Raw genomic sequence first — 41,781 nt, 5'->3', positions numbered from 1 at the left:
AGGCGAAGCAAATCGCGCGTGTAACACAAGCATCTTGCTTGTCACCAATACCGGCTAGAAGCCGGTGCTACTCCCATAAACTAGTCGGTTTTAACCGACTTTAGCTATTAGACAGGGAATTTATTCCCTGGCAGCACGATATAATAGAACAGCGCAGAATGAGTGAATGTAGAATTTTTAGGTTTCGTTATGCGATCGCTTACGGCACAGGCGAAGCAAATCGCGCGTGTAACACAAGCATCTTGCTTGTCACCAATACCGGCTAGAAGCCGGTGCTACTCCCATTTCCTGATCAAAACCATTAAAAACTAAAAAACTCTACTCCCAAGGCTTCTAAAGTAGGAATAACTAAGGCTCGATCTAGAAACTCATTGCGCCGTTCGCAGGAGGATTCAGCTATCAGTAAACAACCGTGACAAGCAGCACCATGTAAAAAACGTTCTTCTGCTTCTGATTCTGGTTGATGCTGGGCGCAAACAGGGTCATTAGAACAAAGTCTACCCCGATCTAAAGCTAGATGTAAATGGTGTTCTATGTTTTTGCCTACTTCCACTAGCCCGCCTAATGTGCCTTCTGAACTAGAAGAAGCGGTATATAACAAAATACCATATCCTCCTTCATTGGCGTAAATCCTTTCCCTAATTGAACTGGCTGCATAACCACATTCTAAAGATACGGTCATAATTAATAAGTGAGACAAAGAATGCAGCATAATATAAGGTAGTCCAGGAAATTTAATGTTTTCTTTTTCTTGGTCAATATCTTTACTCGCACACCAAGTATCAAATCCTCTTGATAGTTGGTGACCTCGTTTTTTAACGGCTTCTCGCTCTGACCATTGTTCTATTTTTTCTTTACTAAAAGCAATAAATACTCCCTCTCCTTTGTTTTCAATGGCTGGAACCCAGTCTTCTGATTTAGATCCTAAAGGGGCGCGGCGCACATTGATATCTAATTCTCCGTCAATGTCTGGCATTTCTGGCTCAAACCGGGTAAAGCCCACTAGGGCTATTACTTCCCGCAGACGATGTACTAATACTATTTTTTCCACTACAGAGGAGTAGTTGGGGGGTAATTGCTCTAAGTTTCTGGATGTGGCGTAAAATTCACTTTCTGGTATGTCTTCTCCTAGGGCTTCCTCCGTGGCCAGGAGTGTTTCAATTTCTACTAGCTTAATGCTTCTGTATGCTTCTGGTTGTCTGTTTTTTCGTCTTTGTACTTCTTCCCAGACAATTTCATCACTGAATTTTTCCAGGGCTGATTTTACTTTGGCTTTTTTTCGTTCTTTTTTGATGTCGTCTATGTCTTCTGCATATTGGAGGAAATCTTCATAAACTGAATTAACTTGATTTTGTAGTTCTGATTTGGCATCTGGTAGGGAAATTACACTCAAAATTTGGGAAAAATAAGCGTTACTGGCGGATCTGACCAATAAACGGTTATATTCTGTTTCTCCAGATTTACGAGTACAAGAGAATTTATGGTTTTTTGGATTTTCTCCTAACCATAGGTGATGTCCTTGACATGGACCGAGGATTTTACTACCGAGGGTTTTACTGTGGTTTTTGGCTAAGGATAAGGAAGTGCGTTTTTGACAGTTCCCACAACGCACGTAAATTTCTGTAAAATCATTACCAGAGCCACCCTCATCTAACCATAGGTTTTTTGGATGGCATTTTGTCCCTTCGTGGACAAAATTATCCCAGTCAATGTCGCTAATGTGTCCGTTAACGCAGCTTTGAACAAAACGCACGGGAACCACGGGGTATTTTTTGCCATCTTTATATTTATATTTACCATTCTCTAAATCACCGGAACCAACCATCACGCGAGTGCGGTAAATTTTTTTAGTTTTTTCGTCAGTCCAGGTTCCCTCTGTGTCTATTTGGGCTAAAAACCAATTGGGAAAAATAAAAGCGGTGATCCCAATGGTTTTAGTAGGGGAGCTTCTCTCTTCTATGGGAGGGGTACACAGTTTGATGCTGTCAACTCCTAATATGGCTGCTACTCTAGCTGCTAAACGTTCTTCTAAAATCGGTTTCCGGTTACCACGCCAATAATTTAACCCAGAAATTAAAACTGAATGTTTGGTTAAATCTACCATGGAACCAGGTCCGAAGGTGGAAAGAATCTGACTTTGGCGAATTTGTCCGGCGGGTGGTGGTGTTTTCGGGGATTTATTCATGATGTTAATGTGATCAGGGTAATTTGGCTGAAGTTACAGTTTATCTGTGTTGTTTGTTTAGCTTGGTAGCTTCTCTTCCCATAGGTTAACTGAGGGTTCAACGTCTCGCAGACTACGCTGGGCTTTAAATTTTTTGGCTGCTAATGGTTGTTTTTCTAATTCTGGGTCCAGGGGGTCAAATAATAATGGCAAACCTTGGCTGACTTCTTGGTGATATTGCAGACTAGTTTTGGGGTTTTGCTGGTCGGTAACCATCGCCACCCAGGTATCTAGTAGTTCTCTGACGTTGTTTTCTGTTTTAGAACGCAGTGCTGCTACTTCTGTAGGGCTTAAGTCTGGGTTGTGTTTTTCTGCTCTTTGACCTATAATGTCTATAACAAAATCTAGCTCTTGGCGATATTCGGTAATTTGTATGGCTCTTTCTGGGGCGGTCATTCCTCGATGCATTAAACGAGCTAGGGCTACTGTTATAGCAGCAATACCTCTATCTATTGCTCTGGGAGAAAAGGGTGTAACGCTTGTGGCTTCTACAGCCCGGTAAAATGTGTTATGCCAAGCACAAAAACGCTCATAATGGGAGCGATCGCGTGGTCTGTGAATATTAAGTAATGTCACTACTAACCCTGGTCGTTCTTCGTCTCTCCCCACCCGGCTGGTGGCTTGGATGTATTCTGCTGCTGTTTTCGGTTGACCCAAGACTACCATTAATCCTAAGCGGGTAATATCTAACCCTACGGATATCATATTAGTTGCTAATACTACATCAATTTTTTCCGTGTTGTGAAAGCTTAGTTCCATCCGTCTTTTGGTATCAGCTACTTTACTGGTACTAACACGGGAAGTTAACTCTTCTGGTTCATCATTAATTTTCCGGTTGACAAACAAACCTTTGGTTTCTCCCACTCGCAGACGTTGTCCGTAGAGTGGGACACGGGAGACCACCTCATCTTCTACAATGCGCCGACTCCCTCCTAGTTCTCGCAGGGAGTTAAAATAACCTAGTAGTGTCATGTAAGGATCTGCTGGGTTGTGGGGGTTTTTTTCACCTTCGGCTTCTAACCAATACTTTTGCGACGCACTGAGAAGAGCTAAGTAAACACGTAGTAACACCACTTTGGCGCTGCGTCCCTGAGCAGCTACCCCTACATAAGTACGAGGGTTTTTCTCGGTTGCGGCTACGGTTTTGGCAAAGAAAGCATCTCTGCGGTCTGGTCCGGGAGGGGGAAATATATCTACTTCAGGGCGACAGAATAAAGCTTGAATTTGTTTACTAGCCCGGCGGACAGTAGCAGTGGATGCGACTATTTTGGGGCGGATATTGTGTGTTGGTTTATTGGTTTGGAAACTGCATAAGGCTTCTATGGCGGTTTCGTATAATCCTACCATGGTTCCCAAAGGTCCGGAAATCAAGTGTAATTCATCTTGGATAATCAAGTCTGGCGGTGGTAGATAAGTCTTTAAGCGTCTACCTTGACTAGGTTCAGTCGGTCCATAAAACCCAACTTTTTCTTTATAATACTCTACTCGTCCAAATAATGCTCCTGTTGCTCCTACAAAAGGTAAGCTGGCAAATTTATCTACTGTGGAGATAATAAAGCAAGGCAAGCGGCGATAAATAGTTTCATCCACTGCTATTATTGGTAGAAAGTTATTACCGCTAAAATCACATGAGCGTTTGGCACAATGAACCTTAAGGCTGGTGGGTTGGTCTACATTGGGATGTAAAGTAAAACATTGAGGGTTAAATTTAGTTCCGCACCAAGGACAAGTTTCTAAGGGGATGGGGGGTTGGTTTCTGTGTGAGTCCCGTTTATAGTCATCGGTGAGTTTTTTGGCGCTGTGTTCGTCTCTGTCTCCTTTTTTGCCCATGCGGTTGGGTGTTGCTCCCTGTCCTACCCAGAGACCAATTTCAAAAGGCCATTGTCCTAAAAGTTCTGGGTTTTTCTGCCGTTCTAATTCTAAAGCACAAATCATGGTTGTTGCTCTCCCTAGTTGGTCAAGGGTTAGCAGTCTTAGGGTGTAGCGCATTAAAACGCTGACTCCAGCAGATTGAATTTCTGAGTTACGCAGTCGCCGCAATACCAGAGTAAAAGCTGCTAGTCCTAGATATGCTTCTGTTTTTCCGCCACCAGTGGGGAAAAATAACAAGTCTACTATTTCTCTCTCGCGGCTTTCTGGTTGGGCTATACCTGTTAAATTCATCAATAAAAAGGCTAACTGAAATGGTCGCCATTTGGGAGGCGCTATAGAATCTGGGGTAATATCTTTTCCATGGGTCATGCGTTGACGTAGAGATGTAGCAATGACGCGGTTAGCTAGACAAAAAGCCGTAAATACATCTTGATGATTAAAAGCATTGATACCAGCAGCAATGCGATCGCTAGCTATTGTAGCTCGTTGTAGTAGGTCTTGGGCAACTTTTAAGCGTTTGGGTTCTTGGGGACATTGGCTTAGTTGTGCTTGTATCCACTCCCTATAAGCGGTGACCATAGGGCTTAACATTTCTTGCAACTCTGCGGGTGTAGAGGCCGCAGCTAAAGCCTCCATTCCTATTTCTATATTGGCTAATTGAGTGGGGATGACTTTTTCTACATTGGCTCTGGGTAGCCATGATGTGCTAACTTGTTGACAAGTGCCATCACTGTTTATTTGTGCTATGGCGGAAACGTTATGACCTACTGCATATTCATAGTCGTTGCGGTATTGTAGGTCAGCCACTTTTTCGTCCCAATCTTCATTATTAACACCTTGTAAGTTAGGGCGAGGTATCAAGGGTTGTTCACTGCGAATAATTAAAGTGGTTTGGAAGGTGTACTTTGTATCTCCCGGTTTTTCTGCGGTGGGTGGACGTTTGTTAACTAAAAATATAGAAACTGAACGAGTTTGATGGGGTATCAGTTCATTTTCTGTCACCTTGTGGACAGAGACAGATAATTCTAGTTTAGGGAATTTGGGGAGTCCTATAGTTTGTGAATCTTGGTTGAGGTCAATGGTAACTTCTGCTTGCTGAGGGATGCGTTGCCATTGGGTTAATAATATATTATCTTTTTTAGTCTTGGTTGTTTTTTCTGTGTTCGCGGGTAGTGTACTTTCTGCTTCTATAGTTTTTATGATGTAGTCCCCCCATTGCACTATTACATTTAGTTGATTAGTTGCTGGGCTAATCAGTAAACTTAAACCCATAGATGAAGGGAAAAAAGACTTTTTAGCAAAAGTAGTTTCAGGAAGGGTTTGATCTTCGGCTGAGTTACCCTCAAATATTGCATTTTCTGCTATTTCATCCCTCGTATCATCTGTTTTTTGAGCTATGGGGGCGTTGTAGGGAACCAGAAAACCGGTTAAATACCATTGGGATGGTGCTTGTTCTAATATTTCTTCTTGATATTCTGAGTCTTCTTGAGTTGGTCCGATCAAGTCTAATTGTAAGGCTCTGATCAGATGGTCTCTAATTTGGGGAGACGTGAGGTTATTGGTCATTACTTAACGTATCTAAAAAAACCAATTAATTGTAACACAAGCATCCTGCTTGTTAGAATGTAGAATGAGTGAATTTAAAATGAGTGAATTGCACCGAGCAGCTGTTAATGCTGCGCCGCGGGGAATGAATTCCCCGCCTGAAAGCTGAAGTCGGTTTGAGACCGACTGAATTGGGTTTACACCTATCTGTCTTGTCACCAATACTGGCTAGAAGCCGGTGTTACCATGTAACACAAGCATCCTGCTTGTTAGAATGTGGAATTTAGAATGTAGAATTTAGGCTTGTTAATGCGATTGCCGCGGGGAATGAATTCCCCGACTGAAAGCTGAAGTCGGTTTGAGACCGACTGAATTGGGTTTACACCTATCTGTCTTGTCACCAATATCGGCTAGAAGCCGGTGCTACAGGGTAACACAAGCATCCTGCTTGTCACCAATACCGGCTAGAAGCCGGTGCTACTCCCATAAAATAGTCGGTTTTAACCGACTTTAGCTATTAGACAGGGAATTTATTCCCTGGCTGCACGACATAATAGAACAGCGCAGAATGTAGAATGAGTGAATTGCACCGAGCAGCTGTTAATGTACGGCACTGGCGAAGCCAAATTTAAACACCCTCTTAGCAAATTTTTAAGATGATGAAACAACTAAACGCAATCAAAACCTTTTTCATCTTTCAACTTTTTATCAAATGTTGCTGTTACAGTACAACCAGATTGTTGTGCAACTGCACCAATTAAATAATCAGAAAAATCTGCTTTACCCTGTTTAAAACGCTGCAATGCTTGATAAATCACAGACCGATTTTCCCATTCAAAAACAGCACATTGGAAGATCATTTCTATAGTATTACTTATTTCTTCTTTACTAAAATCATAAGGTTTACCACGCAAAACCCAGATTAATTCACAGAGTACAATATTAGCAACAAAACACTGTTCTCTTCCTTCTACAATCTCCACCGCTTGCTTCCATTGTTGCTCATCATCTTTTGTTAGATAGCGAACTAAAATATTTGTATCAAGTCCAATCACTTGCTGCCTCACTGATTGCTTGTTCCATTTCTTCTAAAGTTGCCGGTTTCATCCCTTTTCTATGTAAAATCCCAGATAATTTTTTGACAGGTATATTTAAGGGAATAAGTTTAACTATGCCATTTTCATCAATGACAAAATCAACTTTACTTCCTGTATCCAAATTCAGATAATCCCTAATTTCTTTAGGTATAGTTACTTGCCCTTTTGTGGTAATTGTCGCACTAGGCATTACTTTAAATCCTTACTTGAGTTCCTTACTTTAAGGATAACATTATTGCGATGGCGCTTGTAACACAAGCATCCTGCTTGTTATAATTTAGAATGAGTGAATTGCACCGAGCAGCTGTTAATGCGATTGCCGCGGGGAATGAATTCCCCGGCTGAAAGCTTAAGTCGGTTTGAGACCGACTGAATTTGGTTTACATATCTGTCGCCTTCTTGAATACCGGCTAGAAGCCGGTGTTACCATGTAACACAAGCATCTTGCTTGTCCCCCCTAGCATTTATCGGTTTGAGAAAGATTTATCAACATGAGAATTTACCATAGAACTAGTCGGTTTTAACCGACTTTAGCTATTAGACAGGGAATTTATTCCCTGGCTGCACGATATAATAGAACAGCGCAGAATGAGTGAATGTAGAATGAGTGAATTTAGGCTTGTTAATGCTGCGATCGCCATCCCTGGCTGTCTGAATACCGGCTAGAAGCCGGTGTTACTCATCAACGAGAATGATCAACCAGAAACAGGCCACAAATAAACCAACCCCACAGGTTCTAAACGTTTAGCCTTGACCGAGTAAGTAGCTTGAATGCGTTCTGGTTCTGTCTTGATTTCTTCTGCTAGTTCTTCTAGTCTTTTCTCCCAGTGTCGCCGGTCTGCTTCTATTTGTCGTTCTTCTTCCACAGCGAGATTAGGTATGGATAACTGCACACTCTTCTCCTCTGTTATTTCTTGCTGTTGACGGATACGCTGTTGTTGCTGTTCTAATATTTTCTTCATTTCTCCGGCTTCTTTTTCTCCCCTAGCTGTTAATTGCTTTTCTGCTTTAGCTGCTAAAATTTGCCCTGTGCTTTCCAGGTGGGGTATTAATTGTTTTATGTCTTCATCAGCTTTTTGTTGTAACAGCTGAACTAGGCTAGGGGGGACATTCTGTAGGTTGGGGTCAGCCAGGGAAGATTCTAGTAAGGCTATGGTTTGCTGTTTTTTCAGTTCTTTTAAGGGTTGGAGTTTCTTTTTACCCCTCATTAACGGGTCTGACCAATGGGCGGCTATAGTGATGATTTCATCATGCAGGCGAGAAGCACCTGGTCCATATATACACAGTCGCCCTAGTGCTATCACTTGGGGAATGGGGTCATTAGTCAAACACACACAAGCTCTATTTAACTCTTGATGAATAAACCCCTGGGATAAAAACCTACGGAACAAGCGTTGTACCACTCGATGTTCTAAATGTAAATGCACCACATCCCCATCTAAATTTCCCGGGTCACGAAATACCACCGGGCGAATGCTGCTCTGTTTTCGCCATTCCCATTGATTTTGTTCTGGTGGTTTGGGTGTTCTTAAACTATCTAAAGTGTTACTCCAAGTTGCGTCTTGATTTTTATCCAAAGCTGGGAACTGTAAAACTGTAGAATTTTGACTATCCACCGGCGTTAAAGGAGGTGCGCCCAACAGTTCCAAAGCCGCAGAAATAGTATTTTGAAAGTGTTGGTCGTTTAAATTCAGCCATTGTTGGGATGTTTCCAACATACGTTGTAGTTGAGAGAGTTGGTTAATTAATTGTTTTTGGCGCTCTTGGTGTTCTGGGTCTTCTAGCTCTTGCTGTATGGTTTGTTGGCGGGGGTCTTGAAGTTCGGTAATAGACTGGGTAATTTGATTAATTTGTCGGTGTGTAATGCCGTTGTCTAAAAGCCGGCTAAGATTTTTTTGCAAGACTGGAGATAAGGTTCCTAATTCTTTTTGTATGGTTTCGGTTTTTTTAACTAGCACCTTTAAGACTTTATCTTCTGGTCGCTGAGTGAAGATAAAGTAATAACAATTAACTTGGGGTGCTTTTTGCAGTTTCCTATCAATACGACCATTACGCTGTTCCATGCGGGAAGGGTTCCAGGGGATATCAAAATGAAATAAATCAGCACAGTGGTTTTGTAAGTTCACTCCCTCCCTAGCTGCATCTGTGGCGATGAGAATACGCAGGGGATGGAGGGAAGGATCGGTATTAAAAGCTTGTTTGATTGCTTCTCGGCGTTGTTCTCCCATACCACCATGAAACACGTCTAAACGATGTTGATATTGATTTGAACCCATGATGGCTTCCTGGAGTTGGTGTTGCAGATAGCTTTTAGTGTCTGTGTATTCAGTAAATATAATCACTCGCCGATTTAACCAAGGTGCGTCCGCTTCTCCTAACTGAGGACATAAATTTTGCTTGATCCACTCTATTAACTTAATTACCCTGGGATCTGGTAAATACCGGGCTTGGTTGGCAATATCTGTCATATTAGACAGTAGTTTGATTTCTGCAGGGGTCAAAGCTTGGATCTGGGTTTGTTGGGTGGCTTGGGTGAGTTGACTATCTTCTTCTTGTTGAATCTCTGCTTCTGGTAACTCCGCGCGATCGTCGTCTTGGTCGGGGGCTTCTTGGAGTAGGTTATATTTTTGATGGGAAAATTTCAGTTGTTGTTTATGTAGAGCAGTTTGATGAACTTTTAAAGTGCGCGCAAAGGCTTCTATAGAAGATAACAATCGTTTTTGTAGAGAAGTAATTACTAAACTAGCTGTGGTTTGGATAGACTTAGGTGCTAACTTTAATTTTTCCTCTCTGACTTGCCGATATTCTTGGAGTAGATGAGATAGTTGTAATTCAGGGGCTTGTTGTGGTAGATTATCAATCATAATGGGGATAACCTGCCTAATGGGAAATTCTTCCCCAATTGCCCGCAAATCTTGCTTTAACCGCCGCACCATCACTGTATTAAGTAACTCACGGTTTTGCACCGGTACACCACGACAAAACCTCTGGGGGTCAAGCATTTCTAACAAAGCCGTAAAACTATTAGAATGTCCATTATGGGGAGTGGCTGAAAGAAACAGCTTATGTTCAAACCGGGGGGCTACATCCCGCAGGGTGCGTGTTAAATGTGAGTCCACAGCATATTTAGCCCCACTAGCGGGCGCGGCATTATGTGCCTCATCTAGTATTAACATAGAACCACCATTAAAATCTCCCAACCAGTCCCGCAGGGGTGCAGAGTAAGCCTCATTACGCAACAAAGCATGAGAGATAATAAAGCGGTGATAAGTTATCCAAGGGTTAACAGTGTAACCTCTTTCTTGGCGCATCCGGGCAACAAAATCTCGGTCAAAGATTTGGAAAATTAAGCCAAAACGACTTTCCATTTCTTCTTTCCACTGACGAACCACTGAAGGAGGACAGGAAATAACCACTCTCCGCACTTTTTGCCGCATTAACATTTCTGTTAATATCAGTCCGGCTTCTATGGTTTTCCCTAGTCCCACATCATCAGCAATAAATAAATTAACCCTAGGCATTAACAAAGCTTTGCGGAGTGGTTCTAACTGATAAGCTTTAACTTGTATCCCCGCCCGGTATGGTGCTTGAAATAGTTTAGGGTTAGTGGAAGTGACACAGTTCCAGCGCAGGGTGTGGAGATAAGCAGAAAACTGTTTAGGGTCATCAAAGCCACGCTGAAGAATGGTATTCCAGGGATTTTTCCCGACTATTTGAGCGTCTACCTCTTTCCCCCAGAAGATTTCTAATGGTTCTCCCAATGCGTCATCTTCTAAACAAGCTAACTGCAATAGACTATCTTCGGTTTCCTGGAGTTGCTGGATATCTTCTATCAGGTATTGTCTACTTCTGACTTTAATTATTTCTCCCGTCGCTAGGTGTACCACTGGTATCCCCTTTTATTGGTGTTATTTTTTTCTGTGAGAATTATAACACGGGGGCTAAAGCCTAACTCAATGTTAATTTTTGGTAAGCAGCTAAAATGATTTTTTCAGTTTCATCCCAACTAATACATTTATCAGTTACAGAAACACCATACTTTAACTCTTCTCGCTTGCCAATGATTGGTTGATTACCTTCATACAAGTTAGACTCTAGCATCATACCAAGTATTGATGTGTTGCCATCAACTATTTGCTGCATGACATTTTCTAACACCATGGGTTGTAGTTTATAATCTTTATTGGTGTTGCCGTGGCTGCAATCAATCACAATTCTCAAGGGTAAATTAGCCTGTTTTAATTTTTCTTCCACTACTCGCACTTGTGCTGCGTCATAGTTAGGCTGACTACCACCCCTTAATATAACATGACCGTAGGGGTTGCCCTTGGTTTCAAACACGCTCACTTGCCCTTTATGATTAATGCCTAGGAAACTATGAGGGCTTTTAGCAGATTGTAAAGCGTTTAAGGCTACTTGAATATTACCATCTGTGCCGTTTTTAAAACCAACAGGCATAGAAAGACCACTGGACATTTCCCGATGAGTTTGTGATTCTGTGGTGCGCGCTCCAATGGCAGACCATGTAATCAATTCACTAATATATTGAGGTATGATGGGGTCTAGTGCTTCTGTACCAGCTGGTAAACCCAATTCGGCTAATTTTAACAACAGACCACGGGCTGTTAATAAACCCTTTTCTACATGAAAGGAGTCATCCATATCTGGGTCATTAATCAACCCCTTCCATCCTACTGTAGTTCTGGGTTTTTCAAAATACACCCTCATAATCAGTAGTAATTTATCCTTGACTCGTTCTGAGAGAATTTTTAACTTCTCCGCATATTCTAATGCTACTTGTGGGTCATGAATTGAACATGGTCCAACTACAATGAACTTTCTGCGGTCTTGAAAGTCCAGGATATTTTTTATTTCTTGCCTATATTGCCTGACAGTATGTTCAGCTAATTTACTGAGAGGTAGTTTTAACTTTAACTCATGGGGGGTTAATAATACGTGGGAACTTTTAATGTTAGTATTAAATAATTGATTGTCCATGGTGGGGAAATCGTGCTTTTTTCCTGATTTAGTAATATTACCGAATTTTACTATCAATATTACATATTACAAAATTTTCCGACCAGTCAAAATTTCTCGCACCTCTAACATGGCTGAATAGGTAGGCAGAATGTGGAGAGTTTCATCATCTGGGGTATGCTTTAAAGCGATCGCGATCGCTTGACGCAAATCTTCCTCCACAATTAACTTCAGTTGACTATCTGCCCCATGCTCACTATACCGCAGACGTAAAGCCATGTCATAGACGCGATCGCCACTGACTACCACAGTCCCCCCCCGTTGGACTAACTTTTCTGTATCCACGTCCCAAATCCAGGATACATCAGTACCATCAGGGGTGCGATCGTTTAAAACTAACAGTGTAGTTGTATCATCACTTTCAGTCACCACCCGGATAGTTTCATTTGTCCCCACCGGATTTTTAGACAATAAAATCCGTACTCGTTTATGATCAATTACTAAATCTTCCGCCCGACCAAAAGCAGCTTGAAAATTATTAATTGTTGCTTGAATTGTACCCACATCAACCCCCAACTCCAGCGCCGCAGTTACTGCGGCCAAAGTATTGTACTTATTATACAAACCCACCAGAATTTGCGGCCATTCCCGACTGTCTAGTGTAGGCTGACTTTTACCAAAACCACACTGGGGACAGGTAAAATCTCCCAAGTGAGACAAATATACACCTTGATAATCCAGAGAATGACCACAACGAGGACAGTAAATAGAATCAACAGCGTGAGGAATAGCCTCTAAATATTGCTCAGGTTCACTCATCCCAAAGAACAACACCTTTTGGGGTAACTGCTGACCAAGATAAGATAAAGTCGGGTCATCAGCATTGGGAATTACCACAGTTTCCAGGGGGAGAGTAGAAATAACCCTTGTCCAGCGCTGACTAATACTATCCACTTCCCCGTATCTGTCCAACTGGTCGCGAAATAAATTTAAACAAAGAATAATTCTGGGCAATATAGGTTTTAAAACCCTGGGTACAATATTCTCATCTACTTCCAGAATAGCATAGTCAACATTCAGCCTTCCCACCAGGTTGGCATTTTCCATCAAAGCTGTCATCAAGCCATTTTCCAGATTTGCCCCAGTGGAGTTATGGGCGATGCGGTAACCTTGGCGTTGTAAAATTGTACATAACAGCAGCGCTGTAGTAGTTTTGCCATTAGTACCAGCAATGAGAATTACCCCGTTTTTCACCTGCTGACTCAATAATTCTAACAGTCGGGGTTGGATACGTCGAGCAATTGAGCCTGGTAACACACTAGCAGCACCCAGACCCAAAGACCTAACTATAAACGTCACACCTTTAGCCACTGACACCGCAAAACCCAGCCGCAGCCTATCTAAAAATACTCGCAGTTTAACTTTATTTCCCACTTTATTTCCCACTTTATTTCTCCCCTACACCGTCGTCAAGTCACTCATACCCATCTCATCACCCCCCTATCGTGTAGATGAGAGGCTTTTACTTTTTAAGCTAGAATATATAACCTGAAATAATTATATAAATAATTATATATTCAGCCTGATTATCTCAATTCCGCACTGCAAGGTTTTTTTGATGAAAAGTATACAGTTTCCTTTTTTACATAAAAAAAATACTGATTGGCAATCAATGCTGTGTAAATACCTGTTAGTGCTTGCTTGTCTACTCATAGTGAATATACAGCCTGCATTTGCTGGTATTAATGATGACGTTTATGATGGTAATATTTTCGTAATTTATGCCGGTAATGGTTCCCTAGTTCCCCCCAGACAGACTTTAGCCCAATCCTTACAAGAACATAAACCAGTATTTTTGGCGTTTTATGTAAATGATAGTAGCGATTGCAAACAATACGCCATTTCCATTTCCCGAGTACAAGAATTTTATGGTCGATCAGCAGAAATTATCCCCATAGATGTAGATACCATTGCCCTAAAACCAACGTATGAACCCACAGAACCAGGATACTATTATTCCGGGGCTGTTCCCCAAGTGGTAGTTTTAGATCAATCAGGTCAAGTGGTTTTGAATAAAACCGGTCAAGTCCCTTACGAAGAAATAGATGATCAATTTCGGAAGGTGTTTGATTTGTTGCCACGTTCTGCATCAGTACAACTGCGGCGACGTTCTTTCAACGAGTTTAGTAGTGAGTTAGCCCAATAACTGACATTTGGCTGAGTAAATCTGAAGGTAGACCACCTTTGATTTAATGAGTCTACCTTGATTTTTGGTTTTGTCTGATACTGCACTCCGAGTTGTGAACAGCCATACTTTAAAAATGAATGACTAATGAACGATAGACCGTATTCTAATGTCAAAGGTTTATACTACCCAAGAGCTAATCGAAATCTTAGCAGATGAGCGCCAAGCTTGCCTCCGGGGAAAACGCCTAAAATTAGAAGTAACTGTTTCTGGTAATCCTGTAATTGACCAGTTTATCAAAACTGATGGGCTGCAAAAGTTCACAGCCTATCAAGATTTTAAAGCCGCCATTCACGATTATCAAAACCAACATCAAGTATCCGGGGTTGTCTGGCGCGAAATGACGGTCAGAGGTAAGACCTTGCAATATCCAGAAGTAGATAGTGAATTAATTTCCCTTAGTAGCGACCTAGAAATCATCAAAGCCAGCAAAAATTCCATCTTGGCATTTTGGGATGAAGTGACCGGGGGGATGGATTTATACTTGAGTTTGAATAACGGTAAGGAACACCAAGAAATACACCAGCCTGATGTAGAGAGAATTGCTCAAATCACAGAATGGGCAAGTTTATGGAAGTGTGAAAATGCTAATTTTTTGGAAATTATATTACAACTTGGGTGGGGTCAACCAGAACAAGCCAGTTATAAACGAGGTAGACCACAATCCGGTAGTGAGCAAATTCACGCCGTCAATAGGGGAAATCATCCCATTGGCTGATGGTTTACCCCTTGCACATCCACTATTAATATGTTATAATTGGAAATGATTAATTAGGGGTGACTAGCTCAACGGTAGAGCATCGGACTTCCGCTGGTTCTGAGTTCGAATCTCAGGTCACCCACTTGGAAAGAACCGGGGTGAGATATTGGGTCAAACTCAAAGCATCTACACCTAGTTCTGTACGTTCTTGAGCGGCTAAAATACCCCCTTGGGAATGCCACCAAGCCCCGGTAGCCACAATATCTTGTACAGGAATTTCCTTGTTAGTATCTTGTGCCAATAATCCCCCGATTAACCCAGTTAAAACATCGCCACTACCACCACGGGCTAAAGCTGGGGTGCTTTCGGGATTAATCCAAATGCTACCTTGGGAATTAGCGATCGCAGTTCTTGCCCCTTTTAACAATACTATTGCCCCAGTATAGGCCGCAGCAGCTTTGACTGCTTTTACCCGGTCTTGGTTAGGGTCAGGAACATCAGGAAACAGGCGTTTAAACTCTCCTGTGTGGGGAGTAAGAACCGTCGGAGCTTGACGTTGTTGTAGTGTGGGGATTGTCCCCATTAGTGCTAATATATTCAAGCCATCAGCATCGAGAACTAAAGGGCGATCGCTAGAAATTACCTGAGAAACAATGGGGGTAGCATCCACAGTTAAACCAGGACCGCAGGCGATGGCGCTAAAAGAACTCAAATCAGTATTAGTGGGTAATTGCAGATGAGCGATCGCCCCGGTTTCCGTTTCTGGACAGCCAATAATTAATGCTTCTGGTACATGGGAAAGTAAAAGAGGTTTTAAAGATTCTGGCACAGCAATTGACAGCATTCCCACACCACTAGCCCTGGCTCCCAAAGCAGTTAAAATTGCTCCCCCCCCATAGCGACGTGAACCACAAATTAACAGCAAATGACCTTGTTTATATTTGTGAGTGACAAGTGGACGGGGTAGAGGTAAAGTCGAGAGTGCCGTGGTTGAGGTAATAACCTTAATTGGGGGTAAATTACCCAAAACAGCTTGTACATCAGCCCAAGGAATATGAAAATCAATTAACTCCGCCTTACCGATATATTCTAAAGCTTGGTCTTGAAAAAAAGCCAACTTCCATAAACCCAGACAAAAAGTCTGAGTCGCCCGTATAGCAGTTCCCAAAACCTCACCTGTATCACTATGTATACCAGAAGGGAGATCAATACTCAAAATCGGTTTATACCATTGATTCAACTGATTAATTGCCGAGGCCATATCACCAATAATGGGTCTTTGTAAACCAAAGCCAAACAAGCCATCAATCAAAAAATCACAATCTGGTAATTCTCCCACTTGTTGATAACAGGGAATACCTAAAGTCTGAGCATACCGTAAATGCTGGGCGGTTAACTCCTTCATCTGAGAAACAGGACAATATAACCACACCGCATAACCCCGCAAGTATAACTCACGGGCTACCACTAAAGCATCACCGCCATTATGACCAGGACCGACTAAAATTCCCACACAAGATCCCCCCCATTGGACAACACGAAGGGTAATTAGTCCTGCTACTTTTTCCATTAAAGCGGCTACAGGCATTCCCGCAGCAAAGATCCGCCCTTCAATATCCCCCATTTGTTCAGCAGTGACTATGACCTGTGAAACTTGTTTTTGCCCATTTTGCATTAGTCCTGAGTCCTCAAATAGAACCGTATAACTTAGAAATGCGTAAGAGTTTTCATCACTGGCCGTAGTAAACCCTGGCGTTACCATATCCTAATTCTCGCAGATACTTATTCCATTGCTCTGCTTCTGACCGACTTGTAAAAGGACCGACGGCGACGTGTGTCCCCCGTGGTTTTTGCCTTTCCAGCACTAGGTTATTGTATCCAATACCCACCCTAATATTATTGGCAATTAAACGTAAATCTTGAGATTTAACAGGAATGATAGCATAATAGCCAGACTCTTGTCTTTTTGGAGGAAACCCAGTCAGTGGCTCTTGTCTGGGAGTCACAAAACCAGTAGGTATTTCCCGGTTATCGGTAAAGTTGACAATGCGTGCATTACTGATACCGTATGATTGTAATTCCCTCACCCGATTAGTGGCGTTGATCATTTGACCAAAAATTCCTGACTGAATAATATAACGTCCTTGGTACTGACGAATATAAGCATCAGGCTCAATCAAGCGCACTCGTTGTAAGACTTGGGAATCACTACTGTCAACATACACTAGATAACGCTGGAAATTTTGGCGGTTTAGATTTTGGCTATTTTGATTAAACTGTAGTGGCTGGTATAATTGGAAGTCTCCCCCTGGTATTTGTGCCGGGCTACTTCCGGGAATCAACAGGAAACAACTCACCAAAAACCAAGGCATAATGGGAAAAACAGTAAATTTCCTGAATATGTGAATGTGCGTAGTAGTCATATTCTTATGTAAAGCTGTGTAGGGTAAATATAGCTTAAACTGTTCCTTTGTATGTGCTAAAATTGAAGAGTCCCAAAACTTTGGTGTGGTATTGCCCTTAGCACCGCACCGTCAAGAAACAGGACTCATAAAATTCATGTATAACAAAAAAGTCGTCGTTGGTCTTTCTGGAGGCGTTGACAGTTCCACCGCCGCAGCTATTCTACATCATCAGGGCTATGAAGTAATTGGTTTGACCCTTTGGCTGATGAAAGGTAAGGGTCAATGTTGCTCTGAAGGTATGATCGACGCGGCTAATATCTGTGAACAACTGGGGGTTCCCCATGAAATTGTTGATATTCGTGAACTATTTCAAACCAATATTGTGGATTATTTGGTGAGTGGTTATAGCGCCGGCATTACCCCTCTACCCTGTTCTCAATGCAATAAAACAGTTAAGTTTGGTCCAATGGTACAATATGCCAGGGAAAAATTACAATGCCATCGCATTGCCACCGGTCACTATGCTCAAATTAACTATGACCAAGTAACAGGACGTTACCAGTTATTAAGAGCAGTTGACCGGAACAAAGACCAATCTTACTTTCTATATGATTTGTCTCAAGAGTTACTAGCCGCCACAATATTTCCTTTAGGAAAACTACAAAAAGCCGAAACTCGCCGCATAGCCGCAGAATACCACCTCACCACTGCTGATAAGCCAGAAAGCCAAGATTTATGCTTGGTGGAAACTAACGGTTCTATGCGAGCATTTCTAGATAAATATCTAGCCCCTAAACCAGGGGAAATTGTGGATACATCCGGAAAAGTACTGGGACACCATGATGGCGTACATCACTACACCATTGGACAGCGCAAAGGGTTGGGAATTGCAGCACCAGAACCCCTGTATGTGATTGCATTAGATGCAGTAAATAATAAAGTGGTAGTAGGCGATCGCACCACAGCAACTTTACCTGAATGTACGGTAAATCAAGTAAACTGGGTGTCCATTGCCGAACCGTCTACACCCATTCAAGCAGAAGTGCAAATTCGTTATCGTTCCCAGCCTACACCTGTAACAGTAATTCCCTTAGAAAATTCCCGTGTGCGCTTAGTATTTGCTCAACCCCAATTCAGCATAACCCCCGGACAAGCCGCAGTGTGGTACGAAGGAGAAAAAGTTTTAGGAGGCGGAATTATTGAACAATTTACTTAAGCATAGCATTTCTTAAACAAGTGAGTCTTGTATTGCCAGCATCCTGCTCCCTACCCATGTACCTAATTTGGGAAAAATTCGCCATAAATCGCTTTTTCCAACTCCCCCAAAGCCTGCATATTCCCCCTAGTTCTTCAACTATTTGTCACTTGTGTACCATGATTTTGATAAGTTAGTACATAGTTTGAAATAATAGCAGTTAAATTAAGAGGGGATTAAGTTGAGTCAACATCCAGATGCCATTGCACCCCATGGTGGACAATTGGTTAACCGTATCGCTACACCAGAACAAAAAAGAGAATTTCTCTCAAAAGCAGACTTTTTACCACGAGTGCAACTTGATGCACGGGCGGTTTCTGATTTAGAAATGATCGCCATCGGCGGTTTTAGCCCCCTCACGGGTTTTATGAACCAGGAAGACTACACCCGCGTAGTGGTAGAAATGCGGTTAGCCAACGGACTACCCTGGTCAATACCAATTACACTGTCAGTAACAGAAGAAATCGCTTCCCCACTCCAGGAAGGCGGACTCATTCGTCTAGATGACTCCCAGGGTGAGTTTATCGGAGTTTTGCAACTCACCGAAAAGTATCACTATGATAAAACCCAGGAGGCTATTAATGTTTACCGCACTGATGATGCTAAACATCCAGGTGTACAAGTAGTCTATAATCAAGGTTCTGTGAATCTGGCAGGTGACATCTGGCTATTACAACGCCATCCCCATCCCCACTTCCCCAGCTACCAAATCGACCCAGCAGCTTCAAGACAAATGTTTCAGGACAAGGGTTGGAAAACTATCGTTGGTTTTCAAACTCGTAACCCCATCCACCGCGCCCATGAATATATCCAAAAGTGTGCTTTAGAAACTGTTGATGGTCTATTTTTACACCCGTTAGTAGGAGCAACAAAAGAAGATGACATCCCCGCCGATGTGCGGATGCGCTGCTATGAAATTTTATTGTTACATTACTATCCCCAAGACCGGGTGATTTTGGCAATCAATCCCGCAGCTATGCGTTATGCTGGACCTAGGGAGGCTATATTCCATGCCTTAGTCAGAAAAAACTATGGTTGCACTCACTTTATTGTGGGACGGGATCATGCTGGTGTGGGTGACTACTACGGCACTTATGATGCTCAATACATTTTTGACGAGTTTGAGCCTGGTGAATTAGGTATTGTCCCAATGAAGTTTGAACACGCTTTTTACTGCACACGTACCAAACAAATGGCTACAACTAAAACTAGCCCCAGCAAACCAGAAGAACGGGTACACCTGTCAGGAACTAAAGTCAGAGAAATGCTGCGTCGCGGTGAACTACCACCACCAGAGTTTTCCCGTCCTGAAGTGGCGGCGGAGTTAGCCCGGGTAATGCAAGCCCAAGCAACCGCTTAAAACACTAGTTAATTTGCTAACAGAAATCTAAATTTATTACATTAAAGACCTCAGCCCTATAAGCTATAAGCAGACGGGCTGAGGACTCATGGTTAATTATGAAGCGTCGGACTTTTTTACAACGGATTGGTTCAATACTTACAGTATTGGGTGTGACAGAAGCTGAGTGGTTGACTTTAAGCGATCGCTACTTCCAAGCTTTAGCACAACCTAGTGCGCGTAAAATAGCATTGTTGATTGGCATTAATCAATACCAAAAAAGTCTCTCCTTGGCTGGTTGTCTGACTGATGTAGAACTGCAAAAAGAACTGTTAATTCATCGGTTTGGCTTCCAAACCTCAGATATCCTGACTTTAACTGACGAACAAGCCACCAGGAAATCTATTGAGGCGGCTTTTGGAGAACACCTTGGTAAGCAAGTTAAAGCCAACGATGTGGCTATATTCCACTTTAGTGGCTATGGTACGCGGGTGAAATCCGGCAGATTTATTGACACAGTGCAAAATGCTTTGGTTCCATCTGTTGATCCTCTCAATACACAAAAAGATGAAATAGTCAACTATATATTAGAAGAAACAATACGGCTATTATTGCGATCGCTGCCCACAGATCAGGTAACAGCTGTATTGGATACGAGTTATTATGCTCCTCTCAAAGCCCAACCCCCAGGATGGCGAACTCGCGTCCGTCCAGAGCCAGCACAAACCCAACTAGCAATAGAAGAACTAGAATTTCTGCAACAACTAAAAAGTCAAAACTCTAACCTCAATAATGGAGTGGTGTTATCCGCCACATCAGATCCTCAGCAGGTGGCAAGGGAAATACTATTCTCTAATTTTAGTGCCGGGTTATTTACTTACGCCTTGACTCAATACTTATGGGAAACTACACCACCAACCACAATTCAATTTAGCCTGGCTCACGTGGGCAGCCACATACATCAGCTAGGAAGCAATCAGCAGCCGGGATTATTAAGTGAAGAAAAAGGGTTAACCGTCGAGGATTTATTTCTTTCCATCCCTACAGTTGGGGCCGAGGGGGTAATTAAAATCATTGAAGACGATGGTAAAACAGCCCAACTATTTTTACCAGGACTACCAGCACAAGTGTTAGAAAACTATGGAGTTAATTCCCGATTCACTTTATCAACAGGAGAAGAGTTAATATTGCGATCGCGCACCGGCTTAACCGCAAAAGCCCAAATCTCCCTAGTTAAAGCAGACACTCCCCCACAACCAGGGCAACTATGCCAAGAAGCAGTGCGAGTATTGCCCCGGGCTGTTAATTTAATAGTAGCCTTAGATACCGGATTAGAAAGAATTGAGCGAGTAGATGCCACCAGTGCTTTTGCTGGTATTAACCGGGTTTCCACCGTCATCGCCGGAGAACAACCAGCAGATTGTGTATTTGGTAAACTCCTGGAAACTCCCAGTTGCTATGGTCTATTTACCCCCGGCGGCAAACTGATTCCCAACACATCCGGGGAACCAGGAGAAGCAGTGAAATTGGCAGTACAAAGATTAGTACCGCAATTACCAACCCTGCTAGCAGCAAAATTATGGCGACTCACAGAAAATGAAGGTTCTTCCTACTTACCAGTTACAGCTAGCCTGGAGATCATTAACAAATTATCCCCTCGCCTAGTCATGCAACGTCAAACAACCCGAAGTTTTAGTACAGCCAAACCACAGAACAAATCACCAGTCACAGCCCTAAGTGATCCTATTGTGCCCATTGGTAGTCGCATGCAGTACAAATTGGAGAATTACAGCGATCGGCCCATTTATATAATGCTGGTAGGATTAAACAATAATATCAGCCCCATCGCCTTTTACCCCTGGCAATCACCCCAGGAATCCGCCTTTTTTAACTCCAAATCTCTATTCAAACAAGTAGTTATTCCCCCTGGCGAAACTCTGTTATTACCAAAAAGTGTTACTGCTTCTGAATGGATGATACCAGGTCCAGCCTATGAATGCGAACACCAAATCATTCTCAGTAATGCACCATTTAGCGAAACATTAGCATACTTAGAAAAATCTAAGTATCCCATCACCGACCAAGGACTATTTGGAGCATTATTTCAACCTCTAGAAATTACCCAAGCATTGTTACAAGATTTGCATAATGCCAGTGCATTCAAATGGGAAAACAACAGTACATCCACTGACCCTTATATACTAGATGTCAAAAATTGGGCTAGTTTGAACTTTGATTTTCGAGTAGCGTAAATTGTCTACCCCCCCCCGACTGCTAAAAACATCGGGGGTTTGCATATTTTACCTGACTATGGGATTCTTAGCAGCCGGTCTGCACTGCATAGCTACAGTCCAGCACCAATGACTAATGACCATCGCTATACTTCTGCAACAATAACCCCAACTTTTCCTTAGTGGCTGCAGGTGCTTGATCTAACTGAGTTAAAATAGCATACTTCAACGCCGAATGAGCATGACTCACCGGAGGATTTTCACTCAAACGTCGCACAGTTTCTTGAATGACCTTTTGAGCATTAACTGCATTGCGCTGTAAGTTACTCATCACCATTTCCACCGTCACACTATCATGGTCTGGATGCCAGCAGTCATAATCTGTCACCAGCGCTAAAGTCGCATAGGCAATTTCCGCCTCTCTGGCTAACTTAGCCTCTGGTAAGTTAGTCATACCGATCACTGTTGCATCCCAACTGCGGTAAAGACCGGATTCCGCCTTAGTGGAAAATGCCGGTCCTTCCATACATACATAAGTTCCACCACAATGCAGACCCACATCTGGTAAATTTAAACAAGCGATCGCATCTGCCAATACCCCAGCTAAATTGGCGCAAATGGGTTCAGCAAACCCAATGTGAGCCACAATTCCCTCCCCAAAAAACGTAGAAACCCGATTTTTAGTTCTGTCAATAAACTGATCTGGTATAACCATATCCAGTGGTTTAACTTCAGCCTTTAGAGAACCCACAGCACTGGCAGAAATCAAATACTCTACACCCACCTGCTTCATAGCATAGATATTAGCACGAAACGGCAATTCAGAAGGCAATAAAGTATGATGACGACCATGACGAGCTAAAAATGCTACCTTGGTTCCTGACATTGTTCCCAAAATCAACGCATCAGATGGCGAACCAAAAGGAGTTTGGATTTCTAACTCCTCCACATCCTTTAAGTCTGCCATTTTGTATAGACCGCTACCACCAATAATCCCAATCCGAGCTAGTACCATGATTTTTAACTTTGATTTTTAACTTTGATTTTTAACTTTTTAGTGCTGATTTCTCCAGTTATTTTACCCAAAAGGGATAGTCACAAGGGAAGCAAGACAGTAATAGTCAAGTGACCGAAATATCAACGGCGAGCAGAGCTACTGACTTCAGACATGGGGGTTAGCCCTTGGCGATTTTAATCCCCTTCCCCATTCTTCAACTAATTCGCTTCCACTCACACCTCTAATGTTCTGCCATGCTTATAAGAAGAAAAAGGGGTCATCCGAAGGAACGTCAGTGACGCTGGAATCCCCCGGCTTTAGCCTAGGAGAGTGTCAATAAGCTGATTGATAGTAATTGTAATAATTGTTGGCACTGCGTTTTTCCCCATTAGCAACCACACCCAAAATATTCATAGGAGATAATCTCAAGTCAGCTAATGCGCCCTCAAGCACAGAACGGTCTGTTTTATCTATCCTGGCTATCATCAAAACACCATCTGTTTCCGAACCTATCAAACTAGCATCAGCGAGTCCAACCACAGGAGGAACATCATAAATAACTAAGTCAAAGGTTTGATGAAAATCTCTCATCAGTCGCTTCATTTTTTCAGATGATAGCAACTTCGCGCAATCTGGCGGGACAGGTCCACTAGGAATTATAGACAACCCGTGGATAGAAGGTAGTTGTTTTACTACTTGTTCCACAGGCAAATTAGAAGTAATTAAACTACTTAGTCCAAACTTATTATCTAGATTTGATAAACTATGAATCGAAGGGCGGCGCATATCAGCATCTACAAGTAATACTTGTTTACCCATAGCTGCGGCTATTTGAGCTAGATGAAAAGCAACTGTAGATTTGCCATCACCTTGCATAGCAGAGGTAACAGTAATAGACTCAATTTCCGCATCAGAATTTAACAATTGAATATTTGTATATAGTACCCGTACCGCTTCGATAAAGTTGGTAGAATAGTTGTAATAGCCTGATTTCTCTTCAGTATTTCCCCCCGCAATAGTTTGATTTAGCTGTCGTGAAATTTCCTTCTTCAAAGGAATATTACCCAATAAAGGAACTTTTACCCTTTCTTTGAGGCTCAAGGCATTGTGATAGGTATAATCTAACTTTTCCATTAGTAAAGCAGCACCAATACTCAATAAGATACTCGCAGTTAATCCAAGAATCATCTCCCGAATGATACTTGAGGAAACCACGGGAACCGTTGGCTCATTGGGTGCTTGAATCAATTGCCAACCTATTTGCGTTTGAGAATTTTGAATTTGCAAGTTTTCGCGGTTAGATAAAAAGCGGCTGAGACTTTCAGCGGCAATTTCTAACCGGCTTTGTATTTCGGTATATTGTCGGATGAGGTTTGGTAATTGCTGGTATTGTTGTTCCACAATTTGTTGATTTTTTTGCAGTTCTTGCTTGTTAATTTCTAAAGTTCGCAGTGCAGAAGCCGCTTCTGCTCGCTTGGTTTGTATATACCGCTCTGATTCTTCCTTTATTATTGGTATAAGGCTGTCTCGCTTTTCTTTTAATGTGATTAGCCTGGGGTTTTCCTCTTGGAAAACTGCTGATGTAGTGGCAATTTCCATATTTAATTGCCGCAATTCCGTATTTAATTCCTGATATACAGGATAACTATCCAGCACTGCTTTAGTCCCTGGTTCACTTTGCAAGAAAGCAAAATCCTCGCGAGCTTGGGCTAGTTTTAGTTCAAGTTCTTGCTGTTGTTGAATTAAATTAGCAGTTTGTGTATTAAGTTGACCAGCAAGGGACTCTGGACTAATAAAATTGTACCTCTGCTGAAAAATTTGCAATTCTTTCTGAATTTGGTCTACTCGATTTTGCAGAGATGGTATTTCTCTATTAATATATTGCAATCCTTGACCTAGGTTAGTTTGCCGTTTTTCTTTGCTGTATTCTAAATAGTCCTTAGCAATTTGCTGTAATACTGCTTTTGATTCCAGTGGATCTTGACTACGATAGCGGATTTCTAGAATCTTGGTCGTACCTAAACGATCAATTTTGAAACGCTGCATTAGATATTGATAGTTAATGTTTGGATAAGTAGGTTGCAAGTTGTTAATACTTTTGTTGATCAGTTCAGGACTTTTGAGAACTAAAATTTGACTTTCATAATCTAAGCTAGATTTTTGAAATGAAGGGTTAATTTCTTGAACAAGATCAATTACTTGATTAGAGTGACTGACAGGTTCGATCAGCATCTGAAAACTACTTTCATATTGTGGTGGTTTGGGATTTGATGTCAATTGAATAACCACACCTACCATCACAGTTGTGGACACTCCTAAAATAACCAGTGATCTGCGCCGTAACAGATCCAGAACTTGTTTGAAGTTCCATTCCTCACCTAAACCCTCATTTCCTAGAATGCTTTGATGTGGAAAGAACGGAGTGATAGAGTTGCTACTATATTCATTTTTTGAGGTCTTTGATACTTCGTTTTTCACACTTTTCATATTTTTCATATTAGCTTTACACTAATCTACTAGTATTTACTCAGAATAAACCTGTAAATTTTTTCTGCTTGAGGAACGTTAAGTAATCGATAGCCAATTCTATTCTCGGATGATGAGAAGAGCAAGTAAAAGTGTTTTTTTAACATTTTCTCGGTATTTCTCTTGTTTTGACGAGGTATAACGTACCTTTTGCAGTACCAAACGAAATATCGAAATATGAGTCAAATTGTAAAATGTTATTTATGTTACTGTTTTTCCATACTAGTACAAAGAGCAGAAAGTCTAAAAACAAAATTGCTTGCTAGACTAAACCATAATATAGTATACGAGGCTGTATTGACCAGGTTTTCAGGAAAATCCATCACACAAAAACAATACTTATGGTAAAAACTGCCAAAGTAGGCACAAACAATAGAAACCCTCCGATGGGTTAAGGCTGTTTGAGCCAAGCAAGTTTTTATCTTAAATGACAAACTGTGCATCAGCAACAGTTTAGAGTTCTAATTTTTCAAACCCAAATAAACCTATCTATGTAGTTATACCTTAGTTAAGCAAGTGGGTAATTTTTCGTTACCTCCCAAAATATCATCTCGAAAATCATATTTCAAGATGTGCTTGACAAATTTACTTAAGTATGGGTTCAGACATTTTATGAGTAATAAATCTTATTTTTAAGAAAAAGCTTTCCACCAACATATCAAGGAAAACCCTGATTTTACAACTCTCTCACTTAATTTTTTTTAGTCGAAAGGTAATTTTTATGATCAGTAATAATTTGGTTTGAAATTGTATCACATTCTCTTAGGTTATGATGCTATGTTTATGATGCTATTTTAAATTTTTGATAAACACCACTGATTTAGATTAAAACATGGTAGCCTAGATTAGCATATATAATTCTTCAGGAAAATTACACAGTCTGTTGCTATAAAAAGGTTTCCGGAGCAAAAGAAAAATAAAAGTAAAGTTAAAGGAGTACATCAAATTCATAACCTAAACTTGGTCAAGCAAATTACAATCATCAGGTAGTAACGGGGGAATCTCATTTAGCATTATAATACATTAACCACCTGAATACTTAAGTTGTTTTACTAACAATATTTTTAACCTCAACAATAGAATAATCGATGAAATTCAACAAGTGGACTAATAAAAAGGTAATATCACCATTAGTTTCTATAGATCAGCATGAGGAGACCCTAAGTGTTGACCAATCAATTAAGTTATGCGTAGTTACACAATTTTTTCCTCCCGACTATGCCGCTACGGGGCAATTGATTGAGGAACTTGTTAAACAGTTACAGCAGCAAGGGGTTAATATTGAGGTCTTTACCAGTCAGCCTGGATATGCGTTTAACTCAAGTAAGGCTCCCTATTTAGAATATGTTGACCAAATTAAAATCCAAAGATCCCGTAGCGCTCAACTTTTCCCTGGGCGAATTCGCGGTAAGCTAATTAATGGTGTTTTATATACTTTACGTACTATAATATATCTACTGAGAGCATTAAGGCGTATTAATATACTATTGGTAACTACAGCCCCGCCCTTTTTGCCTACTGTGGCTTATTTAATTAATCTTCTCTTTAAATTACCCTATGTGTGCATAATATATGATTTATACCCGGATGTGGTCATATCTCTGGGTATAATATCTAAAAATCACTGGATAGCAAAACTTTGGCAGGCAGTGAATCGTCGAGTTTGGCTCAATGCTAAAGGCATTATAGTTCTCAGTCCTGAGATGAAACAGCGCGTTTTAGCCCACTGTCCTCAAGTGGCTCATAAAGTTTCTGTAATTCATAGCTGGGCTAACCCAGAATTTATTGTACCCATTCCTAAACAAGAAAACTGGTTTGCTTGGAAATACAATTTAGTGAATAAATTCACAGTGCTTTACTCAGGCAACATGGGCCGATGTCATGACATACATACTTTCTTAGAAGCTGCCATAGAACTGCAAGATGAGCCTGTGCAATTTGTATGTATTGGTGGAGGAGCTAGGCGGGAAGAATTAATTGCCCAAGTTAATCTCTTGGGGCTAAATAACTTTACATTTTTACCATATCAAGATAAAAAAGACTTGCCCTATTCTCTCACAGCTAGCGATTTGTCTTTAGTAAGTATTAGCCCATCTAGTGAAAGCTTGGTTGTACCGAGCAAGTTGTATTCAGCATTAGCAGCTGGTAAGCCCTTGGCAGTGGTTTGTTCTCCCTACTCTAGCTTAAGACAAGTAATTGCCCAAGCCCATTGCGGTGCCGCATTTGATCATGGTGATGGCCATGGATTGGCTGAATTTATCCGCCTGCTGCGACGTAATCAAGAACTAGGGCAACAGATGGGTAAGGCGGCTAGAGAGTATGTCCAATCTCACTTTACACCTAAAATTATCTCTCAACAATACCTTAATGTTTTGCGCCGGGCGTTGAATATTGAAGAAGTGTGACTTGTTTTTACGTATTGGAGGAGTGAGGCTCTCTTAGACTTTACCAGTATGTCAGACTTAGATGAATGGTTAAATACCCAAGTCATCTCAGAGACAAAAGAGTAAATTTGAGGAGGTGGAGAGGCGATCGCTCACAGTTACCCAGTGAACTAGTGGAGACATGAAAGAAAAAGTCTCATGAAAACAGATAAATGGTTTTATCAGCTATTCCTGAATCAACCAAGCCTATTGGCAGAACTCATCCCTGGATTACCCCGGGAATGCCAATATGATTACTCAGCCCCGGTAATTAAAGAACAAGAATTTCGCCTAGATGGTATATTTACCCCCAGTAATCCAGACCAAAACATGGCTGTAGTATTTGTAGAAGCACAAATGCAGCCAGACAGGGATTTTTACGCCCGGTACTTTGCAGAAGTTTACTTATATTTAAAGCAGTATAAAATAACGAGACAATGGCGTGGCTTACTGATATTAAAGTCTCGCAGTCAGGAATTAGGGTCAGAAATACCGTACCAATGGCAGTTATTGGAACAAGTACAAAGAGTATACCTGGAAGACCTAAAAGAAGAAAAAGAATTAAGTCCCAACTTAGCCATGCTGCAACTGATTATCCTACCGAAAGGAAAGACAGGCAAAGCAGCCCAAGAATTACTGAAAAGTGCTAAAAGTGACCAAGAGTTTAGACAGAGGTTGGATTTAGTCCAAGCTATACTAGTTAACAAATTCCCTCAACTAACCCCAGCCGAAATATTAGAAATGTTAGACCTAAAAAGCGAAGATATTAGCCACACCCGTTATTATCAGGTGGTTTTTCAAGAAGGTAAACAACAAGGTGAGCAAAAAGGTGAGCAAAGGGGAGAGCAAAAAGGAGAAGCAAAACTGATTATCCGTTTATTAAATCGCCGATGTGGGGTCTTGACTCCCAGCCAGGAAACCCAAATCCGCAAATTACCCATACCCCAACTAGAAGCCCTGGGAGATGCTCTTTTAGACTTTACCAGTATGTCAGACTTAGATGAATGGTTAAATACCCAAGTCATTTCAGAGACAAAAGAGTAAATTTGAGGAGGTGGAGAGGCGCTCGCTCACAGTCACCCAGTGAACTAGTGGAGACATGAAAGAAAAAGTCTCATGAAAACAGATAAATGGTTTTATCAGCTATTCCTGAATCAACCAAGCCTATTGGCAGAACTCATCCCTGGAACCCACATTCCGCACCCCAAACTGTTACAGGGAGAACTTACGTAGATAAAAAAGAAAAGTGAGCATAAAAACAGACAAACAAAGTGAAAAAAGGCATTTGAGAAATAGTAAATCATCAAAAATGACATCAAAAACTATTCTCAATAAGAAGCAATAAGAATGAACACCACCTGAAGAAGTAAACAGATAAATAAAAAAAGATATTCAAGACAAAACTCATAAATTGGACTAATATTTCCAGGATAGAAACGAAATGACAGACATCATAAAATAGAGCTATAAATAAAACAGATTAGCTCCTAAATGTGATATTAATTAAATTAATGTAGAGAAGAATTAAGTGGCTAATTGATAGTAACGAAAACAATTATCTGGTAAAAGACTCAAGATAAAATCCCTGTCCTTATTCCAATTAGAAATATGTTCCTTTTGATTGAGTGTAACCAAATGAATACACTGAAAGCATTGAAAAATACAACGTAAAGTCGGGCGGTTAGTTGCTTTAGGAATGTGGTAAAATGGGTATGTGGCTTAGTTGTCTACTATGAATGATGCCGAGTTAAAACGTCTACTGAGACAAGAGTTACCCGCTCTACTGGATGAAGATGTAGAAATCCGCGATTTGCTGGTGAAGGCTATTTCTAACTATTTTGCAGGGAAGTCAGAAACAGAAAGTCGCTTTGATTTAGTCCTGGCAGAAATGCGACGCGATCGCGCAGAACAATCCCAAAAATGGGAAGAAAACAGGCGGGAGTTTGACCAAATTATCGCCCAAATGGAACGCGATCGCGCAGAACAATCCCGGAAATGGGATGAACAATCGCAAAAATGGGAAGAAAACAAACGACAATTTGACCAAATTATCGCCCAAATGGAACGCGATCGCGCAGAACAATCCCAAAAATGGGAAGGAAACAGGCGGGAGTTTGACCAAATGATAGCAGAAATCCGATCTGTTAATCGTAAGCATGACAGCACCATGGGGGCTTTAGGTGCGCGCTGGGGTTTATCATCAGAATCATCATTTCGCAATGCCATGAAAGGAATTTTAGAACAATCCTTTGGGGTGCAGGTGGTGAATATAGTAGAGTATGATGATGCGGGGGTAGTGTTTGGCAGACCAGACCAAATAGAGTTAGATTTAATTATTAAAAATGGCGAATTAATTATTTGTGAAATTAAGTCCTCCGTGAGTAAACCGGACTTACACATTTTTGCCCGCAAAGTAGAGTATTACGAGCAGCGACATCACAGACAAGCCACCAGAAAGATTGTGATTTCACCCATGGTACAAACTAAAGCCCAAACCTTGGCTTCTAGTTTAGGAATTGAAATTTACAGCTATGCTGAGGATGTGCCTGAATAATAGGGAATAGATTAAACCATTTGTACCTGACTAGCTGCTCGTTTAGCCCTCTCCCTCGCCTCCACAATACTATCACCTTTAGCCAAGGCCACTCCCATGCGTCGATAAGGGTGGGCGGTAGGTTTGCCAAATAATTTAATATCTACATCCGGTACTGACAAAGCTTCAGCCACACCTGTAAAAGCTACTATATCAGATGTTTTAGCAGCTAAAATCACCGCACTTGCGGCACATCCTAACTGTTTTATATTCGCAATTGGTAACCCTAAAATAGCGCGTAAATGTAGTTCAAATTCATTCAAGTTTTGCGATATTAACGTTACCATGCCTGTGTCATGGGGACGAGGGGAAAGTTCAGAAAAAATTACCTCATCTTTAGTAATAAAAAATTCTACACCGAATATGCCTGCTCCTCCCAAAGCATCGGTGATTTGTTTGGCTATGGCTTGGGCTTGTGATATTTTTTCTTCACCAATATCTGCTGGTTGCCAAGATTCTTGATAATCGCCTCGTTCTTGACGATGACCAATGGGAGAACAAAAAATTGTTGGTGCGTTCCACTGTTTCACAGTTAGCAAAGTGATCTCAATTTCAAAGTTGATAAATTCCTCTACAATCACCCTTTGAGTATCACCCCTAGAGTTAGCGATCGCATAATTCCAGGCTGACTCAACTTCCCCCTGATGCTGTACAACAGATTGACCTTTACCAGAAGATGACATGACAGGTTTAACCACATTGGGAAATCCTACGTGTTCAGAAGCAGCAGTTAACTCCTGTAGAGTATAAGCATAGGCATATTTAGCCGTTCTAATACCTAATTCTTGATGTGCTAATTCCCTAATTCTATCGCGGTTCATAGTATAATTAGTGGCGGCAGCAGTGGGGATAACTGTAATACCTCGTTGTTCAAACTCCAGCAGCTTTTCCGTTCTAATTGCTTCAATTTCTGGTATAATAAAATCAGGTTTATGCCGATTGACAATAGCTTCTAATTGTTCAGCACTCAGCATAGAAATGACCTCAGAAACATCAGCAACCTGCATAGCGGGAGCATTAGCGTAGCGGTCAACGGCAATTACATAATTACCGAGGCGTTGAGCAGCAATGACAAATTCTTTACCGAGTTCCCCTGAACCCAACAGCATTAATTTTCGGGGTAGTTGAATTGAATTATTCATATAATTTATGGCGAATTTTGCTTAAGTAGGTACAGTAGCGGGCAAGACTTGTACTGATCGCTTAGTATTGAGTATAGTCTAAGTATAGTAGATACTATGCCCACACCACAAGATTTCTATCATTTATATTTTTATCTCACTCGTTGAGGAAACGCTATGATGACCAATAAAAACTGCCTTGCACCCCTATATTCACAGTTTCCACCTCCTTTCATTCAAGAGATAGAGAGCCACATTACCCGCAGCGCTGGTGTAGAACTGTTTGTCCTGCGCCTTGATTGTATGCACCCATTGATTAATGGTAACAAATGGTTTAAGTTAAAATATAACCTCCTAGAGGCCAAGCAGCAAAATTTAACCACTTTGCTTACCTTTGGGGGCGCTTATTCTAATCACATTTTTGCCACCGCAGCAGCCGGTAATCTTTTCGGCTTCCGCACAATTGGCGTAATTCGTGGGGAAGAAAAATTACCCCTAAACCCCACACTTAGTTTTGCTGTACAGCAGGGTATGCAGCTGGTTTACCTTAATCGTAAAACTTACCGAAAAAAGCATACACAAGAATTACAGGAAGACTTAAAACAACGTTTCGGCAAGGTGTTTATCATTCCTGAAGGTGGTAGCAATTTACCAGGTGTACGTGGTTGTACAGAAATTATTGGTGATGATACTGTATTTGATACTATCTGCTTGGCTTGTGGTACAGGCACTACACTAGCTGGTATTGCCCTTTCCCTTAATCCAAAACAACGAGTGATTGGTTTTCCTGTGCTGAAAAATGGCGAATTTCTCGCCCAGGATATCCAGAATTGGCTCAGGAATTATCTGGAGTCTGGGCTACCTACACCAAACCAATCTCCAGGAACTTGGCAATTAATCTGTGACTATCACTTTGGCGGTTATGCCAAGGTTAATAAAGATTTGCTAGTTTTTAGTCAGCAATTTGAACAGGAGAATAATATATCACTTGATTACGTATATACCGCAAAAATGTTTTATGGCATAATAGATTTGCTGTATCAAAGATTTTTTCCCAAGGGTCATCGCCTGCTATTAGTTCATACAGGAGGTTTGCAGGGTAATTTTAGTATAAAGCAGCTAGTGTAAATTAATTACCTGGCTATAATGGAGTGAATTAAGGGAAATACACATTCCTTTATGTCTAACCCTTGTCAAGTGGCTATTCAATCGGAACTACAATCAAAACAACGCAAGAGGCAAATTGTTTATATGAATTTTAATAAATTAAGAACAAAATGAGAGAACCACAAAACTTTTGCTGTAGTTTTGAGCAATTTTATCACACAATTTCCCCAAAGGTCAAAGACAATCTAACACATGAGCAATTACAAGCGATCAAAATTGCTTATGAATCTACTAATCACAGACAGCCCCACTCTTTAGAAATGAAAGTTTCCTTACCTATTCCCGGACTCAGATTTTATATAGTTTTGTTAGCCGGTAAAGAATCTCGCGCCAAAAAGCGCTTGCGGTATGATAAAACTGTATACCCTTTGCGTAATCCTGTTAATATTTTATTCCTATTATTGCTGGTAATTATCTTTTTGATTTCTACCTTTACTATCCTGAACTTAGTATTGTCTTCATTTTCTTGTATCCCCAGTTCTCCCTACCCTACATCTATTCCTTGGATTAATAACCAATCAGACTGTGAACGTACAAATAGAAATTGGTACGACGGCAAATGTTGGGATGCAGAACACAATCCTACTTTTTAAATATATAAATACATTTACACTCACATTTTCAAGAAAACTTTTGTTAAAATGCCCGCTTTATCACTTACAGGATAAAAGCGGGTTAAGAATTATCAACTACATACTCTGCAACACTTGGCGGATAGTTTCTGATGGTACTTGGTCGGTAATTGTCACCACGCCGATTTTTGTGGGTAAAACAAACCTAACTTTACCATCTTTAACTTTTTTATCTAGTTGCAAAGCATTAATAATCGCCTCAATATCTACCCCATCTGGTAGCTGAGTTGGTAAACCTGCTTTTTGAATTAGGGTATTTTGTCTTTCTGTATCTTCCTGCTGCCACATTCCCAATTCTACCGCAATGTTACCAGCTGCTACCATCCCAATGGCCACTGCTTCACCATGTTTGAGTAAACGATAACCTGTCAAGCTTTCCACTGCATGACCAATAGTATGTCCATAGTTGAGAATCGCCCTGAGTCCGCCTTCCTTTTCATCTTTAGCGACAACATCGGCTTTAGCTTGACAAGAACGTGTTAATATATATTCTATAAACTCCGGCGGGATATAGCGCAGCTGATTCAGGTGTTTACAGGCTTCCATCTGGGTAAATAATTCAGCATCCCAAATCACCCCGTATTTAATTACTTCTGCCATTCCTGCCCGAAATTCCCCCATGGGCAGAGTTTTAAGTGTGTCTGGGCTAATTAATACCAGACGTGGTTGATGAAAAGCGCCAATCAAATTTTTACCACGGGGATGATTAACACCAGTTTTACCCCCAATAGCTGAATCCACCATAGCTAAGAGGGTAGTAGGTACTTGTACTACATTCATGCCTCGTAACCAGGTAGCCGCAGCAAAGCCAGTCATATCCCCAATTACACCCCCGCCTAAAGCCACCATTGTAGAAGAACGTTCTAAGCGGTTTTCTAAGGCAATGTCATAGAGTTTTTGGATAGAGTTGAGGGTTTTGTAACGTTCACCAGGTGGTAGGTTATAACTAGCGACTTGAAAACCAGCTGATGTGAGAGACTGTATCACTCTTTCGCCATAATGCTTAAAAATACTGGGATTAGAAACAACTAAAACCTTGTTACCTAGGTTCAAAGCGGCCATTTGTTCACCGAGTTGATCTAAGCTAGAAGGTGCGATCGCAATCTCATAGGACTGCTGCGGTAGATTCACATTAATTACAGAAGTCATTATCCAAACCCAAATAAGCGCCGTGGGCTGTATTCTATCGCAATGTGGGGAGATGGAGGAGACAGTCCAGCATTTTTCTCCCTTTTTATGCCCCATTCCTCATTCTCCATGATTCAATAGAGTTAGTTAAGTATTGTGGAGAAAAATCAATGTTTGGAGTAATAGCTTATATTGGCTTTTTGACTGTGTTTATGGTGGTAGCCGTAGGTCTACTGTTCGGTTTACGTGCCGTTAAACTAATTTAATTTGCTGTAATTCTCTCCTCTCCTAAACCAGGAGAGGGGTTAACAGCAAAGTTTTATAGTGTGCCTAATTTCACAAAAATTAATAGAAATCAATATAAAAATAATTGCGGTGATTAACTATTGACAAATTTACTTGAGCAAAAGACTAAAATTTGGTTATGGCTTCCATAACTGATCTGTGTAACACTAGGAAGCTACCTCAAGCTATTCTTGAACGGGAGGTCAGGCAATGGCTATCGCCACCATTAATCCCGCCAGTGGGGAAACTCTCAAAATCTTTGAGCCGCTCAATGATGCAGAAATTGCCTCTAAACTGAATTTGGCTGATCAGACTTTTGCACAGTATCGCCAAACCAGTTTTTCCGAGCGATCGCAATGGCTAAAAACCGCAGCTACAATTCTACAGCAAGAAAAAGCCGATTTGGCTAAAACAATGACCCTGGAAATGGGCAAGCCTTATCAAGCGTCCATGTCAGAAGTGGAAAAATGCGCCCTGGTTTGTCAGTACTACGCCGAACAAGCCCCTAGTTTTTTGGCTGATGTCCCGGTTACCACCGACGCTAGCCAAAGTTTTGTCTGCTATCAGCCTCTAGGGGTAATTCTCGCTGTCATGCCGTGGAATTTCCCTTTTTGGCAAGTGTTTCGTTTTGCCGCACCTGCCCTAATGGCCGGAAATGTCGGCTTACTTAAACACGCTTCTAATGTGCCACAGTGCGCTTTGGCAATTGAAGATATTATTCATCGGGCTGGTTTTCCTCCCGGTGCTTTTCAAACCCTGTTAATTGGTGCTGCCAAAGTTGCCGATTTAATGGCTGATGACAGAGTAAAAGCTGCCACCTTAACCGGTAGCGAACCCGCTGGTGCCTCCCTGGCTGCCGCGGCCGGGCAACAAATTAAAAAAACTGTCTTAGAATTGGGAGGCAGTGACCCGTTTATTGTTTTAGAAACTGCTGATTTAGAAACCGCAGTTGCCAACGCCACCACAGCCAGGATGTTGAATAACGGGCAATCTTGCATAGCAGCAAAACGGTTTATTATTGCAGAAGCCATCGCTACTGAATTTGAAAAACTACTGTTAGATAAATTTCTGGCGCTGAAAGTGGGCGATCCCATGCACCCAGATACTGATCTAGGTCCATTGGCCACCCCTGGTATTCTGGAAGACTTAGACCAACAAGTGCAAACTGCCATCAAAAGCGGTGGAAAAGTCCTCACTGGTGGACATCCTCTCTCAGAGCGCCCCGGCAACTTTTACCCACCAACAATCATTACAGACATCCCCCCAGATAGCGCCATTGCACAAGAAGAATTTTTTGGACCGGTGGCGTTATTATTCCGTGTGCCAGATATTGATGCAGCTATTCAATTAGCTAATGCTACACCTTTTGGCTTGGGTGCAAGTGCTTGGACAAATAATCACCAAGAACGCCGTCGCCTGATTACCGAAATTGAAGCAGGTGCGGTATTCATTAACGGCATGGTTAAATCTGACCCCCGCTTACCTTTTGGTGGTATTAAGCGTTCTGGATATGGCAGAGAGTTGAGTATTCAAGGAATACACGAGTTCGTCAATGTGAAAACCGTGTGGGTGAAGTGATTAGTCATTAGTCATTGGTCAATCAATTGAGGGAATCAGATGAATACAGCTGAGTTATTGGTGCAGTGTCTGGAAAATGAAGGCGTGCAATATGTTTTTGGTCTTCCTGGGGAAGAAAATCTGCACGTTTTAGAAGCGCTGAAAAAATCTTCCATTCAATTTATTACTACTCGTCATGAACAAGGTGCAGCATTCATGGCGGATGTCTACGGACGCTTGACTGGTAAAGCTGGAGTATGTCTTTCTACCCTCGGACCGGGAGCAACTAATTTAATGACTGGAGTGGCAGATGCTAACTTAGATGGTGCGCCATTAGTAGCAATTACCGGTCAGGTGGGAACCGATAGAATGCACATCGAATCCCATCAATACTTGGATTTGGTAGCTATGTTTGCTCCGGTAACTAAGTGGAATAAACAAATTGTCCGCCCCAGCATTACCCCTGAAGTTGTCCGCAAGGCATTCAAGCGATCGCAAACAGAAAAACCTGGTGCAGTCCACATTGATTTACCAGAAAATATTGCTGCTATGCCTGTAGAAGGTAAGCCTTTGCAAAAAGATAAAATCGAAAAAACCTACGCTTCCTTTGCTTGTATTCGGGCAGCTGCGGCAGCTATTTCTCAAGCAGTTAACCCCATTATCTTAGTTGGTAATGGAGCAATTCGCGCTCAAGCTAGTGATGCCGTTACCCAATTTGCCACCCAAATGAATATACCCGTGGCTAATACTTTTATGGGTAAAGGTGTAATTCCCTATACTCATCCCCTGGCTTTGTGGTCTGTAGGATTACAACAAAAGGACTTTATTAACTGTGGCTTTGACCATACCGACTTAGTAATTGCCATTGGCTATGATTTAATTGAGTTTTCTCCCAAAAAATGGAATCCTGAAGGCAACATTCCCATTATTCACATTGCCGTCAACCCCGCAGAAATTGACAGTAGTTATATTCCCAGTGTGGAAGTCATAGGAGATATTTCCGATTCCCTGAATGAAATTTTAAAATTGGCAGATAGACAGAGTAAACCTCATCCCTATGCCATCAGCTTACGGGGAAATATTCGTGCTGATTACGAACAGTACGCTAATGATGATGGTTTTCCTATTAAACCGCAAAAGTTAATTTACGACCTACGGCAGGTGATGGGGCCAGAGGATATTGTGATTTCTGATGTGGGCGCACATAAAATGTGGATTGCCAGACATTATCACAGTCATAGTCCCAACACTTGCTTGATTTCTAACGGTTTTGCAGCCATGGGTATTGCTATCCCTGGTGCTTTAGCCGCAAAACTAGTTTTCCCTAACCGCAAAGTTGTAGCAGCTACCGGCGATGGGGGCTTTATGATGAATTGTCAGGAATTAGAAACAGCCTTACGTGTTGGTACTCCTTTTGTCACCTTGATTTTTAATGATGGTGGCTATGGGTTAATTGAGTGGAAGCAAGAAAATCAATTTGGCAAAGGTAATTCATCTTTTGTTCATTTTGGTAATCCTGATTTTGTCAAACTAGCGGAAAGTATGGGTTTAAAAGGTTATAGAGTAGAATCCACCACTGATCTTATCCCCGTACTCAAAGAAGCCCTTGCCCAAGATGTACCTGCTGTTATAGATTGTCCTGTAGATTACCGAGAAAATCACCGCTTTAGCCAAAAATCTGGCGCGTTGAACTGCGAAGTTTAGTCAGCTATCTGTAATTGTAATGTCACCGCATGATTCAGCCCCCGTCTGTCAGAAAGACGGGGACTTTTTTCCTGTCCCTCACCTACCCGCCCTAGTCCTCATCCAACGCCGGGAAAGTTTCCTCAAACCGCCACAAATCATCTTTATGGTGGAGAAACCAAATTCTAGTTTCAGGAGTTAGTTGACTCCAAATAACATCACCAGGAACATGGGGGGAAGCATATTGATATTGCCGACCAAGTTCTCTGAGATTTCTTTCCACATCACGCGGAATACCGAAGTCTTCTTGCCAATTAACTTCTACACGTCTGCCTATCAGTCCCGCCGCAGGGTCGAAAATTAATTGGACTGCTCTAATTAAATCAGCAAAATGTTTTGGCTTTAAACTAGCTATTTGCTGAATCTGGGTATTGGGGTTATGATCTTCAGACATTGTTACTGCATTGGGTAAAAATTGGTCATTTTTTCAAACTATTAGCAGAGATTTTCACAATTACAACCCCCAATACCCCCATTTTAGCGCATAGCCTTTTAGCTGGGATGTTTATATGAAAACTAATTTATTTTTAGAAAAGATATTACTAATGACTCATAATAAAGTTAATTAGGATTTTTGGTAGCCATAGGGAACAGGGAACAGAGAATATTGATACATCAAGGATTCACATTTATTCAGTCTTGATACCGAAAAAAAACTTTCCAGTAAATACTGCTCCTTAATTGGAGGTAATAGCAATGATGGAAATATTTTGGTTTGTGCTTTGTGGTTTGCTGTGGCTAATAGGCTTAAGTTTGTTAGCAGAAATTTGGTTCTCCGAAGAAGAAGAACAAATGTAATCATATAAAAGTAGTTGATGTTGAGGAGGTGACTGTGGCGCGTAAACGCTTAATTATTGAGATGGGTATGGGAATAGATCAGCACGGACAAGATCCCACAGTAGCAGCTGCAAGGGCTGTGCGTAATGCGATTGCTCATAATGCCTTACCTGGGGTTTGGGAGGTTGCTGGTTTAAACGATCCCAATGAAATGATTGTGGAAGTTCAGATAGCCGTTCCTGATCCAGAACAAGTTAGGGAAGAAGAAGTACTAGCTGTACTGCCTTTTGGTCGTAAAACCTTACGGGTAGAATCCGGGGGAATGGTGGTTCAAGGGCGAGCAATCGCTTCTCTCAACGATAAAAATGATGAAATGTTGATAGCTGTGGCAGCTGTAACAGTTTTGATTGAAACTTAACCGGATTATCTCAATCAGCGATGTGGGGCGGTTGACTCAAATTCCTCTTTTAGGTCTTGTGGCAACAGGTGATTTAGCTTAGACTCAATGTCCATAAGTTTCTTGAGAATGGTAGGGCGATCGCCATCCAGAGAAATGAGCAAGTTAGCGATGGACTCTTGTATGTTAGTTAATCGTGACACTGCATTCTGGAGTTGTACCATTCCTTCCCGGAGTTCTTGTCGTTCCTGTCGAGCGTCTGCTAGTTCATCCAGCATAGCCTGGGCAGTTCTAGCATTAATCTCCATTAATTGTTTAATTTCTTTGTCATTCATGGCGATGCTACCGTGAGGTTAATATGATTACTTTTTATCAAAAAAGTGTCACCAACTTAAAATAGCCAATAAAAGTTATGCTATATAAAATCGAGACAAAGCTAGACTTTACCTCAATCTTTTTAGCGAATTCGTGAGGTTTAAGTTTGTCCATGAGTGTACAGGCTTGTCTATTAAACTGTCAACTTAGGACAACCTCTCAAAACTGCCAAGCCAGACCAAACAAAAATCCTCAGCCCACCCTGTATTTAAACATCTTTTCTTTCTACATCCTCTCCAACACAGGAATACCTAGTAAAGATAATCCTAACTTTAAAGTTCTAGCAGTTAAATCACACAATATTAACCGTGATGTCCGCAATGTTTCCTCCGCCTCTAGTACCCTTACCCCCTGGTTACGATCATAAAATTGATTAAACTTTTTACTCAACTCATACAAATATTCACATAAACGATTGGGTAATAAATCTTGCTCCACACCGCTAATAACCTCATCTAATTGCAGTAAATACTTAGCCAACGCTAATTCCGTTTCATGTTGCAAGATAACTTTAGCATTCTTACCCAACTCGGCAAAATCAATTTCACCCTTACGGCTAATGCCCTGAATCCGTGCATAAGCATATAACATATACGGCGCAGTATTACCCTTGAGATCCAGCATTTTATCGTAGCTGAAAATATAGTCACTAGTACGGTTTTGGCTTAAATCGGCATATTTCACTGCACTAATACCCACTACCTCCCCAACTTGACTAATAAATTCCTCAGTTTCCTGACGTTCTTCTGCTTGTAATCTACCTTCCAAGTCCCCACGAGACCGAATCGCAGCCTCATCTAATAAATCTCGTAACTTAACAGTATCCCCAGAACGAGTTTTAAATTTCTTCCCATCTTCCCCTAATACCAAACCAAAGGGAACATGAGTTAGTTCTACATCATCAGGAACCCATCCAGCCTTGCGCGCCACCTGAAAGACTTGGGCAAAGTGGTTAGTTTGTCCAGCATCTGTCACATAAATTATGCGTTTGGCTTCATCCTGTTGAATCCGGTAACGCAAAGCTGCTAAATCTGTCGTGGCGTAATTATAACCACCATCTGATTTTTGCACAATCAAAGGCAGAGGTTCACCCTCTCTGTTGGTGAAACCTTCCAAAAACACCACCTTAGCCCCTTGGTTTTCCACCAGTAAACCGGATTTTGCCAAATCTTCCACCACTGCGGGTAAAAAGGGATTATAAAAAGATTCCCCCCGTTCAATTACTTGTACATCCAACAAGTCATAAATTACCTGAAACTCTCGCCGTGACTGTTTGCACAACAATTTCCACGCATGAAGTGTATCCTCTGCGCCTGCTTGTAATTTGACTACTTCCTCTCGCGCTGTTTCTTGAAAAGCCTGATCTTCATCAAAGCGCTGTTTAGCCCGGCGATAAAAACTCACTAAATCTTTAATATCTAAAGCATTAGCAGTGGTCAGAGCTTGTGGGTAAACTTCCCGCAAGTAAGAAATCAACATCCCAAACTGCGTACCCCAATCACCCACATGATTTAACCGCAATACATCATGTCCGCGAAATTCTAAAATCCTGGCGATGGAATCACCAATAATTGTAGAACGTAAATGTCCGACGTGCATTTCTTTAGCAATGTTGGGGCTAGAGAAATCCACAATTTCTCGTTTTGGCGTTTTCGCTTGGGGAACTCCTAGTCGAGAATCTGTTTGAACAGCCTTCAGTTGTGCTTCTAAGTATGCAGTTTTGAGTTTAAAATTAATAAAACCAGGCCCGGCTATCTCTGGTGTTTCGCAAAATTCAGATACATCTAGTTTATCCACAATAGCAGAGGCGATCGCTCTTGGTTGCATTAAGAGTCTTTTACTCAGGGATAAAGCCACATTGGCCTGATAATCACCAAACTTAGGATTACTCGCAGTTACCAGAATGGGGTCTACTCCTGCATAGTCATGGCCAAAAGTAGCCACCAAAGCCTGCTCAAGTTTAAGTTTAAGTTGTTCTTGTGTAGCGTTCATATATAGATTTTATCGAAAAAATGGGTTGAAAACCCCGTCGTTCTAGGACGGCTTTTCTTGATTCTGGATATATTTCTTCAGCACCTGAAGTGGCGCAGCACCAACAGACGGCAGAAAGTAACTAGGACTCCTAAGAGCTTGCTTCCCATAGGGTTTAGGAAATCCACCTTGACCGTAT

At 41.5% G+C, this 41,781-nt stretch carries 30 protein-coding genes, 1 tRNA gene and 2 pseudogenes; 15 read left to right on the top strand and 18 right to left on the bottom strand.

Annotation, left to right across the window (positions count from 1 at the left end):
• Window positions 1-301: 301 nt before the first annotated feature.
• The 7 genes from drmB to NWP17_RS17470 form a co-directional block, all read right to left on the bottom strand.
• Complete coding sequence (drmB, locus tag NWP17_RS17500) at window positions 302-2,185, bottom strand: DrmB family protein (RefSeq protein WP_280656149.1); 1,884 nt, start codon at window positions 2,183-2,185, stop codon at window positions 302-304.
• A gap of 57 nt (window positions 2,186-2,242) precedes the next feature.
• A complete protein-coding gene (gene drmA / locus NWP17_RS17495) occupies window positions 2,243-5,662 on the bottom strand; it encodes a DISARM system helicase DrmA (protein WP_280656148.1) in 3,420 nt (1,139 codons plus the stop codon).
• Window positions 5,663-6,309: 647 nt separating this feature from the next.
• Window positions 6,310-6,696, bottom strand: a complete 387-nt coding sequence (locus NWP17_RS17490) for a type II toxin-antitoxin system VapC family toxin (protein ID WP_280656147.1) — start codon at window positions 6,694-6,696, stop codon at window positions 6,310-6,312.
• On the bottom strand, window positions 6,683-6,928 hold the full coding sequence (locus NWP17_RS17485; protein ID WP_280656146.1) for an AbrB/MazE/SpoVT family DNA-binding domain-containing protein: 246 nt from the start codon (window positions 6,926-6,928) through the stop codon (window positions 6,683-6,685). Before NWP17_RS17485 ends, NWP17_RS17490 begins: the two co-directional genes overlap by 14 nt.
• Window positions 6,929-7,433: 505 nt before the next feature.
• Window positions 7,434-10,625: a DISARM system SNF2-like helicase DrmD gene (drmD, locus tag NWP17_RS17480; RefSeq protein ID WP_280656145.1), complete on the bottom strand. Its 3,192-nt coding sequence runs from the start codon at window positions 10,623-10,625 to the stop codon at window positions 7,434-7,436.
• A 61-nt stretch (window positions 10,626-10,686) separates the two neighbouring features.
• On the bottom strand, window positions 10,687-11,736 hold the full coding sequence (locus NWP17_RS17475; protein WP_280656144.1) for a 3-deoxy-7-phosphoheptulonate synthase: 1,050 nt from the start codon (window positions 11,734-11,736) through the stop codon (window positions 10,687-10,689).
• A 66-nt stretch (window positions 11,737-11,802) separates the two neighbouring features.
• A complete protein-coding gene (locus NWP17_RS17470; protein WP_425332680.1) occupies window positions 11,803-13,161 on the bottom strand; it encodes a MurT ligase domain-containing protein in 1,359 nt (452 codons plus the stop codon).
• A 172-nt stretch (window positions 13,162-13,333) separates the two neighbouring features.
• On the opposite strand from NWP17_RS17470, the gene NWP17_RS17465 reads away from it, so the two are divergent.
• From NWP17_RS17465 to NWP17_RS17455, 3 genes are all read left to right on the top strand, one after another.
• Entirely contained in the window at window positions 13,334-13,921 is a 588-nt protein-coding gene (locus NWP17_RS17465; protein WP_280656143.1) for a thylakoid membrane photosystem I accumulation factor, read from the top strand.
• A 148-nt stretch (window positions 13,922-14,069) separates the two neighbouring features.
• Complete coding sequence (locus tag NWP17_RS17460; protein ID WP_280656142.1) at window positions 14,070-14,678, top strand: hypothetical protein; 609 nt, start codon at window positions 14,070-14,072, stop codon at window positions 14,676-14,678.
• Between the two features lie 57 nt (window positions 14,679-14,735).
• A tRNA-OTHER gene (locus NWP17_RS17455) sits at window positions 14,736-14,802 on the top strand.
• On the opposite strand, the gene NWP17_RS17450 is transcribed toward NWP17_RS17455, so the two are convergent.
• Both NWP17_RS17450 and NWP17_RS17445 read right to left on the bottom strand, forming a co-directional pair.
• A complete protein-coding gene (locus NWP17_RS17450) occupies window positions 14,791-16,335 on the bottom strand; it encodes an NAD(P)H-hydrate dehydratase (RefSeq protein WP_280656141.1) in 1,545 nt (514 codons plus the stop codon). The two genes, NWP17_RS17455 and NWP17_RS17450, sit on opposite strands and share 12 nt — an antisense overlap.
• A 55-nt stretch (window positions 16,336-16,390) precedes the next feature.
• Window positions 16,391-17,083 carry a hypothetical protein gene (locus tag NWP17_RS17445; RefSeq protein WP_280656140.1) on the bottom strand — a complete coding sequence of 231 codons (693 nt, stop codon included), beginning with the start codon at window positions 17,081-17,083 and terminating at the stop codon, window positions 16,391-16,393.
• Window positions 17,084-17,219: 136 nt separating this feature from the next.
• Between NWP17_RS17445 and mnmA the strand changes: the two genes are divergently transcribed.
• From mnmA to NWP17_RS17430, 3 genes are all read left to right on the top strand, one after another.
• Window positions 17,220-18,281: a tRNA 2-thiouridine(34) synthase MnmA gene (mnmA, locus tag NWP17_RS17440; RefSeq protein WP_280656139.1), complete on the top strand. Its 1,062-nt coding sequence runs from the start codon at window positions 17,220-17,222 to the stop codon at window positions 18,279-18,281.
• Window positions 18,282-18,501: 220 nt separating this feature from the next.
• Window positions 18,502-19,680 (top strand): sulfate adenylyltransferase, encoded by a 1,179-nt coding sequence (gene sat, locus NWP17_RS17435; protein ID WP_280656138.1) that lies wholly within the window; start codon window positions 18,502-18,504, stop codon window positions 19,678-19,680.
• 98 nt (window positions 19,681-19,778) lie between these two features.
• Window positions 19,779-21,911: a caspase family protein gene (locus tag NWP17_RS17430; RefSeq protein WP_280656137.1), complete on the top strand. Its 2,133-nt coding sequence runs from the start codon at window positions 19,779-19,781 to the stop codon at window positions 21,909-21,911.
• A gap of 112 nt (window positions 21,912-22,023) precedes the next feature.
• Here NWP17_RS17430 and NWP17_RS17425 read toward each other — a convergent pair whose 3' ends face one another.
• Together NWP17_RS17425 and NWP17_RS17420 are read right to left on the bottom strand one after the other, a co-directional pair.
• Window positions 22,024-22,905, bottom strand: coding sequence for an S-methyl-5'-thioadenosine phosphorylase (locus tag NWP17_RS17425; protein WP_280656136.1), 882 nt, complete (start codon window positions 22,903-22,905; stop codon window positions 22,024-22,026).
• 315 nt (window positions 22,906-23,220) lie between these two features.
• A complete protein-coding gene (locus tag NWP17_RS17420; RefSeq protein ID WP_280656135.1) occupies window positions 23,221-25,383 on the bottom strand; it encodes a GumC family protein in 2,163 nt (720 codons plus the stop codon).
• Between the two features lie 1,118 nt (window positions 25,384-26,501).
• Between NWP17_RS17420 and NWP17_RS17415 the strand changes: the two genes are divergently transcribed.
• Window positions 26,502-27,818, top strand: a complete 1,317-nt coding sequence (locus tag NWP17_RS17415; RefSeq protein ID WP_280656134.1) for a glycosyltransferase family 4 protein — start codon at window positions 26,502-26,504, stop codon at window positions 27,816-27,818.
• A gap of 177 nt (window positions 27,819-27,995) precedes the next feature.
• The gene (locus NWP17_RS17410; RefSeq protein ID WP_280656133.1) at window positions 27,996-28,880 is read left to right on the top strand and encodes a DUF2887 domain-containing protein; all 885 of its coding nucleotides are present in this window, start codon (window positions 27,996-27,998) and stop codon (window positions 28,878-28,880) included.
• 480 nt (window positions 28,881-29,360) lie between these two features.
• On the opposite strand, the pseudogene NWP17_RS17400 reads toward NWP17_RS17410, so the two are convergent.
• Window positions 29,361-29,534 (bottom strand): annotated as a pseudogene (locus NWP17_RS17400) (IS1634 family transposase); the annotation flags it as partial.
• Window positions 29,535-29,568: 34 nt separating this feature from the next.
• Here NWP17_RS17400 and NWP17_RS17395 point away from each other — a divergent pair.
• Complete coding sequence (locus NWP17_RS17395) at window positions 29,569-30,390, top strand: PD-(D/E)XK nuclease family protein (protein ID WP_280656132.1); 822 nt, start codon at window positions 29,569-29,571, stop codon at window positions 30,388-30,390.
• A gap of 11 nt (window positions 30,391-30,401) precedes the next feature.
• On the opposite strand, the gene purT is transcribed toward NWP17_RS17395, so the two are convergent.
• Entirely contained in the window at window positions 30,402-31,571 is a 1,170-nt protein-coding gene (gene purT / locus NWP17_RS17390; protein WP_280656131.1) for a formate-dependent phosphoribosylglycinamide formyltransferase, read from the bottom strand.
• A gap of 156 nt (window positions 31,572-31,727) precedes the next feature.
• Here purT and NWP17_RS17385 point away from each other — a divergent pair, with 156 nt between their 5' ends.
• Complete coding sequence (locus NWP17_RS17385) at window positions 31,728-32,678, top strand: 1-aminocyclopropane-1-carboxylate deaminase/D-cysteine desulfhydrase (protein WP_280656130.1); 951 nt, start codon at window positions 31,728-31,730, stop codon at window positions 32,676-32,678.
• A 149-nt stretch (window positions 32,679-32,827) separates the two neighbouring features.
• Window positions 32,828-33,310 (top strand): hypothetical protein, encoded by a 483-nt coding sequence (locus NWP17_RS17380; RefSeq protein ID WP_280656129.1) that lies wholly within the window; start codon window positions 32,828-32,830, stop codon window positions 33,308-33,310.
• Between the two features lie 96 nt (window positions 33,311-33,406).
• Here the strand turns inward: NWP17_RS17380 and aroB are convergent, their stop codons facing one another.
• Window positions 33,407-34,498 carry a 3-dehydroquinate synthase gene (gene aroB / locus NWP17_RS17375; protein ID WP_280656128.1) on the bottom strand — a complete coding sequence of 364 codons (1,092 nt, stop codon included), beginning with the start codon at window positions 34,496-34,498 and terminating at the stop codon, window positions 33,407-33,409.
• A gap of 149 nt (window positions 34,499-34,647) precedes the next feature.
• Between aroB and petL the strand changes: the two genes are divergently transcribed.
• From petL to NWP17_RS17360, 3 genes are all read left to right on the top strand, one after another.
• Window positions 34,648-34,743: a cytochrome b6-f complex subunit PetL gene (petL, locus tag NWP17_RS17370; RefSeq protein WP_280656127.1), complete on the top strand. Its 96-nt coding sequence runs from the start codon at window positions 34,648-34,650 to the stop codon at window positions 34,741-34,743.
• A gap of 229 nt (window positions 34,744-34,972) precedes the next feature.
• The gene (locus tag NWP17_RS17365; protein WP_280656126.1) at window positions 34,973-36,340 is read left to right on the top strand and encodes an NAD-dependent succinate-semialdehyde dehydrogenase; all 1,368 of its coding nucleotides are present in this window, start codon (window positions 34,973-34,975) and stop codon (window positions 36,338-36,340) included.
• A 39-nt stretch (window positions 36,341-36,379) separates the two neighbouring features.
• Entirely contained in the window at window positions 36,380-38,023 is a 1,644-nt protein-coding gene (locus NWP17_RS17360; protein ID WP_280656125.1) for an acetolactate synthase large subunit, read from the top strand.
• Window positions 38,024-38,114: 91 nt separating this feature from the next.
• Here NWP17_RS17360 and NWP17_RS17355 read toward each other — a convergent pair whose 3' ends face one another.
• Window positions 38,115-38,456 (bottom strand): hypothetical protein, encoded by a 342-nt coding sequence (locus NWP17_RS17355; RefSeq protein WP_280656124.1) that lies wholly within the window; start codon window positions 38,454-38,456, stop codon window positions 38,115-38,117.
• A 438-nt stretch (window positions 38,457-38,894) separates the two neighbouring features.
• On the opposite strand from NWP17_RS17355, the gene NWP17_RS17350 reads away from it, so the two are divergent.
• Entirely contained in the window at window positions 38,895-39,257 is a 363-nt protein-coding gene (locus NWP17_RS17350; protein ID WP_280656123.1) for a Lin0512 family protein, read from the top strand.
• 14 nt (window positions 39,258-39,271) lie between these two features.
• Here the strand turns inward: NWP17_RS17350 and NWP17_RS17345 are convergent, their stop codons facing one another.
• The 3 genes and pseudogenes from NWP17_RS17345 to NWP17_RS17335 form a co-directional block, all read right to left on the bottom strand.
• The gene (locus tag NWP17_RS17345) at window positions 39,272-39,571 is read right to left on the bottom strand and encodes a hypothetical protein (protein ID WP_280656122.1); all 300 of its coding nucleotides are present in this window, start codon (window positions 39,569-39,571) and stop codon (window positions 39,272-39,274) included.
• Between the two features lie 265 nt (window positions 39,572-39,836).
• Entirely contained in the window at window positions 39,837-41,603 is a 1,767-nt protein-coding gene (gene argS / locus NWP17_RS17340) for an arginine--tRNA ligase (RefSeq protein WP_280656121.1), read from the bottom strand.
• 42 nt (window positions 41,604-41,645) lie between these two features.
• Window positions 41,646-41,781: pseudogene (locus tag NWP17_RS17335) on the bottom strand (IS200/IS605 family transposase); the annotation flags it as partial.

The organism is Chrysosporum bergii ANA360D (assembly GCF_029891735.1).
In the GTDB taxonomy this organism is placed as follows: Bacteria; Cyanobacteriota; Cyanobacteriia; order Cyanobacteriales; family Nostocaceae; genus Umezakia; species Umezakia bergii.
This window is presented reverse-complemented; position numbering and strand designations above follow the sequence as displayed.

Coding starts and splice junctions, on each gene's coding strand:
- drmB (WP_280656149.1), bottom strand. CDS start 2,185: ATGAATAAATCCCCGAAAACACCACCACCCGCCGGACAAATTCGCCAA.
- drmA (WP_280656148.1), bottom strand. CDS start 5,662: ATGACCAATAACCTCACGTCTCCCCAAATTAGAGACCATCTGATCAGA.
- NWP17_RS17485 (WP_280656146.1), bottom strand. CDS start 6,928: ATGCCTAGTGCGACAATTACCACAAAAGGGCAAGTAACTATACCTAAA.
- NWP17_RS17475 (WP_280656144.1), bottom strand. CDS start 11,736: ATGGACAATCAATTATTTAATACTAACATTAAAAGTTCCCACGTATTA.
- NWP17_RS17465 (WP_280656143.1), top strand. CDS start 13,334: ATGAAAAGTATACAGTTTCCTTTTTTACATAAAAAAAATACTGATTGG.
- NWP17_RS17460 (WP_280656142.1), top strand. CDS start 14,070: ATGTCAAAGGTTTATACTACCCAAGAGCTAATCGAAATCTTAGCAGAT.
- NWP17_RS17450 (WP_280656141.1), bottom strand. CDS start 16,335: ATGCAAAATGGGCAAAAACAAGTTTCACAGGTCATAGTCACTGCTGAA.
- NWP17_RS17445 (WP_280656140.1), bottom strand. CDS start 17,083: ATGACTACTACGCACATTCACATATTCAGGAAATTTACTGTTTTTCCC.
- mnmA (WP_280656139.1), top strand. CDS start 17,220: ATGTATAACAAAAAAGTCGTCGTTGGTCTTTCTGGAGGCGTTGACAGT.
- NWP17_RS17430 (WP_280656137.1), top strand. CDS start 19,779: ATGAAGCGTCGGACTTTTTTACAACGGATTGGTTCAATACTTACAGTA.
- NWP17_RS17425 (WP_280656136.1), bottom strand. CDS start 22,905: ATGGTACTAGCTCGGATTGGGATTATTGGTGGTAGCGGTCTATACAAA.
- NWP17_RS17420 (WP_280656135.1), bottom strand. CDS start 25,383: ATGAAAAATATGAAAAGTGTGAAAAACGAAGTATCAAAGACCTCAAAA.
- NWP17_RS17415 (WP_280656134.1), top strand. CDS start 26,502: ATGAAATTCAACAAGTGGACTAATAAAAAGGTAATATCACCATTAGTT.
- NWP17_RS17410 (WP_280656133.1), top strand. CDS start 27,996: ATGAAAACAGATAAATGGTTTTATCAGCTATTCCTGAATCAACCAAGC.
- NWP17_RS17395 (WP_280656132.1), top strand. CDS start 29,569: ATGAATGATGCCGAGTTAAAACGTCTACTGAGACAAGAGTTACCCGCT.
- purT (WP_280656131.1), bottom strand. CDS start 31,571: ATGAATAATTCAATTCAACTACCCCGAAAATTAATGCTGTTGGGTTCA.
- NWP17_RS17385 (WP_280656130.1), top strand. CDS start 31,728: ATGATGACCAATAAAAACTGCCTTGCACCCCTATATTCACAGTTTCCA.
- NWP17_RS17380 (WP_280656129.1), top strand. CDS start 32,828: ATGAGAGAACCACAAAACTTTTGCTGTAGTTTTGAGCAATTTTATCAC.
- aroB (WP_280656128.1), bottom strand. CDS start 34,498: ATGACTTCTGTAATTAATGTGAATCTACCGCAGCAGTCCTATGAGATT.
- petL (WP_280656127.1), top strand. CDS start 34,648: ATGTTTGGAGTAATAGCTTATATTGGCTTTTTGACTGTGTTTATGGTG.
- NWP17_RS17365 (WP_280656126.1), top strand. CDS start 34,973: ATGGCTATCGCCACCATTAATCCCGCCAGTGGGGAAACTCTCAAAATC.
- NWP17_RS17360 (WP_280656125.1), top strand. CDS start 36,380: ATGAATACAGCTGAGTTATTGGTGCAGTGTCTGGAAAATGAAGGCGTG.
- NWP17_RS17355 (WP_280656124.1), bottom strand. CDS start 38,456: ATGTCTGAAGATCATAACCCCAATACCCAGATTCAGCAAATAGCTAGT.
- NWP17_RS17345 (WP_280656122.1), bottom strand. CDS start 39,571: ATGAATGACAAAGAAATTAAACAATTAATGGAGATTAATGCTAGAACT.
- argS (WP_280656121.1), bottom strand. CDS start 41,603: ATGAACGCTACACAAGAACAACTTAAACTTAAACTTGAGCAGGCTTTG.